Here is a 45,090-nt window from a genome sequence, read left to right on the forward strand (position 1 = left end):
TTTTATAAAGACGTTTGAGCTTCTTTCGTAGCAAGAGGAAGGTAATATCTGTATGCGCGAATACCTGTAATAATACTTCCGAGACCAAATAAAGCAAAGATGATACCGATAATGAGGGATGTTGTAGTTGCATAAATAAACCATTGATTAATTCCAAAGAAAAGTACAAAAGCTCCAAGTGAAATACTGGATTTTGCAGAGATCCACTTGCGTTCAATAGGACGTTTGGAGCGGACATATTTGACTTTTAAATAGAAATAAAAGACAAATGAAATGACGATTAAAATGGCGAGAATAGGCATTAATTCATTCAGCTCCTTTTGAAAATAATTATTTATTGGTTGTAAGATATCTAAACAATTTCACCTTCATAGTACTGAATGCGTTTTCTTTAAGCTGTATGTAACAGACTACTTATTCCTATTCTATCGATAGATGCCAGAAAATTCTAGTATTAATTAATTCTGCTTTTAAACTTCTAGCTATCTATGATTTAATAGAACTAGCTATTAGGTTTGGTACATAAATAGTTTGCTAATTTACCGATAGGAGTGCTGCTAGATGAAAACACAAATTTTAGATGCAATTAAAGGTTTCGATACAATTATTATTCACCGTCATGTAAGGCCAGATCCTGACGCGTATGGTTCTCAATGTGGGTTAGCGGAGCTGTTAAAAACATCTTTTCCTGAAAAGAAGATTTACGTAACAGGAAAAGAAGCAGAATCTCTTAAGTTTTTATATCGAATGGATGATGTTGCTGATGAAGTGTATGAAGATGCACTTGTTATTGTATGTGATACAGCCAATCAGGAACGAGTCTGTGATCAGCGGTATGCAAAAGGGAAAATGCTAATTAAAATTGATCATCATCCGAATGAAGACCAGTACGGAGATTTACTATGGGTGGATACAGAAGCGTGTTCAACAAGCGAAATGATCTATGAATTTTTCCTTCATGGTAAAGAAGACGGGCTTACATTAAATGACCGCGGTGCTGAGTTAATTTTTAGCGGAATTGTGGGAGATACAGGTCGCTTTTTATTTCCAAGCACAAAGCCTAAGACGTTCCGCTACGCAAGCGACTTAATTCAATATGATTTTGAATTTAAGGATGTTTATGATGAGATGTATAAAACGAAAGCAAACGTGGCGCATTTACATGGGTATGTGCTTCAAAATTTCTCTCTATCAGACTCAGGGGTTGGGTATATGAAAATACCAAAAGAAATTCTTGAGAAATACAGCGTAACGCCAGCAGATGCATCGCAGTTAGTTAGTTCATTAGGGCATATTGAAGGCATGAAGGTATGGGTATTCTTTGTGGAAGAAGAAGATCAAATTCGAGTAAGATTAAGATCAAAAGGTCCGGTTATCAACACGATTGCCCGTAAGTATAAAGGAGGAGGTCATCCACTTGCAGCTGGTGCTTCCATTTATTCTTGGGATGAGGTTGAGCCACTGCTTCAAGATTTAGAAGCGCTATTTCAGTAAATGTTAAAACAGGCGTACATTCTCCTAGTACGCCTGTTTTACATGACTTTCTCTACTTTCTTTATCCGAATTTCAATTGATAAAGTGGTGTAGAAATAAATTTGGTGCACTTCGACTTCGTAAATCATTTTATCGAATTCATATTTTTTATTTTCAATCGCTTTTTTTAATACGTTTCGTGCGTCATACGCACTCTCAATGTCTTGAGCAATTAAATGTAGTGCTTCTTCTTCAACGCTAGCTTGAAGGTGGTAAGAAGTGAGGGAACCTAATTTATATTGCTTCGTATTTGTTAAGTTTACTTTCACCTCTTGAATCAAAATGTTTTTTTTCATCTTTTTATTTAATTCTCGTACATCCTCTTGCCAAATTAAACTGTTTTTTTCTGCTCTTTCTAGCTTCTGTTCCAGCTGCACTAATGACTTTGTTTGTTCATGCTGTAGTTCACCATAAATAATTAAAAAAACGCCCCAGCTAATAATGGCACCGATAACTAATCCAGCGAAAAAGCGTTCTAAGTCTGACCGCTTATATAGACGTTTGTTTGGGACCCTCATAAACCTAAGCTCTCTTGTGTCAACCATTTAATAATTAGTGCCCCTGTTTGAGCCCCACCCATTGCTGAGAGTATTAGCAAGATTTGTTTTACGACATCTTTAGTAGCACCTTCAAACAAGCCACGTTCAAAACTATAGAATGTATCAAACGTGCCTCCAATAGCTCCTACAATCGCCCAAATTTTTAAGCTGTTACTTAATGTATACATGATGTGAAATGGAGATTTACCAATTAAAAACCCTGCAAACGAACCAATTAAAGCACCGCCAAGAATAATACCTAATGAAGTGAAGTAGCTCCAAATAAACAATGACATAAAGGGCTCTTTCATCTTCTCCCTCCTTTTGCACATTTTCTATCATTTCTGCTGTAATTCATATATATGGACAAACAAAACAAGTTATGTAATTTGTATGGAAGAACAACAAAATTTATAATGGACATAAATACATAAAAAGAAGGTGGGAAGACTCGTGCCTTTTGTTCATCTACAACTAAAAAGTGCATATAGCATTTTAAATAGCACGATTCGAATTAAGCAGCTGGTCGAACGTGCAAAAGCATTAGATTATAAAGCTGTTGCTCTGACGGATGAAAACGTGATGTACGGAGCTATCCCTTTTTATAAAGAGTGCAAAAAAGCTGGCATTAAGCCAATCATCGGTTTGACTTTATATGTGCTAAAGCAAGAAGATGAAGCGTTTTCTTATCCGCTTGTTTTACTCGCTCAGAATGAGAAGGGATATGAAAATTTAGTAAAGTTGAGCAGCCTTGTTCAAACAAAAGAAAAGAACGGCGTGAAAAAAAAGTGGTTACCGCATTATAAAGAAGGCGTAATCGCTTTTACGCCTGGGCTATCTGGAGAAATTGAATCGCTTATTTTGGATAATAAGCTGGATGAAGCAAAACAAACTATTGCATTTTTTAAACATGTATATGGAGAAGAAAATTTTTATTTGTCTCTTCAGCGACACGGAGATCACGAGCAAGTTTTGAATGAGGAACTTTGTAAATTAGCAGAAGAATTGAATGTGAAGTTACTGGCTTCCAATGACGTAAAATACCTGGTTCAAGAAGATTATGAAGCCTATGAATGCCTAAAGGCTATAGGTGAAGGTGATATGCTTCAAGATATGATAGAGGAAGATAGGAACAGCAAAGAATATTATTTTAAATCACAGTCTCAAATGGAAAGCCTCTATACAGACGTTCTTTCCACTTTATACGAAACAAATCGTATAGCTGACCGGTGCAACCTTGAGCTCTCACTCGGTAAAATGATGATTCCGTCCTATCCAATCCCCAACAGTCAGGATACGGCGGATAGCTATTTACAAAAACTGTGCGAAGAAGGCTTGAAAAAGCGTTTAAGTACAGTCACCCCTGAATATGCAGCACGATTAGACTATGAACTTAGTGTCATTCAACAGATGAAGTTTAGCAACTACTTTCTAATTGTATGGGATTTTATGCAGTATGCGCACAAAAATGGAATTATTACAGGGCCGGGGCGTGGTTCAGCAGCAGGTTCTTTAGTTGCTTATGTTTTAGAAATTACCAATGTTGATCCAATTAAGCATGACTTGTTGTTCGAACGGTTCCTAAACCCTGAACGCATTTCAATGCCTGATATTGATATTGATTTTCCAGATAATAAACGTGACCAAGTCATTCAATATGTGGCTGGAAAATACGGTCAGATTCATGTTGCTCAAATTATTACTTTCGGCACTCTAGCGACTAAGGCGGCCATTCGCGATGTGGGAAAAGTTATAGGAATGGATAAGGAAGATCTTTCTGTTGTTTCTAAATTACTACCATCTAAACCTGGGGTCACGTTACAACAAGCAGTTGCACAGTCTAAGCCTTTACGTGAGTATATTCAAGCTATGCCTATTAGACAAAAACTTTTGCAATTAGCAATGCAAGTAGAAGGGCTTCCAAGACATACGTCAACTCACGCTGCAGGCGTTGTTATTAGTGGCGAGCCGCTTACATCGTATACGCCTATTCAAGAGGGTCAGCATAATGTGTACCTCACTCAGTACCCAATGGAAGCACTGCAGGATATCGGCTTACTTAAAATGGATTTTCTAGGTCTCCGTAATTTAACGTTAATTGATTATATTCTTGCAAAAGTGGAGCGAGATACAGGAGAAAGGCAGAAGCTACCAGATATTCCCATGCAAGATGCTAAGACGTTTCAGCTTTTAGCAAGTGGTGATACAACTGGAATATTTCAGTTAGAATCAGACGGCATGCGCAAAGTATTAAAAGAGTTACAACCAACAGAACTAGAAGATATAGTGGCGGTCAATGCTTTGTATCGTCCTGGACCGATGGAGCATATTCCAACCTATATTAAAAGAAAGCATGGTTTAGAAAAAGTTACGTATGTTCATGATGTGCTAAAACCAATTTTACAAACCACGTATGGAGTCATTGTTTATCAAGAGCAAATTATGCAAATCGCTTCGAAAATGGCCGGATTTTCATTAGGGGAAGCTGACCTTTTAAGGCGAGCGGTCAGTAAAAAAGAGAGTGCGACGCTCCAAAAAGAGCGAAAGCATTTTATCGAAGGTAGTAAACGACAGGGATATGGTGAAGAAGTCTCAGAACAAGTCTACGACTTAATTGTTAAGTTTGCTAACTACGGATTTAACAGGAGCCATGCCGTTGCATATAGCTTTATTACTTACTATTTAGCCTATTTAAAAGCACATTATCCCCTTCAGTTCTTTGCGGTTTTATTAACCAGTGCGATTGGAAATCAATCAAAAAGTGAGCAATACATTCAAGAAATGAGGAAAAGAAAGATTGCTCTTTTGCCTCCATCTATCAATCAAAGTGCGTATGCTTTCAATGTAGAAAAGCAACAGATTCGTTTTAGTTTAGGAGCAATTAAATATGTTGGCGGAACAGTGGTTCAAGAAATTCTCAATGAGAGAAAGAATAAGCCGTTTGAAGACCTATTTGATTTTTGTATGCGCGTATCGACAAAAATTGTTAATAAAAAAATCCTTGAAACGCTGATTAATGCCGGTTGTTTCGATGAGTTTGGTGAAAATCGTGCCACGCTTATTGAAACGATAGACGTAGCTTTCGAACATGCCCAGCTGGTTGATCCACAAGATGATTTTGGCATGGGTTTTTCGCTAAAGCCAAAGTACATAATAGTAGACGAATTCAGCGAGCAAGAAATTTTGGAACGTGAAAAAGAAGCAGTAGGCTTTTATTTATCTAATCATCCGGCTTCTCAATATGAAAGGTTAATGGAAGCTCATTTTACAATCCCTCTTTGCGATATTGCGAAGTGTAAAAATGGAGCACAAGTTTCAATTATTGGACTTATCTCAAATGAGCGCATCATTCGTACCAAACAAGGTGAGCAAATGGCCTTCCTTGCAATTAGTGATGAAACAGACGATGCCGATGCAGTAGTGTTTCCACGAAGCTACGAGAAATACAAGCAGTTGTTAAACGTTGGAGAAGTCGTATTGATTAAAGGTAAAGTCGATATTCGAACCAATAAGCGACAAATTGTTGCACAAGAAATTTATTTAGCGAAGGAAGTTGAAGAAGAGCTGCCGAAACAAGAAGTATATTTACGTGTAAAGCCATCAGCCCAAAGTGATGAAGTCATTCGTGATATTTATAAAAAAATTCATAGCGCTAAAGGAAATGTACCCGTTCTGGTGTACTATGAGTCAGAGAAGCGATTATTACGCTTAACGTCCGACTACTTTATCTCACTAGAGGGGGATGTTATTACACAATTTAAAGCGTTACTTGGAGATGAAAATGTGGCTGTAAAAACTCTATAGTCTTTACAGATTGTAGATGATGTTATATTGTAAAGAAGTTAAAAAAAGTGGTCTGACCACTGTTACTTAATTTTACATTTACTCAGATGCAATGAAAATGAGCGCTTATTGCTTAACTGCATCGTTTCTAATTAATAGCTATATGTATACTTATATCGAATGAGGAGTGAGCTCATGTCTTTACGTGAAGAAGCACTGCATATGCACCGTATTAATAAAGGGAAGTTAGAATCTAAGTCAAAAATCCCTGTTCGAAATGCTCAGGATTTAAGCCTAGCTTATTCACCGGGGGTAGCTGAGCCTTGTAAAGAAATTTACGATGATGTGAATAATGTGTATGAGTATACAATGAAAGGAAATATGGTTGCAGTGGTATCTGATGGAACTGCGGTTTTAGGGTTAGGAAATATCGGTCCAGAAGCAGCTTTACCTGTAATGGAAGGTAAAGCAGTATTATTTAAAAGCTTTGCCGGAGTAGATGCGTTTCCTATCTGTTTAAAGACCACAGATATTGACCAAATCGTAGAGACAGTAAAGCTATTAGAACCAACATTCGGTGGAGTAAACCTAGAGGATATTGCGGCACCAAATTGTTTTGAAATTGAGGAACGCTTAAAGAAAGAAACCAATATTCCTATTTTTCATGATGATCAGCACGGAACTGCAATTGTAACGGTAGCTGGCTTGGTAAATGCATTAAAACTAGCAAATAAAAAAATGTCAGAAGTGAAGGTAGTAGCCAACGGTGCTGGAGCCGCAGGGATTGCCATCATTAAATTATTGCATCGCTATGGCGTGCGCGACATTATTATGTGTGACTCAAAAGGTCCAGTTTATGAAGGTAGATCGTTTGGGATGAATCAGGTAAAAGACGAGGTAGCTGCTTATACCAATCGTCAAAAAGTAACTGGGACCTTAGAAGATGCGCTTTCTGGAGCGGATGTTTTTATTGGTGTATCTGTCGAAGGGGCTCTGACAAAAGAGATGATTCAAAAGATGAATGAGGATCCAATTGTTTTTGCAATGGCTAATCCAATGCCTGAAATTATGCCCGACGAAGCAAAGAGTGCGGGTGTAAGGGTAATTGGGACAGGGAGATCGGATTTTCCTAACCAAGTGAATAACGTGCTGGCGTTTCCTGGTATATTCCGTGGTGCCCTAGATGTACGGGCTACTCATATCAATGAACAGATGAAAATTGCTGCGGTAGAAGCAATTGCAAGCCTTATTTCATCAGACGATTTACATGAAGATTATGTTATTCCCGCACCATTTGATACTAGAGTTGCACCAGCAGTAGCAGCTGCTGTGGCGAAAGCAGCGATGGAAACAGGTGTTGCGAGGTTACAGGTTGATCCAAATGAAATTGCATTAAAAACGCAGCGTTTGGCTATCATTGAATAAAGTGATACAGCGAAAAATTCTGTTTGGATACTAAGTGGATAAGGTGAGTGAAAAAATAGGTTGATGAATGAACGGTCAAAAGTTTATGTAGAAATCTTAAAGCAAATTCGGCAATTGATGCAGTCTAATCAGCTGCAAACAGGAGATAAAATTCCGTCAGAGCGAGAGTTGGCAGAGCGACTAAATGCGGGTCGCTCTTCTGTGCGTGAAGCGCTTCGAGCATTGGAGTTGCTAGGCCTTATTGAAACACGGCGGGGGGAAGGCACGTTTATTAAAGAAGTAGGCGATCATCAGCTTATCGAGATTTTAGCAACGTTTCTCTTGCATGATAGCAAACCAAAAGAAGACTTAATTGAAACGAAATATATGTTAGAAAGAGCATGCTTAGAATCTATACTACAGAATAATGAAAGCATTGTTGATCAGCTAGATCATCAAACCTTAACAATTAAACAGCTATTTGAGCAGTTATTTCGCCTTCAACATAATCGATTGTTACATCGCATTTGGCTAATTGTTAGTAACTTTTACTATACATTTCAACAGTCAACAATGACGCAAAATCAAGCCCAAATTGCGTTATTAATTCATGCTATTAAACAAGGAAACGAGCATGACGTTTTTGCGATTCATAAAGGATGGTATCATCCTTGTGATGCTTCACAAAATGTCGAATAGCACGTTGCATGTTTCTACACAAAATGTACAACTTTTCTTGTAAAGTAAATATCAATTAGTACACAAAATGAAGGAATTATGAGTGGATTCATACTTCATGGTCTCATGGTCTGTTTGCACCGATTGTGTAACCTATTTTGAAATAATAGGTGATAGACGCTCTATTGGTTTCAGACTGATGCTTATTGCATGATAAGCAAAGGATACGAAGACAGGTTCTTTTAGATAAAAGGATCAAAAGGAGGTTACACTTTGTTAAGAGATTTATTTACTAAAAATACAAAAAATGCAAAGAATACAAAGAAGAAAAAGTATGCTTCAGTTCCATCAGAACACCTAAAACAAGATGTACCGGAAGGAATTATGACGAAGTGTAAAAAATGTAAAAAAATTATGTACACCAAAGAGCTTAATAAAAATCTAAAAGTGTGCTTAAACTGCGGACATCATCACCAAATGACTGCTAAAGAAAGAATTAGTAGCTTAATTGATGAAGGTACGTTTATTGAATATGATCGTACAATGCGCTCTCAAAACCCTTTAGAATTTCCCGATTATGTTGAAAAGTTGGAGAAAGACCGTGAAAAAACGGGCCTTAGTGAAGCTATTGTAACGGGTGAAGGAGACATTGATGGTTTAAAAGTAGTCGTTGCCGTTATGGATTCACATTTTAGAATGGGAAGCATGGGCTCTGTTGTAGGTGAAAAAATTACAAGAGCTATCGAAAAAGCAAAGGATTTAGGCGTACCGTTTCTTATTTTTACAGCATCAGGTGGAGCTAGGATGCAAGAAGGTATCTTAAGTTTAATGCAAATGGCTAAGACAAGCTCAGCGTTAAAAATGTATAGTGATAAAGGTGGACTCATTATTTCCATCATGACGCACCCTACAACGGGAGGCGTATCCGCTAGTTTTGCTTCGTTAGGAGATTATAATCTAGCAGAGCCGGGTGCTTTAATTGGTTTTGCAGGTCGAAGAATTATTGAGCAAACTATTCGAGAAGAGCTACCGGAGGATTTCCAAACTGCAGAATTTTTATTAAAGCACGGTCAATTAGATGCGGTTGTGGCGCGTCACAATTTAAAAGAAACGCTCACGAATATTTTAGACATTCATGTAGGAGGTGACGTACAGTGGTAAGTGAATTAGAATTCGAACGTCCAATCGTGGAATTGCGTAATAAAATTGCAGAGTTAAAGGAATTTGCAACAAACACCGATGTTGATTTATCAACAGAGATTGAAAAGCTAGAAAAGCGCTTGGAAAAAGTAGAAAAAGATATTTATAACCACTTAAGCCCATGGAATCGTGTGCAGATTGCGCGTCATCCTGAACGACCAACTACGCTTGATTATATTTCAAGGCTGTTTACTAATTTTTTAGAGTGTCATGGTGACCGTTATTATGGTGATGATGAAGCCATCGTAGGAGGAATCGCTAAGTTCCAAGGTGTACCTGTCACGGTTATTGGTCATCAGCGTGGTAAAGATACGAAAGAGAATATTCGTCGCAATTTTGGAATGCCACATCCTGAGGGATATCGTAAAGCATTACGTTTAATGAAGCAGGCTGAAAAGTTTAACAGACCAATTATTTGCTTTATTGATACAAAAGGCGCTTACCCAGGAAAAGCAGCGGAAGAAAGAGGACAAAGTGAAGCCATCGCAAAAAACCTTTTTGAAATGGCTGGCTTAACTGTACCTATCGTTTGTATTGTTATTGGAGAAGGAGGAAGTGGAGGAGCATTAGGACTTGGTGTAGGGAACCATCTTCATATGCTTGAAAACTCCACGTACTCTGTTATCTCTCCAGAAGGTGCTGCTGCCTTACTGTGGAAAGATGCAACGCTTGCTAAGCAAGCAGCAGAAACAATGAAAATTACGGCACCAGATTTAAAAGAACTAGGCATTGTGGATGAGGTTGTGGAAGAAGTCAAAGGTGGAGCTCATCGTAATATTGATGAACAAGCAGCTTATATGGAAGTAGCGATTCGTAGCTCTTTACAAGAATTAACAAAATTAACAAAAGAGCAATTAGTTGAAGAACGCTATGAAAAATACAAAAAAATCGGACAGTTTTCAGCTGAAACCGATGCCATCGGTGTGAAATAAACAACGAAGCATCCTCTACTTAGATAGGGGGTGCATTTTCTCGTTTCTACAATAGCGCTTCTCTATTGTGTTTCATAGTTCTTCATGGTATTTTATAGACAGCAAAACCCTATAGGATTCTTAAGAAGAAGCCTGCATTTTCCTCTAATGGATTTAAAATACATTGTTGTAGGAAAAGCAACCCGCTTCTTTTATTGTAATGTCTAAAACCAATTTTTATAGGCATGCTTGTCAGATAGACGGGAATAGTAAAATCATTAGATAAACCAAGTGAATTGTAGTAAAAAAACAACTAGTTAAGGGTAAAATTATGCTATGAGTGTACAATACATCATGTGTTGTGATAGTCTATTTACTGCTTACATAATAGTTCTTTCTTTGGTTTAAAGAGAGCATATCATCGCCTGACTAAGCTACATATTGCTGTTAACATGTAAAGTAAAAGGTGATTAGTCCAGTAACTTTGAGTGCTAGGTTTGTACAATTACTTGAGAAGTTTGGTTATACCACTATATAGGAGGAAGATAGAATGCGTAAAACAAAAATTGTAGGTACTATTGGTCCAGCAAGTGAAAGTGTAGAAAAGTTAGTTGAACTATTTAACTCTGGTTTAAATGTTTGTCGTTTAAACTTTTCACACGGTGATTTCGAAGAGCATGGTGCACGTATTGTTAACATTCGTGAAGCTGCTAAAAAAACAGGGAAAACAATCGGAATTTTACTTGATACAAAAGGTCCGGAAATTCGTACAAATACAATGGAGAACGGTGCAATTGATTTAGAAGAAGGTTCTGAAATCATCGTTTCTATGCAAGAAGTAGTAGGAACAACTGAAAAGTTCTCAATTACATACCCTGGTCTAGTAGAAGATGTACACCCAGGTTCTAAAATCCTGTTAGACGATGGCTTAATTGGACTGGAAGTATTAGAAGTTAATAAAGCTGCTGGTGAAATCAAAACAAAAGTACTAAACCCAGGTACTTTGAAAAATAAAAAAGGTGTTAACGTACCAAACGTAAGTGTAAACTTACCAGGTATTACAGAAAAAGATGCAAACGACATCGTGTTTGGAATCGAGCAGGGTGTTGATTTCATCGCTGCATCTTTCGTTCGCCGTGCGTCTGACGTATTAGAAATTCGTGAACTATTAGAAAAGAACAATGCTCCACACATTCAAATCATTTCAAAAATTGAAAACCAAGAAGGTGTCGATAATATCGATGAAATTCTTGAAGTGTCTGATGGCTTAATGGTTGCTCGTGGTGACTTAGGAGTAGAAATTCCTGCTGAAGAAGTACCGTTAGTACAAAAAGATTTAATCAGAAAATGTAACGAGCTTGGTAAACCTGTTATCACAGCAACACAAATGCTGGATTCTATGCAACGTAACCCACGCCCAACTCGCGCAGAGGCAAGTGACGTAGCGAACGCAATCTTTGATGGTACAGATGCAATTATGTTATCCGGTGAGACTGCTGCTGGTTCTTATCCAATCGAAGCTGTTCAAACAATGCATTCGATTGCATCACGTGCAGAACAAGCTCTAAACTATCGTGAAATCTTACAACAACGCAGCAAGCGAGTAGGTACATCTATTACAGATTCAATCGGTCAATCTGTAGGACATACGGCACTTAACTTAAATGCAAGTGCAATTGTTGCTCCAACTGAAAGCGGATATACGGCAAAAATCGTTTCAAAATACCGTCCACAATCTCCAATCGTAGCGGTAGCAGCAAATGATTCAGTAGCTCGTCGTTTAGCGTTAGTATGGGGAGTAACACCAGTTGTAGGTGAGCGTTGCACAAATATTGATGACATGTTAGAGCATGCTGTAAACGACGCAGTAAAAACGGGCATTGTATCTCAAGGAGATCTAGTTATTATTACAGCAGGTGTACCTGTTGGAGAATCTGGTGCTACAAACCTAATGAAAGTACAAGTTGTAGGTGATGTATTAGCAAAGGGTCAAGGCATCGGTCGTAAATCAGCGGTTGGGCAAGTAGTTATTGCGAAAAGCGCAGCTGAAGCAAACGAAAAAATGACAGAAGGCGCAATTTTAGTTACAAATAGCACAGACCGCGACATGATTAGTGCAGTTGAAAAAGCAAGTGCATTAATTACAGAAGAAGGTGGCTTAACAAGCCATGCAGCTGTTGTAGGGCTAAACTTAAGCATTCCTGTCATTGTAGGCGTAGAAGGCGCAACAGTTACGTTTAAAGATGGACAAGACATTACAGTAGATTCAGCTCGTGGCGTTGTATACAATGGCCATGCAAGCATTCTGTAAGGTATAATTAAGAAAAAGAGAAGGTCTTTACCTTCTCTTTTTCTATAGTCAGATATTAAGGAGAGTTGACGGTGAAATTTCTCGTTCCAATTTTAATTATTATCCCTGCTATTGAAATCACATTATTGCTTACAGTAAGTTCGAAAATTGGTATTTTACCAACATTTTTCTTGATTTTAGCAACGGGAATATTAGGAGCTTATTTAGCAAAGAAGCAAGGTATGAAGACCTTACACAAAGCACGACAGCAAATGAATTCTGGCCAAGTTCCCGGTGAAGCAATTGTAGATGGGCTCTGTATCTTAATCGGCGGTCTTTTACTATTGACACCGGGCTTCTTTACCGATACAACGGGTTTTTTACTACTTATTCCTGCAACAAGAAAGTTTATCAAACCAACTGTTATGAAGTTATTCCAGCGACTGTTTCAAAATCGTGGAAGGTTTACGATTATTCGCTAAGAATGAAAATCAGGGTACCGACTAAAAAAAGAGTGTGCTATCAATGAGAAAAACTCTCTCATGAAGCACACTTTTATTTTGCAATAATAAAATTTTTAATATCTGTAAATACACCAGCTGAGTGTAGCGTACGAATGATAACCAATAAAATGGGCCCAACAATTAATCCGAGAAAACCAATTAATTTAAAGCCGACAAACAAAGCAATCAAAGTAGCTAAAGGATCTAATCCAATACTCGATGATAGGATTTTAGGTTCCATAATTTGGCGCTGTACGATAACCACTAAGTATAAAACAGATAAACCAACGGCAAAGGAGATATTTCCAGTTGTAAACGTATAAATAATCCAAGGCACGAAGATGAGTCCGGTTCCTAAATAAGGTAGTAAGTCTACAAAGCCGATAAGTAAAGCGATAGTAATTGAATAATCAACTCGTAAAATGAGTAGACCAGTAAGAACAATGATCGTTGTGATGGAAATAAGCGTAAGTTGAGCTTGAATAAATCCAAAAAGTGCTTTTTTTAGCTCTCCGATTACAGCTTCACTACTCTGTTTCACCTTTGGTGGTAAAAAGCTTTTGCTAAATGCAAGGAAACGATTCCAGTCCTTGCTGATAAAGAAGGTAGCAAGTAAGGAAAAAATAACAACAGTTGCGATGTTAGGGAGCCATCCGAGAAAAGTTGGGATCGCTTGTAAAAGTCGCTGTAAAAAGTCTCCGACAGTTGTTGTAATACTACTGCCAACGTTTTGAATATTTGTTAAAATAGTTTCCTGTTGGTTATGGTTTAAGCTGTTAAACATTGAAGCAATTTGGTTATAAAGAGGAATCAGTTTGCTGGCAATAAAGTTTTCGATGTATACGATGACGGCTTCAAAATTAGTTGGAACGACTTTTGCTAGATAGGTTGTACCGGCTATTATTTCAGTCACTAATAGCGTAATCGAGCCTGCTAGAATGGAAAAAATAAGCATGATGGAAATAAGAACAGCAATGTAGCGTTTACACTTTAACGTACGCTCAAAAAAGTTTACGATTGGATTCATGAAGAGTGCAATAATAAAGGCAATGATGAATGGATAAAGCAGCGTTGAAAGGTAATAAATGACTATAAGTGTGGCGCTTAAACCAGTCAATAAGATGACGATTCGTAAAAAACGAACCCAATAGATTTTAGGCAAGCAGTTAACAACCTCCTTTAAAAATAGTTTTGTTAGTATTTTACAACTTTTATGAAAGAGTGAAAAGAAAAAAGTGGGTTTTTCACTAGAAAATAAGATCAAAATAAGCATGAAAGTAATGAAAGGAAGGATGAACGAATGTTTTCACAACCAGTTATGTTTTTAGCTATTTTATTGGTTATAGGATTGATTGCAAAAAATCAGTCGTTAATTATCGCTGTAGGTTTTCTATTAGTTATTAAATTAATAGGTCTAGACAGTAAGGTATTTCCCTATCTACAGTCTAAAGGAATTAATCTAGGTGTGACCGTTATTACAGTTGCGGTATTAGTGCCGATTGCAACAGGTGATATTGGTTTTAAACAATTGGGAGAAGCTATTAAGTCGTCATATGCTTGGGTAGCATTAGCTGCAGGAATTTTAGTGGCAATTATTGCTAAATATGGACTGACTTTATTGTCGGAAGATCCCCATATTACAACGGCTCTTGTATTTGGTACAATCCTAGCTGTGACGCTATTTCAAGGGGTTGCTGTAGGTCCTCTGATTGGTGCAGGAATTGCCTATTTATTTATTAAAATTACAGAGTTATTTTAGTGGAAATTTTTTTATAATAACAATTTTTTTAAAATTTATTTACTCTTTTCATTCACAAAAGTCAGATAATTGTTTATAATATAGTTTGAAGCCGCATCTCATTACATACAATTGTATGATATAACGTATACGATCAAACAACTAAAAAGCATGCTAGATAGCATAATTTCTTTATGTTATTTAGCAATACGAAAATGTAAGCATTTTCTTTTTTGTCAGGGTCTTAAGAAAAGCCTATGAGGAATGCTGTGCTTCTATAGAAATGTCTTATGTGATGTGGAATTGAGCCAACGCTCAATATAATTTATTTTTGTATGTACAATAGGGTGTATGGGGAAATCTTTTCTGTAAAGGAGATGGGAATATGACTGCGACTCGAGGTTTAGAGGGAGTTGTTGCGACAACTTCAGCGGTAAGCTCCATTATTGACGACACGCTAACTTATCGTGGTTACAATATTGATGATTTAGCAGACTATGCTACATTTGAAGAAGTAGTTTATTTGCTTTGGCATGGAAAATTACCAAATAAAGAAGAATTATCTATTTTTTCTAGGTTACTAGCAGAGAATGCTAAATTACCTCATGAAGTATTAAATCATTTCAAAACATATCCAATTAAAGACGTTCATCCAATGGCAGCTTTAAGAACAGCTGTATCACTAATTGGCTTGTACGATCCAGAAGCAGACCTAATGGATGAAGAAGCTAATTATCGTAAGGCAGTTCGCCTACAAGCCAAATTACCGACAATTGTAACAGCCTTTTCACGCATTCGCAAAGGGATGGATCCAATTGAACCAAATGAAAACTATAGCGTTGCAGCCAACTTCTTGTACATGTTAACGGGGAATGAACCGACTGACATCGAAGTTGAAGCATTTAATAAAGCACTTGTCTTACACGCTGACCATGAGCTAAATGCATCTACATTTACCGCTCGCGTCTGTGTGGCAACTCTCTCAGATATTTATTCTGGTATTACAGCAGCAATCGGAGCCTTAAAAGGACCTCTTCATGGTGGTGCAAATGAAGCCGTTATGAAAATGCTATCTGATATTGAAACGGTAGAAAATGCAGAGCCGTATATTCGTAGTAAGTTAGCAAATAAAGAGAAGATTATGGGCTTTGGTCACCGAGTGTATCAGCAAGGGGATCCACGTGCTAAACATTTGAGAGAGATGTCTGAGAAGCTTACAAAACAAGCTGGAGACTCTACTCTTTATGAAATGTCTGTAAAGATTGAAGAGATTGTTACAAGTGAGAAGAAGCTACCACCAAACGTAGACTTCTATTCCGCTTCTGTCTATCACAGTCTAGGAATTGATCATGATTTGTTTACACCAATCTTTGCTGTAAGCCGCGTATCAGGTTGGGTAGCACATATTTTAGAACAGTATTCAAACAATCGATTAATTCGTCCACGTGCCGATTATATCGGCGAAGGAAAGCAAGCGTATATTCCGATTGAGCAAAGAGATTAACTTTTATGTAAGAAAGTGCTCAGCGTAAGTTGAGCACTTTATAATAAGCTATTAATCTATTAAGCTTTAAAACTTCAAGGGGGTTATTTTTATGACAAACGGACAAAAAATTACGGTAACAAACGGAGTATTAAATGTACCTAACAATCCAGTAATTCCATATATCGAAGGAGACGGAATTGGTCCGGATATTTGGGCAGCAGCATCTCGTGTATTAGAAGCAGCTGTTGAAAAAGCATATGATGGCGAAAAAGAGATTGTTTGGAAAGAAGTATTAGCAGGGGAAAAAGCATTCAACGAAACTGGCGAGTGGCTACCAGCTGAAACATTAGATGTTATTCGTGAGTACATAATCGCGATTAAGGGACCATTAACAACGCCAGTAGGTGGAGGAATCCGTTCACTAAACGTTGCTTTACGTCAAGAGTTAGATTTGTTTACTTGCTTACGTCCAGTACGTTATTTCGAAGGTGTTCCATCACCAATTAAACGTCCAGAAGATACGGACATGGTTATCTTCCGTGAAAATACAGAGGATATCTATGCTGGTATCGAGTATGCAAAAGGTTCTGAAGAAGTTCAAAAGTTAATCAACTTCTTACAAACTGAAATGGGCGTTAATAAAATCCGTTTCCCTGAAACATCAGGTATTGGAATTAAGCCAGTATCATCTGAGGGTACAGAGCGCTTAGTTCGCGGAGCAATTAACTATGCAATCGAACACGGTCGTAAGTCTGTAACGCTTGTTCATAAAGGAAACATCATGAAGTTTACTGAAGGTGCCTTCAAAAACTGGGGTTATGAATTAGCTGAAAAAGAATTCGGCGATAAAGTATTTACTTGGGCTCAATATGACCGCATCGTTGAAAAAGAAGGAAAAGATGCTGCAAATAAAGCACAAGCAGAAGCAGAAGCAGCTGGCAAAATTATCGTAAAAGATTCAATTGCAGATATCTTCTTACAGCAAATCTTAACTCGTCCTCGTGAGTTTGACGTAGTTGCAACAATGAACTTAAATGGTGACTATATTTCTGATGCTTTAGCTGCGCAAGTAGGTGGAATTGGTATTGCACCGGGTGCTAACATTAACTATGAAACTGGACATGCAATCTTTGAAGCAACACATGGTACTGCTCCTAAATATGCAGGTCTAGACAAAGTAAACCCTTCATCTGTATTATTATCAGGTGTGTTAATGCTAGAACATTTAGGCTGGACTGAAGCAGCTGCGCTTGTAATGGAATCAATGGAAAAAACAATCGCTTCTCAAGTAGTAACATATGATTTTGCTCGCTTAATGGATGGAGCGAAAGAAGTAAAATGCTCTGAGTTTGCAGATGAGTTAATTAAAAACTTAGGAAATCAAGTAACAGTATAATAGTAAACGAGAACGATTTGGGGGAATTAACATGTCAAACAAACGAAAAAAAGTCTCAGTTATTGGTGCTGGCTTTACAGGTGCAACAACTGCGTTTTTGATCGGACAAAAAGAATTAGCTGACGTTGTATTGGTGGATATTCCACAGGCAGAAAACCCAGCTAAAGGTAAAGCGTTGGATATGTTAGAAGCAGGCCCAGTACAAGGTTTTGACGCTAATATTACAGGAACAGCTAACTATGAAGATACAGCTGACTCTGATGTCGTCATTATTACGGCTGGTATTGCACGTAAACCTGGTATGAGCCGTGACGATTTAGTTACGACAAACCAAAAGGTAATGAAGTCTGTAACGCAAGAAATTGTTAAATACTCACCAAATTGTTATATTATCGTGTTAACCAATCCAGTTGATGCGATGACGTATACAGTATTTAAAGAATCAGGATTTCCAAAAAATCGTGTAATTGGTCAGTCTGGTGTACTAGATTCGGCTCGTTTCCGTACATTTGTAGCACAGGAACTGAATGTATCAGTTAAGGACGTTACTGGCTTTGTACTAGGAGGACACGGTGACGATATGGTTCCTCTTGTGCGCTACTCATACGCAGGTGGAATTCCGCTTCAAACGTTAATTCCACAAGATCGCTTAAATGCTATCGTGGAGCGTACGCGTAAAGGTGGCGGCGAGATTGTAAACCTTTTAGGAAATGGTAGTGCTTATTATGCACCTGCTGCATCTCTCTTAGAAATGACAGAAGCTATCCTAAAAGATCAGCGTCGTATCTTACCTGCAATTGCGTACTTAGAAGGTGAATATGGCTACAGTGGTATTTACCTTGGTGTACCAACAGTTCTAGGTGCCAATGGTATTGAGCAAGTGATTGAATTAGAACTAACTGAACAAGAAAAAGCAGCTTTAGATCAATCTGCTGATTCAGTTAAAAATGTGATGAGCGTTCTTGTTTAAAAATAGATAAGCACTTGGTAAACGGTGTGGTAAAAAGCATCATTTATAAAAGAAAAACAGGAAAATTCGAGGGAAACCTCGAATTTTTTTGTTGTAGAAGTTTCACTGCTTTAGACAAGAACTGTTCGCATGATTAGCGATCGTTCATGAAAGCTACAAAGAGAAAGGATGAAGTAGCAATGGTGCTAGGGAAAAAACAAAAGATTGGAAGAACCATAAAACAAATCCAAGTTGGCGAAAAGCTTTCACTTACTGAACGCATAGAGGACAAGGATATTCTTCTATATCTAGGCTTAACAAATGACGCCAATCCCCTTTATATTCAGCATGATTATGCTGCGCAAACGACGTTTAAAAAGCCGATTGTTCCAGCAATTATGATCAATGGAATGATGACAGCGGCTATCTCCAAATATTTGCCGGGTCCAGGAAGTCATATTCTAAAGCAAACCGTTGCATTTCCTAAGCGTATTTACCATTACAGTACAGTCGAGTTTTTATTTGAAGTAGTTAATAAAAATATGGACGAAAAGACAATTACAATTGATGTACAGGCAACAGATGAGAATGAAGAGAGCGTTGTACAAGCTCAATTTATTGTATGTCCTCCTCAAGAACTATCGATTGCCGAAACACATGAGTTTGAGAACTTTTAATGCAGTGACAAACGGGCCTCCTTTTTAATTAGGGGGCTTGTTTATTGGCATAATATTATGAAATGCCTTTGAGAACTTTAAGGAATCAGTGTATGATAATGACATACATATAGACAAAATATTGGGTGAAGTGGCGTTTAAAATGAATTGATGGAGGCTTATGTTACGAACATGAATAAGAGATTATTAGTAGTAGACGATGAACAGTCAATCTCAACATTATTACAGTATAACCTGCAGCAAGCTGGTTTTGAGGTCAGCACGGCAATGGATGGAGAAGAAGGGTACAATAAAGCACTGGAAGAAAACCCAGATTTAATCGTGTTAGACTTAATGCTTCCCAAAATGGATGGAATTGAAGTGTGCAAAAAGCTTAGACAGCAGAAAGTTATGACGCCTATATTAATGTTAACGGCTAAGGATGATGAGTTTGATAAAGTGTTAGGTTTAGAACTTGGAGCAGATGACTATATGACAAAACCGTTTAGTCCACGAGAAGTTGTTGCTCGGGTAAAGGCCATACTTCGTCGTTCTCAAATTAGTAATCAAGCCAATCAGGAAGAAGAGGATGGAGAAAGAATCTTTATTGGAGATTTAAAAATTCTTCCCGAGCATTACGAAGCTTATTTTCAGCAAGAGCAGCTAGAATTAACGCCAAAAGAGTTTGAACTATTATTATATTTATCAAAACATAAAGGGCGAGTGCTGACGCGTGATCAGTTATTAAGTGCCGTTTGGAATTATGACTTTGCGGGTGATACAAGGATTGTAGATGTCCATATTAGTCATTTGCGTGAAAAGATTGAAAGCAATACAAGAAAACCAATTTATATTAAAACCATTCGTGGTTTAGGATATAAATTAGAGGAACCAAAGGTAGATGAATAAGTTCCGCTCGCGCTTACTTTTTGCACTGCTAACGTTAATTATTGTGGTACTGGTTTGTTTAGGCTTATTATTAGCTCAGCTTTTCAAAAATTTCTATTTTCAAACCTTTCAAGAACGGATGGAAAAAGAAGCTGAGCTTGTCGAACTTTTTATTGGGAAAGAAGGCCTGACAAATCCAACTCTTCAAGAAAATGTAGATTCGATTAGTGAGTCATTAAGTGTTCGAGCAACTATTATTAACAATGACGGTACAATTCTTGTAGATTCAAATGCAAGTAGTCACAATGGCTCCTTGGAAAACACTCGTATACTCCAAGAGGTAATAAAGAAGCAAAGCGTGAATCAGGAAGCATTCAGCCGCATCGAAGAAAATCATGACCTCTACTATTATGGTGTGCCACTTGTCATTGACGGTCAGAAAGAAGGGTTTGTTGTTTTAAGTACTTCTTTTGCGTCATTAAATCAAGTCAATCAACAAATATGGGGGCTGTTAATTGGAAGTCTTGGCGTTGCGTTAATCGTCATTTTATTACTAGGAATAAAGATTATGAATCGCTATACCAGACCAATTGAATCGGCTACTCAGGTAGCCATGGAGCTAGCAAAAGGCAATTATAAAGCTCGTACTTATGAAGATTATATGGATGAAACAGGAATGCTAAGTCAATCCATTAATGCATTAGCCCGTAATTTACAAGAGTTAATTCGTAGCCAAGAGATGCAACAAGATCGCCTGCGGACGCTCATTGAAAATATGGGTAGCGGGATGATTTTAATTGATAGTCGCGGCTATATTAACCTAGTAAATCGAGCTTATAAAGAACAATTTCAAATAAAGATGAATGATTTCTTATATCACCTATACTATGAAGTGTTTGAACATAAAGAAGTCGTTTCCCTAGTAGAAGAGATTTTTATGACAGAAGTGAAGGTTCGCAAACATGTTGTACTCTCTCGAAATATCGAACGTCGACATTATGATGTATACGGAGCGCCAATTATCGGATTAAATGATGAATGGAAGGGGATTGTTCTGGTTTTTCATGACATAACAGAACTTAAGAAACTAGAGCAGGTTCGCCGAGACTTTGTTGCTAACGTATCTCATGAGTTAAAGACACCCATCACATCAATTAAAGGCTTTAGTGAAACGCTTTTAGATGGTGCTATGGAGGAACCAGAGCTAAGAAAGCAGTTTCTATCGATTATCATGAATGAAAGTCAACGGATGGAAACGTTAATACAAGATTTGTTAGATTTATCAAAAGTGGAACAGCAAGGTTTTCAGCTAAACGTTCAAGCCATTAATATTAATACGCTTCTTTATGAAATCGTTATGGTTCTTTCTAATCGAGCAAAAGAGCGAGGAATTGATCTTCAAATTGAAACACTTGAAGAAGAATGTTTAATTGAAGCAGATATCCAGAGGTTAACCCAAATCTTTATGAACTTAATTAGCAACGCATTGAATTATACGATGCCAAGCGGTAAAGTTCATATTCGAATTGAAGAAAAATTAGACAAAGTCCTTGTTCATATCACCGATACAGGGATTGGCATCGCACAAGAAGAAATTCCTCGAATTTTTGAACGCTTTTATCGCGTAGATAAAGCAAGAAGTAGAAATTCCGGTGGTACAGGTCTTGGACTAGCAATTGTCAAACATCTTGTAGAAGCACATAAAGGGCATATTGACGTACAGAGTAAAGTGAATGAAGGGACAACTTTTTCTGTCACGTTAAATAAATACTTAGAAAACTAAGCAAATGTTTACGTTCCTTTTACAAAGCATTTAAGGAAGCTTAATATAAGCTTGTTATACTTTTCTATGGAACCCCCTTCATCCAAGGAGCCAATTTTGGAAGACGAGAGGAGTCTTCATACTCCTTTCGTCCATTTTTTTTATAACATAAGACAAAGGTATTATTCTATAAAGGATAATGCCTTTTTTGTTTATATCATTTATAATTAGGGCGCATTCTTAGTTCGAATTATGCATGAAACTAGTTTCTGGTAAAAAACTAACTGTAATTAGATAGATTAGTTTTTGTTGTTGAGAGGAAACTTTTGATAAAATAGAATAAACGTTCTTTTTTTGAAATGGAGGATTATTCATGTCCAAGAAATTAGTATTAATAGACGGCAATAGTATCGCATATCGTGCATTTTTTGCTCTGCCTTTACTGAATAACGATAAAGGTATACATACAAACGCAATTTACGGATTTACAACGATGTTAATGCGCATTTTAGAAGAAGAGAAACCAACACATCTTCTTGTAGCATTTGATGCTGGTAAAACAACTTTTCGCCATAAAACATTTACAGAGTATAAAGGTGGAAGGCAAAAAACGCCTCCTGAGCTATCAGAGCAATTTCCATTTATTCGAGACCTGCTAGATGCCTATGGAATAAAGCGCTATGAGCTAGAGAATTACGAAGCCGATGACATTATTGGTACATTAGCAAAGCAAGCTGAAAAAGAGAACTTTGAGGTGAAAGTAATTTCAGGTGACAAAGATTTACTTCAGCTTGTTTCAGAACACATAACAGTAGGTATCACGCGAAAAGGTATTACAGATGTTGATGCCTATACGCCAGCTTTAATCGATGAGAAGTATGGCATTAAAGCTATGCAAATTATTGATATGAAGGGACTTATGGGTGACTCTTCTGATAATATTCCAGGTGTTCCTGGAGTTGGAGAAAAGACGGCTCTGAAATTATTAAAAGAGTTTGGAACAGTTGAAAACGTCTTAGAATCAATCGATCAAGTGAGTGGTAAAAAATTAAAAGAAAAGCTATCAGATAACAAAGAGCAGGCACTCATGAGTAAAGAGCTTGCTACAATCGACACAAACGCACCTATTGAAGTGAGCTTGGAAGCTGTTGCGTATCAAGGTGAAAACAGTGAAAAGCTTGTAGCACTATTTAAAGAACTTGGCTTTAATTCTCTTTTAGATAAATTTGGTGGCGATTCAGAGGAAAGTAGCTCTTTTGAAGAGCTTGAATACAAGATAGTGAACAGTGTAGACAACGAGATATTAACAAACGATGCTGCGCTTGTTGTGGAAGGATATGAAGAAAACTATCACCATGATCAGCTGCTAGGTTTTGGTATTAGCAATGAAAATGGCCATTTTTTCATTGGAAAATCAGTAGCTTTAGGGTCCTCTGAATTTGTGAATTGGTTACAGGATCAATCAATGAAAAAGACTGTATTTGATGGAAAAAGAATGGTTGTTTCAATGCGATGGGAAGGCTATGAGATTAAAGGAATTGAACAGGACATTATGATTGCTTCTTACATCTTAAATCCTGCTGAAGCCAACGATGATCTAGCTACAATTGCTAAGCTAAAAGGATATACGCAAGTGAGCTCTGATGAAGTGGTATACGGAAAAGGGGCAAAAAAATCAGTACCTGAAGTAGGAGAATTAGCAGAACATGTTGCTAGAAAAGCAGCAGCTCTTCAATTTTTAAAAGAAAAGCTGCTAGCCGAGCTAAAAGAAAATGAGCAGTATGACTTATATGAACAGCTCGAAATGCCCCTGTCATTTGTATTAGCTGATATGGAATATCAAGGAGTGAAAATTGACCATAACCGCTTAGATGAATTAGGGAAAACCATTCATGAACGTCTGAAGGAATTAGAAGCTACTATTTATAGTTATGCTGGAGAAGAATTTAACATTAATTCAACGAAGCAGTTAGGCGTTATTTTGTTTGAAAAGCTTGAGCTCCCTGTTATCAAAAAGACAAAAACAGGCTATTCTACTTCCGCAGACGTGTTGGAGCAGTTAGCTGATAAGCATGACATTATCCAAGAAATTTTAGAATACCGTCAGCTTGGCAAGCTCCAGTCCACATATGTGGAAGGGCTAAAGAAAGTCATCCATTCCGATCAGAAAGTTCATACGCGTTTTAATCAAACTCTAACGCAAACAGGGCGCTTAAGCTCAGTTGATCCGAACCTGCAAAATATTCCAATACGCTTAGAAGAAGGGAAAAAAATACGTTCAGCTTTTGTCCCGTCAAAGAAAGGTTGGGTAATCTTTGCTGCTGACTATTCTCAAATCGAGCTACGCGTTTTAGCGCATATTGCAGCTGATGAAAAACTAATTGAGGCATTTACAGAAGATCTCGATATCCATACAAAAACGGCTATGGACGTGTTCCATGTAGCAAAAGAGGACGTGACGTCTAATATGAGGCGTCAAGCAAAAGCGGTTAACTTTGGAATTGTGTATGGTATTAGTGACTATGGGTTATCACAGAACCTCGGGATTACGCGAAAAGAAGCGGCAAAGTTCATTGAGCGCTACCTGGAAAGCTTTCCTGGTGTTCAAGAATATATGGCGGATATTGTACGTCAAGCAAAAGAAGCGGGATACGTAACAACTTTATTGCATCGTCGTCGCTATCTGCCAGAGATTACAAGTCGCAACTTTAATCTGAGAAGCTTTGCTGAGAGAACGGCTATGAACACACCTATTCAAGGAACAGCTGCTGATATTATCAAAAAAGCAATGATTGAAATGGCAAAGCGATTAAAAGAAGAGAAGTTAGAAACAAAGCTTCTTCTTCAAGTACATGATGAGCTTATCTTTGAAGCGCCAAAACATGAAATTGAAATTCTTGAGCGTATTGTTCCAGAGGTGATGGAAAGTGCACTAAAATTAGATGTACCTTTAAAAGTAGATTACTCGTATGGTGCTACTTGGTTTGACGCTAAGTAAACAACAATGAATTAGCAAAGAGAGGTGGATAAGGTGCCCGAATTACCAGAAGTTGAAACGGTTCGCCGCACGCTCATTCATTTAGTAAAAGGAAAAACAATTGATGAAGTAAAAGTAACATGGCCAAATATCATTAAGCGACCGGTTGAAGTTGAACAGTTTTGTGATGCACTAAAGGGACAGACGATTCAAGATGTACACCGTCGAGGGAAATTTCTAAAAATCATTTTAGATAACTACGTATTAGTTTCTCACCTCCGAATGGAAGGTAAGTATGCTCTTGCTGAGAAGGATGAACCAATTGATAAGCATACACATGTTATTTTTCTGTTTAAGGATGGTACGCAGTTAAGGTATAAAGATGTACGAAAATTTGGGACCATGCATTTATTTCAACCAGGAGAAGAAGAGCTCTCACCACCTCTAAGTACACTGGGTTCGGAGCCTTTTGAAGAACTGTTTACAGCGGAAGTTCTAAAAAACCGAATCGGTCGAACGAGTCGAAAAATTAAGGCGGTTTTATTAGACCAACAAGTGGTCGTTGGGCTTGGGAATATCTATGTGGATGAAGCGCTTTTCCGAGCTCGTATACATCCTGAGCGTGTAGCAAGCCAGCTCACCGATGAGGAGTTGGACCGTTTGCATAAAGAAATCGTAGCAACTCTACAGGAAGCGGTTGAAAAAGGTGGAAGTACCATTCGATCCTACGTAAATACTCAAGGAGAGATGGGGATGTTTCAGCTTCAGCTTTATGTTTATGGTAAAAAAGACGAACCTTGTGTTGTATGTGGCACTCCGATTAAGAAATATGTAGTAGCGGGAAGAGGTACGCATATTTGTCCAAGTTGCCAGAAGCTTGAAGAATAATAACAATGGATGGGCTCCTTTCATATACTTTAGATAGATGAAATGGAAGGAGCTCTTTAAGATGATTTCACTTTCTTTAATACTAGTAGCTTTTGCAGTAAGCCTAGATAGCTTCAGCGTAGGATTAACATACGGATTGCGAAAACTTAAAATTCCGTTTAAATCAATTTTAATTATTGCTTGTTGTTCCGCGTTTACATTAACGCTTGCGATGTTTGTTGGCAAAATGATTACGCATTTATTTTCTCCGGCTGCGCTTGACACCATTGGTGGCATTATTTTTGTATTGTTGGGCATGTGGATTTTGTATCAATTTTTTCGTCCTGAAGAAGAGGAAACAGCAAAGCTGGAAGAAAAAATCATTTTTAAAGTAGAAATAAAATCCATTGGCTTGGTCATTAATATTTTGAAAAAGCCGACGACAGCAGATTTAGATAAATCAGGCTCTATTACGGGAGTTGAAGCATTAATTTTAGGTATCGCGTTATCATTGGATGCATTTGGAGCTGGAATAGCAGCAGCTTTATTAGGTTATTCGCCAGTCATATTGGCCATCGCAGTAGCGGCAATGAGCTTTATTTTCCTTACATTAGGAATTCAAATTGGAAAATGGTTTTCTAAACTAGCTTGGATGAGGATGTTTTCATTTGTACCAGGTGTTGTATTGATTTTAATGGGAATATTGAGATTATAAGAAGTAAAAGGGAGAACATTATGACGATTGTTGTTGGTTTAACGGGTGGAATCGCTAGTGGAAAAAGTACGGTCTCAGCGATATTCCGTGAAATGAATATACCGGTAATCGATGCTGATCAGATTGCAAAAGAAGTCGTTCAGAACGGTAGAGTCGCTTATAGTAAGATTGTTGAGGCATTTGGAAAAGAGATTTTACAAGAAGATCTAGAAATTAATCGTGCTGCTCTTGGTCAGATTATCTTTCATAACGAACAGGAGCGTCAAAAGCTCAATTCAATTGTACACCCGGAAGTTCGAAGTGAAATGTTAAAGCAAAAAGAACAATTGATTGCTGAGCAATATCAGCTAGTTGTGTTGGATATTCCACTTTTGTTTGAAAGCAAATTAACGTATCTAGTAGACCAAGTTATTGTTGTCCATGTAAATGAACTTGTGCAGCTTGAGAGACTACAAAAAAGAAATAACCTCTCTAAAGAAGATGCATTAGCGAGAATTAAGTCTCAACTGCCTTTAACTGAAAAGGCAAAGATGGCAGATTTTATTATTGATAACAATGGAAGTATAGATGAAACAAAAGAGCAAGTTATAAAACTTGTATCAAAATTAACAAATTGAGTTGGAGAGAAGTCATTCTTTCCAGCTTTTTTTAATATATGTAGAATAAGACAACAAAATAATGTGCAATAATTCTTCATTTTAAAATTATTTATGTTATACTATTTTGTATAAAAAGTTAATTAGTATAACATATTTGTTAGGGGGAATAACCATGAAAGCACGAATTGCAATTAATGGTTTTGGGAGAATTGGAAGAATGGTTTTTCGAACAGCGATTGAAGAGGAAAAGTTAGATATTGTTGCAATTAATGCAAGCTATCCTGCAGAAACTTTAGCGCATTTAATCAAATATGACTCCATTCATGGTCCATTTGCTGGAGAAGTTATCTGTGAAACAGATGCGTTGATTGTAAATGGTAAAAGAATTCAGCTACTTGACTCGCGAGATCCACTCTTATTACCATGGAAACAATTACAAATTGATTTAGTAATTGAAGCAACTGGAAAATTTAATTCTAGAGAAAAAGCGCAGTTACATATTGAGGCTGGTGCTCAAAAAGTTGTCTTAACGGCACCTGGTAAAGATGAAGATGTCACAATTGTAATGGGAGTAAATGAAAAGGTGCTGGATGTGCATAAGCATCACATTATCTCAAATGCATCTTGTACGACAAACTGCCTAGCGCCTGTTGTCAAGGTATTAGACGAGGCTTTTACTATTGAGAACGGTTTAATGACAACGGTTCACGCATATACGAACGACCAAAAAAATATTGATAACCCACATAAAGATTTACGACGCGCGCGCGCATGCGGTCAGTCCATTATTCCTACAACAACTGGGGCTGCCAAAGCATTATCACTTGTGCTTCCTCATCTCAGTGGGAAATTACATGGTATGGCGCTGCGAGTTCCAACGCCAAATGTATCGCTTGTAGACCTCGTTGTTGATGTTAGGAAAGCGGTAACAAAAGAAGCGGTGAATAAAGCGTTTATTCAATCCGCAGAAGGTCCACTACAAGGAATACTTGCATTTACAACAGAACCGTTAGTATCAATTGATTTCAATACAAACCCCAATTCAGCAATCATTGACGGCTTATCAACCATGGTCATGGATGAACATAAAATTAAAGTATTAGCGTGGTACGATAACGAATGGGGATACTCACAAAGAGTAGTCGATTTAGTAAAATATATTACAGCAGAGATGATTCAAAATTCAAAGCTAAAGGTTGGATAAATAAGCGAGGCAATCATGCCTCGCTTATTCTATTTGAATTCATTGTTTGTTCTAACTGAGATAGGGAACTAATAAATGAGAGGTCTTAAAAAGTGGTGGGGCAGAGAATAAATCGAGTTTAGCTACGGATTGCAAATTTAAATAAAATCACGTGTTGCAAAATGAGTCTAAACAAAGTATACTATGTTTCGTGAACTTCTTGTGTACCTTTCGGTTATGTATCTACTTAAAGGGTTAGGACCTCTCTGGACTAACTTTCCCCCGTGGTAGTTAACATGCTATATGGCGAAAGAATTTCATATTTAACGATTAAAAATTGTTAAAGGGGGAAATATCATTATGGAAACAATGGGTCGTCACGTTATCTCAGAATTATGGGGTTGTGATTTCGATAAGTTGAATGATATGGATTATATTGAAAAAACGTTTGTAGATGCAGCACTAAAAACTGGAGCGGAAGTTCGTGAGGTTGCGTTTCATAAATTTGCACCTCAGGGCGTAAGTGGGGTTGTTATTATTTCAGAATCACATTTAACTATCCACAGCTTTCCAGAGCATGGGTATGCAAGCATCGATGTATACACATGTGGAGACTTAGATCCAACAATTGCTGCTGACTATATTGCAGATGAACTAAATGCTCAAACACGTGAGACAATTGAAGTACCGCGTGGAATGGGTCCTGTACAAGTAAAGCAAACGAAAGCAAATGTACTTTAATAGTATAAAACAAAGCTAAGAACAATTAGGGACTGCTCTATAAATTGGACTCGCCATTTATAGACAGTCCTTTTTAGATACAAAAATACCGTTTATCCATTATAATAAAGAAAGTAGCTAGGGTATCTTTAGTAGCTATAGCGATTATTTTGATAAAAAGGAGTCTACACAACATGGGGATTATTCAAAAAGTAAAGTCAGTTTTTTCGAATCATTCTGAAACTAGGGACCACCACGAAAATCCAAAGTTACAAACACATTACTACAAATCAACAGCCTCTCAAACATTTACTCAGGTGCAAAATTTATTGAAGAATATGAATGGAGTAGAAATTTTAGCCGCTTATGAAGAGCGTGGAGAGATTAGCTTAAACGTGTCAAAGGGGAGAAAGGCGTTTGTTGTTATTACGATTATTTCATTACGACCTTTTGAAACCGCTATCGATTTTTCGGTTACAACGGAATCAAAAGTAATGCCATTCGATTTTGGTTATAGTAAAGAATTAATCATCTTTTTTTATAAATATTTTGACCAACATCTGATTGCTATTAAGTAAGGGAAATAAAGTGTATTAAACAAATAAAGCTGTGTAGCGCCTTTATCTATTGGAAAACAAATGTTTTAGGAAATAAAATTTCAGAATTCATTCTCCTTCACTTGTATTCAAGCTTTGTTTTCTATAATATGAAAAGAAAGTGAATTTTTATTTTGAATTTCTAACGTACATAAGTGGTTAGTTCGTACAAGCTGCTTAGTTTATACAAATATAAAAGGTTATTTATTGGAGTTGAGAAGATGAAATGTCCTTCCTGTCAGTATAATGGAACGAGAGTGTTAGACTCACGGCCTGTTGAAGAAGGTCGTTCAATTCGCAGACGGCGTGAATGCGAAAGTTGTCACTATCGTTATACAACATTTGAAAAAGTAGAAGAGCCACCTTTAATTGTAGTGAAAAAAGATGGGGCGCGTGAAGAGTTTAGCAAAGAGAAAATTTTACGCGGTTTAATAAAGGCATGTGAGAAAAGGCAAGTTAGCTTAAAACAATTAGAAGATACTGTACATGATATTGAATCTGAATTGCGCAGTCAAGGTGCATCAGAAGTGCAGTCAGACGTTGTTGGGGAAATGGTAATGGAAAGACTAGCTGCTATCGATGAAGTATCGTATGTACGCTTTGCTTCTGTTTATCGTCAATTTAAAGACATTAATGTATTTATTGATGAACTAAAGGAGTTAATTAAGAAGGAAAAATTATAAAAGAGCTATTAAAGAGATTTTTTAGCTCTTTTTTGCTATTTTAGAATTGGGTAGGTAATGATGATGAATGAGCAACATTGGAAAGAAATCATTCCAGTTGACCGTTATGTTGTGAGAACGAGCGGCGTTATTCAAGAATATGATCGAAAAGTGTTAACAACTCTATATCAACCGTTAATTGGAACCGTGTGCTATGGCTTATATATGACGTTATGGAGTGAACTAGAACAAGGACGCTTATGGGGAACAGAAGCAACGCATCATCACCTAATGGCCGTTATGCAAATGAACTTGAAATCCATTTATCAGGAGCGATTAAAGCTTGAAGGTATTGGCTTATTAAAAACCTATATGAAAGAAGAGGACGGGGGAAGAGTTTATATTTATGAGTTAATTCCACCATTAACACCACAGCAGTTTTTTGATGATGGTGTTTTAAACGTCTACTTATACAATCGATTAGGTAAAAATGTATTTCAAAAAATTAGACGATATTTTATGGATCCAGCTGTGGACCACAGTGAGTTTAAAGACGTTACTCGTTCATTTAATGATGTGTATAAGTCAGTACAAACGACAGAGCTCACGTCAAGTTTACAACGAGAGAACCAAGATGTCTTCAAACCAAGTGGAGATCTGGACTATGTGGATAATTCACAAAGAGCTAGTATAACAATTAAGGATGCTGGCTTTGACTTTGATTTATTTTTGACAGGGTTAACTGAGTCTATGATTTCGAAAAAAGCAATTACAGCCAAGGTGAGGTTAGCAATTGAAAAGCTAGCATTTTTATATCAAATTGATGCTCTGCAAATGAAGAATGTGGTCTTGGACGCGTTGAACGAAAATGATCAAGTAGATATTGAGCTGCTTCGAAAAGCTGCTAGAAACCATTATCAGTTTGAAAATGGAGAAGCGCTACCTAACTTAAGTGAACAAATTCAGCCGCCGTTATTGCGAACTATGGAACATAGAGAGCCAACTTCTCAAGAAGAGAAGTTAATTAAGCAGTTAGAAGTGACGTCTCCAAGACAGCTACTGACGGACTTGTCCGGTGGAGCAACGCCTTCTAAAGCAGATTTACAAATGGTTGAAGACGTTATGTTTCATCAAAACCTTTCTCCAGGTGTTGCTAATGTACTCATTTATTATGTCATGCTAAGAACGGATATGAAGTTATCAAAAGCATATGTGGATAAAATTGCAGGACACTGGGCTCGTAAAAAGGTAAAAACAGTGGAAGAAGCGATGGTCATTGCGAAAAATGAGCATAAAGAATACCAAAACTGGGCTGAATCTAAGCAAACGGCGACGAAGAAACAAAGAACGGTTCGTAAAGAGATGGTGCCAGATTGGTTGAAAGAAGAGTCTGAAGAGAAAAAGAAACCTCAAAGTCAAAAAGAAGATTTAGACTTTGAAGAAGAAAAGCGGAAACTTGAAGAAGAGTTAAAACAGCTTGATTTAGATTTAAAGAAAAATCGTGAAGATTAATGAATGGAAAGGAGAGGTGATGGGGTGAAGTCAATCAATGATTCGCTAAACAAACTAGCAAATAATCAAGGTTTCAAGGAACGATTTGAAACGTTAAAATCAGAAGTGCTTTCTGATCGTAATGTTCAAGATTTCTTAAGGAAGAATCGAGATCAATTGGATGAAGGTATTGTAGAACGAGGTCTCATTAAGATGCATGAATTTAAAGGACAAAGCAAAGAGTGTCAAGACTGTCCATCCCTGCAAAGCTGCGTTAATATGATTAAAGGTTATCAGCCAAAGCTTGTAATTGATGGTAAAAATATTGATGTGACCTATGAGCGCTGCCCTCGAAAAGTAACTGAAGATGAACGCAAAGAGCAAGAATCATTTATCCAGTGTCTTTATGTACCGAAAGATATTTTAGGTGCTTCCATGTCAGATATTGAAATTGAGCAAGGAAGGCTTGAAGCAATCAAGTTAGTACGAGATTTTGTCAGGGAGTATGAACCTAATAAGAAGATGAAAGCTCTTTATCTACATGGATCGTTCGGTGTTGGAAAAACATACTTTTTAGGTGCCATTGCTAATGCTTTAGCTGAAAAGAAAGTAAAATCAACGATTGTATATGTTCCTGAATTCTTACGTGAGCTTAAAGGATCTTTTCAAGATAAAACCTTTAACGAGAAGATTGAATACGTAAAAAAAGTGCCCGTCCTAATGTTAGATGATTTGGGAGCAGAATCCGTAACAAGCTGGATGCGCGACGATGTATTGGGTACCATTCTTCAATTTCGAATGTTAGAAAATTTACCTACTTTCTTTACGTCAAACCTAAATTTTCAGCAGATGAAGCACCATTTAACGTATACGCAAAAAGGCGAGGAAGAAGAGCTGAAAGCTGCCCGCATTATGGAACGAATCAAGACGTTAGCCACTCCTGTAAAGGTAGAAGGTGAAAATAAACGTAATAAATGAGCAGTTCTTTTACATTTCATGTAAGGACTTGCTCATTTTTTTTCATGTTGCCCCATATATATAAATAAAGCGTGTCCAAAAGGGGGCTAACATTAGTGAGAATTTTCTTTAAGTATGAGAAAGAAGCAATTGGTATTTACAGGTCGCTATGCGCGAAACGAAGCGCTTTATCATATGCTCCGCAATGCTTTAAACTTGTGAACAGTCAGCTTCTAGTAATTGACGTGACATATAATCGAGACGAAATTGTACACGATATGCTAATCCCAGTATTGACAGACTTTATATTAGAGCAGAAAGAAGAGACGATTTTAAGTGAGATTTTGAAACAGAAATTTTTCTATACGGATGAACAAGAGCTACAGCTTATGATAGACATGGTCTATCATATTGTAGAAGGTGAGAAAGTTGACGTACCTAAACGTGATTTTCCGATGCCTAAAGATTTATTAATTAGAGAAGCGCTTCAAGATTTTCTGGTTAACAACGTTACGTTTACATTTGAGTCTTTTCTCCAGTTTCGATTAAAGAACTATCGCTCTCGCTTACAGTACTATTTAGAAATCGCTATTGATGAATATAAACTAGAATATGAATATCAAATGTTTGTTGAACAGCTGCGACAAGTTATTTTAACGGAGGAAGCAAGTTGCGAAGCTGTACATGTTGTGCATTCACAAGAGAACGAATTTCAACTCTATGATGAAAACTTTGGATTGCTAACAGTGAATCAGCGTCAACATCTGGCTGAAGAATTTATGAAAAAGAATGAGTCGTTATACATAGACCCATCCGTTATAGCGCCTCTCATTACACTATCTCCGCAGCATATTTATATTTATAGTGATCGTGAGAATACACATGATTTCATTTATACTATTCAAAATCTTTTTCAAGAACGAGTGGTCATATGCACAAAACAAGAAGCGGCATTTTTAAAAAAAGAGAATCTGACTTGAGAGGTTGATTTCTATTTTAAAAATGAATATAATAGGCTCATATTGTAAAAATTTTAATCAGCGATAAGTAATGATGAGGACATGAGTTTATATTTACGGTTTATTAGAGAGAGAATCCGTGGCTGAAAGATTCTTAACACGATTTATATCCTTACCACCTCTAAACTTCAGTAGTAAACAAGTATTTTACTTTAGTAATTACTGACGGAATTTCCGTTATCAAACCTCGAGCTGTCTTTCATTGTGCCTTGTTAAGCAAAAAGACAGAAACAAGGGTGGTACCACGTGTATACACAACTCGTCCCTTATTAAGGGATGAGTTTTTTTATTTGCGTAAATAACCAGTTTATGCAAGATTATATTGAGATAAATAAGGAGTTGAATCACATGTCAGAAGTTATTTCAATGACATTTCCAGATGGAGCAGTAAAAGAGTATCCTAAAGGTACAACGACAGAACAAATTGCATCATCAATTAGCCCAGGGCTAAAGAAAAAATCAATTGCGGGTAAAGTAAACGGTGAGCTTTTAGATTTGCGTACACCAATCCATGCAGACGGTCAGCTTGAAATCATCACACAAGATTCAGGTGAAGCACTTGAGATTATGCGTCACAGCACGGCGCACTTAATGGCTCAAGCAATTAAGCGTGTTTTTAAAGATCAAAAGGTCCAGCTTGGTGTAGGACCAGTTATTGAGAATGGATTTTATTATGACATTGATATGGAGCATTCCATTACACCTGACGATCTAATTGAAATTGAAAAAGAAATGAAGAAGATTGTAAACGCCAATATTGATATTGAGCGTCGCGAAGTGTCTCGTGAAGAAGCAATTGAGCTTTATAAAGAAGTTGGAGATGAATTAAAGTTAGAGCTTATCGATGCTATTCCAGCAGGTGAGACTGTAACGGTTTATCACCAAGGAGAATTCTTTGATCTTTGCCGAGGTGTCCACGTTCCATCAACAGGAAAAATTAAAGAGTTTAAACTGTTAAATATTGCAGGTGCTTACTGGCGTGGAGATAGCAACAATCAAATGTTGCAGCGCATTTATGGCACGGCATTCTTCAAAAAAGCAGATTTAGATGAGCACTTACGTTTATTAGAAGAAGCGAAAGAGCGTGATCACCGTAAAATTGGTAAAGAGCTTAACTTATTCACAAACTCACAAAAAGTTGGACAAGGTCTTCCATTATGGTTACCAAAAGGTGCAACAATTCGTCGCGTTATTGAGCGCTACATTGTGGATAAAGAGGTTGCGCTAGGTTATCAACATGTGTATACACCAGTCCTAGGTAGCGTAGAGCTATATAAAACATCAGGTCACTGGGATCACTATCAAGACGGTATGTTCCCAGCAATGGAAATGGATAATGAAGATTTAGTTCTTCGTCCAATGAACTGTCCACACCATATGATGGTATATAAAAATGATATCCACAGCTATCGTGAATTACCAATTCGTATTGCAGAGCTAGGTACGATGCACCGCTATGAAATGTCAGGTGCACTTGCAGGTCTTCAGCGTGTTCGCGGTATGACGCTAAATGATGCACATATCTTTGTTCGTCCAGACCAAATTAAAGACGAATTAATTCGTGTGGTTCGCTTAGTAGAAGCTGTATACAAAGACTTTGGCTTTGAAAATTACTCGTTCCGCTTATCGTATCGTGATCCAGAAGATACAGAGAAATACTTTGATGATGATGCAATGTGGGAAAAAGCACAAACCATGTTAAAAGACGCGATGGATGAGCTTGGCTTAGACTATTACGAAGCAGAGGGTGAAGCAGCATTCTACGGTCCGAAGCTAGACGTTCAAGTTAAAACGGCTCTTGGAAAAGAAGAAACTCTTTCAACAGTGCAGCTGGACTTCTTATTGCCAGAGCGTTTTGATCTAACATATATCGGTGAAGATGGAAAACAGCATCGTCCGGTTGTTATTCACCGAGGTGTCGTATCAACAATGGAGCGCTTTGTTGCTTTCTTAATTGAAGAATACAAAGGGGCATTCCCAACATGGTTAGCACCTGTTCAAGTTCAAGTGATTCCAGTATCGCCAACTGTTCACCTAGACTATGCAAAAGAAGTTCAAGAGAAACTTCAGTTAGCTGGTGTACGTGTGGAACTAGATTCACGTGAAGAGAAAATTGGCTATAAAATTCGTGAAGCTCAAATGCAAAAAATTCCTTACATGCTAGTAGTGGGAGATAAAGAAGTAGAAGAAAAAGCGGTTAATGTTCGTAAATACGGTGAGCAAAATTCAGAAACTGTTGATTTTGAACAGTTCTTAGCAGGATTAAAAGTAGAAATTACTCGCTAATGAAAAAGCGGAGAGGGCAACTTCTCTGCTTTCCTTTTTAAAAAAAGTAAAAAAAATGTTGCATAAATGTTTTTCCTTTGGTAAAATGATTTTTGTTGTTAAATAAAGAACGAAATCATTGACTTTTGTCTTTGTTGATACTATAATAGCTTAAGTAATTGAATACTTGTTTGTGCAGAAGAAGAAGCACCCGCTTCTCACCTGATTGACGCGTATAGAGCAGTTAGCAGGTTGACATCGTATTTACTTTTAACGATAGTAGTGTGGGTGCATTGTGTACTCACGCTTTTTTGTGTGTATACCAATATCTACACAAGCGTATTCATTCATTAAACCTTGGAGGTGGCTACTTATTAGCAAGGACATGATGGTAAACGAGGGCATTCGAGCTCGCGAAGTTCGTCTAATTGATCAAAACGGTGAGCAATTAGGAATTAAATCAAAAAATGAAGCACTTGATATTGCTGCACGAGCAAATCTTGACTTAGTAATGGTTGCTGCAAACGCGAAACCACCTGTATGTCGTATTATGGACTACGGTAAGTTCCGCTACGAGCAACAGCGTAAAGAAAGAGAAGCTCGTAAAAACCAAAAGGTTGTTAACTTAAAGGAAGTTCGTTTAAGCCCAACAATCGATGAGCATGATTTTAACACAAAACTTCGTAACGCACGTAAGTTCCTTGAAAAAGGTGATAAAGTAAAAGCGTCAATTCGTTTTAAGGGTCGTGCTATTACTCATAAAGGAATTGGACAAAAAGTACTTGATCGTTTTTCAGAGGCTTGCGCTGATGTTAGTTCAGTTGAATCAGCTCCAAAAATGGAAGGACGCAGCATGTTCCTAGTGCTTGCACCTAAAAACGAAAAGTAATAGAACGAGGAGGAACACCCCATGCCAAAAATGAAAACACATCGTGGCGCTGCAAAGCGTTTCAAAAAAACTGGAAGCGGTAAGTTAAAGCGTGCTCGTGCTTACACTAGTCACTTATTCGCTAACAAATCTACTAAACAAAAACGTAAATTACGTAAAGGTTCTTTAGTAAGCAAAGGTGACTTCAAACGTATTCGTCACTTATTAGATAACATTAAGTAATTTGGGTTGAGATAGAAACATAACAGGAGGTAACAATTATGCCACGCGTAAAAGGCGGTACAGTAACACGCAAACGTCGTAAAAAAGTTTTAAAATTAGCCAAAGGTTTCTTCGGTTCAAAGCATAGATTATACAAAGTTGCTAATCAGCAAGTAATGAAATCATACATGTATGCTTATCGTGACCGTCGTCAGAAAAAACGTGATTTCCGTAAATTATGGATTACACGTATCAATGCAGCAGCTCGTATGAATGGTCTTTCTTACAGCCGTTTAATGCACGGATTAAAATTAGCAGGTATTGAAGTTAACCGTAAAATGCTTGCTGACTTAGCTGTAGCTGACGAAAAAGCATTTGCTGAATTAGCAGCAGCTGCTAAAAAAGGCTTAGAGAAGTAATTTCTGCTAAAAAGTCTTGTTACCACTAGGTAGCAAGGCTTTTTTGTTTATTGGAGGGATTATCTTTGTTTTTAATGATATACGCGATACTTATCAACCTTATAGGCTTATATGTAATGAATGCAGACAAAAAAAGAGCTCAGCGAAATGAATGGAGAATCAAAGAGCAAACACTTTGGACGATTGCCATTATCGGAGGAGCTCTAGGTGCAACCATTGGCATGAATCTTTATCGTCACAAAACAAAGCACGCAAGCTTTCGTTTCGGTCTGCCTGCTTTGGTGGTTGTTCATTTGGCATTATTGCTAATCTATATGTAGATGAATAATTTGAAAAATGAAATGGGAGAAGCCATGAACAAACATCTTGCTTTTTATTTTTAAGGCTATTGTTTTAGATAGATGTAGTAGTAGGCTCCTTATCTATGAGTTAGAAGAAAACGTTTCAAACGTAGAGGTTAATGGAGCTGAATATGCAAAGTGGAGAGCGTTTTTAAAATTCCTTCAAGAGAGTAATCTCATCAAAAGGCTTCCCTATCCAAAAGCCCCGTGATTGAAATGAAAGATGTGATACTCCAGCAGGACTAGCGAGTCAAGTGAGACCTCACAGTATACAAGGAGGGTCGGCCGCTCGCCCTGAGGAAAGGGAACAATCTGGAATGGAAATCACACTAAGCAGAGAGGCCTTCTTCAACAAGAAGTAAGCACACTGTTTATCAAAAGCTTTCTCAATAAAAAAGCCCAAAAGCTATTGCTTTTGTGGCTCGTTCTTTAAAAACTCTCGTACGGGACTTTTCCAGCTAATAATGGCTTTTGGGTATAAAGTTGATACCTTAGCAGACACCAATCTGATATCCTCATGAGTTAAATCATTGAGCTGGTCAGGATTTTTTAATAACATAGTAATAGAAAAAATTTGTTCATTTATATATTTTTCGCCTTCAAACAAAACACCTTTATACGTTAACTCCAAATTTTTACGAACATTTTCTGCTTCATCCACCACGTAAAATTCATTTTGCTCTTTGGCTTGCATTAATTTTCTTTTTGGATTTCGAACATATCGTATAATAAAAAGGACGAAATAGACTAATAAAGCAATTACTAATAGTCGCATTAAGAGCACAATCAAAGCGATATCGCCTCCTTGCCGAGGGTTGTTTCCTAACAGTACGTATAAAGGGCAAAAAGGTTTCATTTATTTTTAATTTTATATTAATATTTATTTTATTTTAGGAGAGATTAGATATGAACTTACAGTCTTTATTTAACATGCAGCGCCAGCTAGATCAACATATTGAAACAAATCATAAGCTTCAAAACGAAGACTTGGTTTCCCGCAAACTTCTTGCTTTATTAGTAGAATTAGGCGAGCTGGCTAATGAAACGCGTTGTTTCAAATTTTGGAGCCTAAAACCGTCGGCAGATAAAAAGGTTATTTTAGAAGAGTTCGTAGACGGTGTTCACTTCTTATTATCTTTAGGAATTGAATGGGGATTTGATTCAATTGAAGAACTTCCGGTTAAAGCGGACAAAGAAACTGCAACAGAACAATTTTTACATGTGTTCTCTTTGCTCACACAATTAAAAGGAAGCGTAGATCAAGAACAGTACATAGAATCATTCTCTTCATACATGGGTCTTGGAGAAATTCTTGGCTTCGCAGCTGAGGAAGTGAAAACGGCTTATATTATGAAAAATGAAGTGAACTTTAAGCGTCAAGACGAAGGGTATTAAGAAGAAAACATTTCCTCTGAAAATACTTTCTTATATAATAAAAGATATACATATGAAAGGGGTATGGATAAATGAAAAAGTTAGATGAAACATTACAAATGTTAAAAGACTTAACTGATGCAAAAGGTATTCCTGGAAACGAACGCGAACCAAGAGAAGTGATGAAAAAATATATTGAATCTTATGCTGATAGCATTTCAACAGACGGACTTGGAAGCCTTATTGCCAAAAAAGTTGGTGATGAAAAAGGCCCTAAAATTATGGTTGCAGGTCATTTAGATGAAGTTGGCTTTATGGTCACTCAAATTGATGATAAAGGCTTCATTCGTTTTCAAACTGTAGGTGGCTGGTGGTCGCAAGTTATGCTAGCGCAACGTGTTACAATTGTAACGCGCAAAGGCGATATTACAGGAGTTATCGGCTCTAAACCTCCTCATATTTTACCTGCTGAAGTACGTAAGAAGACGGTTGAGATTAAGGATATGTTTATTGATATCGGTGCATCTAGTCGTGAAGAAGCAATGGAATGGGGCGTAAAGCCTGGCGATCAAATTGTTCCGTACTTTGAATTTACCGTTATGAATAACGAAAAAATGCTTTTAGCTAAAGCATGGGATAACCGTATCGGCTGTGCTATTGCTATTGATGTGCTCAAGAATTTAAAGGGTCAAGAGCATCCAAACGTTGTATACGGCGTTGGAACAGTGCAAGAAGAAGTTGGTTTACGCGGTGCAAAAACGTCAGCCAATCTTATTCAACCTGATATTGCATTTGGCGTAGATGTAGGTATTGCTGGTGATACGCCAGGAGTGTCTGAAAAAGAAGCAGCATCAAAAATGGGTGACGGTCCACAAATCATTTTATATGATGCATCAATGGTTTCTCACAAGGGTCTACGTGACTTTGTAACAGATGTAGCAGATGAAATGAACATCCCATATCAGTTTGATGCGTTATCAGGCGGTGGTACTGATTCAGGAGCTATTCATATTTCAGCTAACGGCGTACCTGCACTATCTATTACAATTGCAACTCGCTATATTCATTCACATGCCGCAATGTTACATCGCGATGATTATGAAAATGCGGTGAAGTTAATTACAGAAGTTATTAAAAAACTTGATCGTGAAACGGTTAATAAAATTACGTTTGAATAAAACAAAAGGTGCACTCAATTTGAGTGCACCTTTTGTACTTACTTTAAGCTATTTTCAAGTGTTGTTAAAATTTCTTCTTTTTCACTTTTAGGCGAGTTTTCCCATAGTACTTCGAAAAGTACACCTAGACCTGGAAGCATTTTTTCTTCACCGCTTTTGATAGCATCCATAATCGTTGCTTCAAGCTCTTCTTGAGAATTACCTGAAACATTTGATATAATAGCATTTCGTAAATTAAGATCCATCGTGATCACCTCAACTATAGATAGTAAAATCAAAAATAGTTTGTGTATGTCACATTCAATTTATGTATCGTAACTGAAATTGATAAATAGAGGAGTTATGTTTGGTGAAGCGAATTGATTCCGTGAAGAACCCACAGGTTAAACTATGGAAAAAATTACATACAAAAAAAGAGCGCGATAATCAAGGTTTATTTTTGGTGGAAGGCTTTCATCTTGTCGAAGAAGCTTTAAACCAAAGAGAAATGATTAAGTATCTCATTCTTGCTGATAATGTTGATATTCCATCGCATTGGAATGTTGATACGGTTGAGATGATTGTGGTGACGCCTGCTGTTATTAAAGCAATTGCTGATACAGAAACCCCTCAGGGAATTGCAGCCGTTTGTTACCAAAACCAATCATCATCCGTCTTACAGACAGCGCGTCGATTAGTGCTGTTAGATGCCGTCCAAGATCCAGGTAACGTAGGAACCATTATTCGTACAGCAGAAGCTGCTGGAATCGATGCAGTCATTATTGGAGCAGGCTGTGTAGATGTTTATAACAGTAAAGTCATCCGTTCGACTCAAGGTGCAATCTTTAACTTGCCTGTTATTAAGAAAGACTTAATTAGTGCGATTAAAGAACTAAAGGAATGTGGAGTTAGCGTGTATGGTACATCATTACAAAATGCTTCTGTGTACACGGAAGTTGAAAAGCCAGAAGCTTTTGCTCTGATTGTTGGTAACGAAGGGCAAGGTGTAAGCTCAGCGGTGCTGAATGAAACGGACCATAACCTATATATACCGATATTTGGAAAGAGTGAATCGTTAAATGTAGCAATTGCATCAGCAATTTTAATGTACTATTTACGTGGAATGTAGTTGCAACGGCTAGCCGTTTTCACTATAATAATACAATAGCTAAATATGCGAAAAGCAGTGATAGAGAGCAGTAGCTTATGTAGCGTTATTCAGGGAGAAAATGCCGTGACTGAAAGCATTTTTATAAGCGCAATAAGTGAATTCACCTCTTGAGTTGACACTTGGACCATCATTTTTGATGTAAAGGTGTTCCGGATATTCCGTTAACGTTAATGAAGTGAACTGTGCAGATGCATGGTTAACAAGGGTGGTAACGCGATTAAACCTCGTCCCTTTTTGGGAGAGGTTTTTTTATTTGCAATTTTTTAAAACAAAAGGAGGATTATTCAATGAAAGAGCGTTTACAAGAGCTGCAACAAGAAGCGATTGTTAAAATTGATGACTCAAAAGATTTAAAAGCATTGAATGATGTACGTGTAGCTTATTTAGGAAAAAAAGGACCAATTACAGAAGTACTTCGCGGAATGGGGAAATTATCTGCTGAAGAGCGTCCTGTAATGGGAGCACTTGCAAATGAAGTGCGCGAAGCAATCGCTTCAAAGATTGAAGAAAAGCAAGCGGCGCTAGAAGCAGAAGAAATCAACCGTAAACTAGCTTCAGAAACAATCGATGTGACACTTCCTGGTCGACCAGTTAAAGTCGGTACACATCATCCGCTAACAAGCGTAATTGAAGAGGTTGAAGATTTGTTTTTAGGCATGGGCTATGAAGTAGCTGAAGGACCTGAAGTGGAGCAAGATTACTACAACTTCGAAGCGTTAAATTTACCAAAGGGTCACCCAGCACGTGATATGCAGGATACGTTCTATATTACTGAAGAAACGTTATTACGTACTCATACATCAACAGTACAAGCCCGCGTAATGAATGGAAATGAAGGGAAAGGTCCAATCAAAATCATTTGTCCTGGTAAAGTATATCGTCGTGATGATGATGACGCTACGCATTCACATCAATTTATGCAAATTGAAGGTTTAGTTGTAGATGAAAATATTCGTATGAGTGATTTAAAAGGAACGCTTGAGGTATTTGTGAAAAAAATGTTCGGTGCAGAGCGTGAAATTCGTCTACGTCCAAGCTTTTTCCCGTTTACTGAACCATCTGTTGAAGTGGACGTATCATGTGCTAAATGTGGAGGAAAAGGCTGTAATGTTTGTAAGCAAACAGGCTGGATTGAAATTTTAGGCGCTGGTATGGTACATCCAAATGTACTTGAAATGGCCGGCTATGACTCTAAAAAATATCGCGGCTTTGCATTTGGAATAGGCGTAGAGCGTATCGCTATGTTAAAGCACGGCGTTGATGATATTCGTCATTTCTATACAAATGATGCTCGTTTCTTAAATCAATTCAAACAAGTATAAAGGAGGGACTAACATGTTTGTATCATATCGTTGGTTGCAAGAATATGTAGATTTATCAGGAGTAAAAGCTGAAGAACTTGCTGATAAAGTCACAAAAAGTGGAATTGAAGTTGAAGGTGTAGAAAATTTAAATAAAGGCGTAAGCGGTGTTGTCATCGGTCACGTAGTAGAACGTGAACAGCATCCAAACGCAGATAAGTTAAGTCGTTGTCAGGTTGACCTTGGGGATGAAACGGTTCAAATCGTTTGTGGTGCTCCAAACGTAGCACAAGGTCAAAAGGTAGCGGTAGCTAAAGTAGGCGCTGTATTACCAGGCAATTTTAAAATTAAGCGTGCTAAGCTTCGCGGTGAAGAATCAAACGGCATGATTTGTTCTCTTCAAGAGCTTGGAATTGAAAGCAAGCTTGTCGCAAAAGATTACCAAGAAGGAATCTTTGTATTCCCAAGCGATGCTGAAGTTGGAGCAGATGCTTTAGAAGCATTGAATTTGCATGATGAAGTATTAGAACTTGGCTTAACGCCAAATCGTTCAGACTGTTTAAGCATGCTAGGGGTAGCTCATGAAGTAGCAGCAATCTTAAATCGTGAAGTAAAATACCCAGAGGTTGAGTTTCAAGAGACGGAAGAAAAAGCATCGGATTACATTTCAGTTGTAGTAGAAGCAAAAGAAGATAATCCTTTATACGTAGCACGTATGGTGAAAAATGTTAAAATTGCGCCGTCACCGCTATGGATGCAAACGCGCTTGATGGCAGCTGGGATTCGACCACACAATAACGTAGTTGATATTACAAACTACATTTTACTTGAATACGGTCAACCACTTCATGCGTTTGATTATGATCGTCTTGGCTCAAAAGAAGTTGTTGTTCGTCATGCACAAGAAGGCGAAGAAATTGTAACTCTCGATGATCAAAAACGTGTACTAAAAGAGAACCAGCTTGTCATTACAAATGGTAAAGACCCAATCGCTTTAGCCGGTGTAATGGGAGGAGCGAATTCTGAAGTCCAAGATGACACAGTAAATGTGTTAATTGAATCTGCTTACTTCCGCGGGTTATCTGTGCGCCAAACATCGAAAGAGCACGGTCTTCGTAGTGAAGCAAGTGCACGTTTTGAAAAAGGAATCGACCCAAGCCGCACACGTATAGCAGCTGATCGTGCTGCTGAACTAATGGCTGCTTATGCGGGTGGAGAAATTGTTTCAGGAACAGTTGAATTTGATGAAATGACAATTGAACCAGCTGTTGTATCTGTAACGCTTGAGCGCATCAATCATGTTCTTGGTACAGAGCTAGAAATGGCTGAAGTTCAAGAAATCATGAATCGTCTTCAGTTCGAAAGCAAAGTGGAAGGCGATGCCATTATCGTAACCGTTCCAACGCGTCGCGGTGATATTACAATTGAAGAAGATATTGTGGAAGAAGTAGCTCGTATGTATGGGTACGACCACTTACCAACAACTCTTCCTGTGACTGTAGCAACGCCAGGCCGTTTATCTGATTATCAGCTAAAGCGTCGTAAAGTACGCCGTTTCTTAGAAGGCGCTGGGTTAGCTCAAACAACAACATACTCATTAACAAGTGCAGAGAAAGCAACACAGTTTGCATTAAATACTGCATCAACAGTTCGTTTAGCGATGCCAATGAGTGAAGACCGCAGCGTTCTTCGTCAAAGCTTAGTACCACACTTACTTGAAGCTGTTAAACACAATAACGCTCGTCAAACAGACTCAATTGCGCTATATGAAACAGGTTCAGTGTTCTTGGGAACTGAAGAAGGTCAGCTACCAATAGAAGAAGAGCGAGTAGCAGGAGCAATTACAGGCTTATGGCATTCTCACAGCTGGCAAGGTGAAAAGAAAGCAGCTGATTTCTATGTGGCTAAAGGCGTTGTAGAAGGATTATTATCAGCATTAGGTCTTGATAATCACATTGAATATAAGCCTACAAATCAAGAAGGCATGCACCCTGGACGTACAGCGGCAGTTGTATTAAATGGTCAAGAAGCTGGGTATGTTGGTCAGCTTCATCCAGTGACGCAAAAACAATATGGTCTTCGCGAAACGTACGTATTTGAGCTAAACTTAAAAGCAATCTTTGCGGCGAAAGTAGAAGAAGTTCGCTATTCTGCAATTCCTCGCTTCCCATCAATCACAAGAGATATTGCTCTTGTTGTGGATAAAGAAGTATTAGCAGGAGAACTTCAAACAGCGATTTATGAAGCTGGTGGAGAACTATTGAAAGAAGTTGCGGTGTTTGACTTATATGATGGTGAAAGAATGGAAGAAGGCAAAAAGTCTGTCGCTTTCTCTTTACGCTATCTAGATCCAGAGCGCACGCTTACGGATGAAGAAGTATCAGCAGCTCATGCTAATGTATTAAAAGTTGTTGAAGAACAATTTAAAGCAAGCTTACGTTCATAAAAAAACAAGAGGCTGGGACATAAG

At 37.6% G+C, this 45,090-nt stretch carries 42 protein-coding genes and 2 other annotated features; of the genes, 36 read left to right on the forward strand and 6 right to left on the reverse strand.

The window, feature by feature from the left end; genetic code table 11:
- Positions 1–2: 2 nt before the first annotated feature.
- Complete coding sequence (locus BFL01S_RS04015) at positions 3–302, reverse strand: YtpI family protein (RefSeq protein ID WP_025907280.1); 300 nt, start codon at positions 300–302, stop codon at positions 3–5.
- Positions 303–561: 259 nt separating this feature from the next.
- Here BFL01S_RS04015 and BFL01S_RS04020 point away from each other — a divergent pair, with 259 nt between their 5' ends.
- Positions 562–1,494, forward strand: coding sequence for a DHH family phosphoesterase (locus tag BFL01S_RS04020; RefSeq protein WP_061784952.1), 933 nt, complete (start codon positions 562–564; stop codon positions 1,492–1,494).
- A 38-nt stretch (positions 1,495–1,532) separates the two neighbouring features.
- On the opposite strand, the gene ytrI is transcribed toward BFL01S_RS04020, so the two are convergent.
- Positions 1,533–2,051, reverse strand: coding sequence for a sporulation membrane protein YtrI (ytrI, locus tag BFL01S_RS04025; protein WP_061784953.1), 519 nt, complete (start codon positions 2,049–2,051; stop codon positions 1,533–1,535).
- Entirely contained in the window at positions 2,048–2,383 is a 336-nt protein-coding gene (gene ytrH / locus BFL01S_RS04030; RefSeq protein WP_025907274.1) for a sporulation membrane protein YtrH, read from the reverse strand. Before ytrH ends, ytrI begins: the two co-directional genes overlap by 4 nt.
- Before the next feature lie 142 nt (positions 2,384–2,525).
- Here ytrH and dnaE point away from each other — a divergent pair, with 142 nt between their 5' ends.
- The 7 genes from dnaE (at position 2,526) to BFL01S_RS04065 (ending at position 12,820) form a co-directional block, all read left to right on the forward strand.
- On the forward strand, positions 2,526–5,876 hold the full coding sequence (gene dnaE, locus BFL01S_RS04035) for a DNA polymerase III subunit alpha (RefSeq protein WP_061784954.1): 3,351 nt from the start codon (positions 2,526–2,528) through the stop codon (positions 5,874–5,876).
- 174 nt (positions 5,877–6,050) lie between these two features.
- Positions 6,051–7,280, forward strand: a complete 1,230-nt coding sequence (gene ystJ, locus BFL01S_RS04040) for an NADP-dependent malic enzyme (RefSeq protein WP_061784955.1) — start codon at positions 6,051–6,053, stop codon at positions 7,278–7,280.
- 63 nt (positions 7,281–7,343) lie between these two features.
- Positions 7,344–7,958, forward strand: coding sequence for a FadR/GntR family transcriptional regulator (locus tag BFL01S_RS04045; RefSeq protein ID WP_174521177.1), 615 nt, complete (start codon positions 7,344–7,346; stop codon positions 7,956–7,958).
- A gap of 252 nt (positions 7,959–8,210) precedes the next feature.
- Complete coding sequence (gene accD, locus BFL01S_RS04050; protein ID WP_025907266.1) at positions 8,211–9,098, forward strand: acetyl-CoA carboxylase, carboxyltransferase subunit beta; 888 nt, start codon at positions 8,211–8,213, stop codon at positions 9,096–9,098.
- Entirely contained in the window at positions 9,092–10,069 is a 978-nt protein-coding gene (gene accA, locus BFL01S_RS04055; protein ID WP_025907263.1) for an acetyl-CoA carboxylase carboxyl transferase subunit alpha, read from the forward strand. Before accD ends, accA begins: the two co-directional genes overlap by 7 nt.
- Positions 10,070–10,598: 529 nt before the next feature.
- On the forward strand, positions 10,599–12,359 hold the full coding sequence (pyk, locus tag BFL01S_RS04060; protein ID WP_061784957.1) for a pyruvate kinase: 1,761 nt from the start codon (positions 10,599–10,601) through the stop codon (positions 12,357–12,359).
- Between the two features lie 71 nt (positions 12,360–12,430).
- Entirely contained in the window at positions 12,431–12,820 is a 390-nt protein-coding gene (locus tag BFL01S_RS04065) for an FxsA family protein (RefSeq protein ID WP_061784958.1), read from the forward strand.
- A 73-nt stretch (positions 12,821–12,893) separates the two neighbouring features.
- Here the strand turns inward: BFL01S_RS04065 and ytvI are convergent, their stop codons facing one another.
- Entirely contained in the window at positions 12,894–14,003 is a 1,110-nt protein-coding gene (gene ytvI / locus BFL01S_RS04070) for a sporulation integral membrane protein YtvI (RefSeq protein ID WP_025907257.1), read from the reverse strand.
- 138 nt (positions 14,004–14,141) lie between these two features.
- On the opposite strand from ytvI, the gene BFL01S_RS04075 reads away from it, so the two are divergent.
- The 23 genes from BFL01S_RS04075 to BFL01S_RS04185 all read left to right on the forward strand — a co-directional run bounded on the left by BFL01S_RS04075 (position 14,142) and on the right by BFL01S_RS04185 (position 37,596).
- On the forward strand, positions 14,142–14,600 hold the full coding sequence (locus BFL01S_RS04075) for a DUF441 domain-containing protein (RefSeq protein WP_025907255.1): 459 nt from the start codon (positions 14,142–14,144) through the stop codon (positions 14,598–14,600).
- A 364-nt stretch (positions 14,601–14,964) separates the two neighbouring features.
- Positions 14,965–16,083: a citrate synthase gene (gene citZ / locus BFL01S_RS04080; protein ID WP_061784959.1), complete on the forward strand. Its 1,119-nt coding sequence runs from the start codon at positions 14,965–14,967 to the stop codon at positions 16,081–16,083.
- Between the two features lie 91 nt (positions 16,084–16,174).
- Positions 16,175–17,461, forward strand: coding sequence for an NADP-dependent isocitrate dehydrogenase (gene icd / locus BFL01S_RS04085; protein ID WP_025907251.1), 1,287 nt, complete (start codon positions 16,175–16,177; stop codon positions 17,459–17,461).
- A gap of 31 nt (positions 17,462–17,492) precedes the next feature.
- Positions 17,493–18,431 (forward strand): malate dehydrogenase, encoded by a 939-nt coding sequence (mdh, locus tag BFL01S_RS04090; RefSeq protein ID WP_025907249.1) that lies wholly within the window; start codon positions 17,493–17,495, stop codon positions 18,429–18,431.
- A 179-nt stretch (positions 18,432–18,610) separates the two neighbouring features.
- Positions 18,611–19,087, forward strand: coding sequence for a MaoC/PaaZ C-terminal domain-containing protein (locus tag BFL01S_RS04095; RefSeq protein WP_025907247.1), 477 nt, complete (start codon positions 18,611–18,613; stop codon positions 19,085–19,087).
- A gap of 171 nt (positions 19,088–19,258) precedes the next feature.
- On the forward strand, positions 19,259–19,975 hold the full coding sequence (locus tag BFL01S_RS04100) for a response regulator transcription factor (protein WP_025907245.1): 717 nt from the start codon (positions 19,259–19,261) through the stop codon (positions 19,973–19,975).
- Complete coding sequence (gene pnpS / locus BFL01S_RS04105; protein ID WP_061784960.1) at positions 19,968–21,737, forward strand: two-component system histidine kinase PnpS; 1,770 nt, start codon at positions 19,968–19,970, stop codon at positions 21,735–21,737. The genes BFL01S_RS04100 and pnpS overlap by 8 nt, the downstream gene beginning before the upstream one ends.
- A gap of 352 nt (positions 21,738–22,089) precedes the next feature.
- The gene (polA, locus tag BFL01S_RS04110; protein WP_025907241.1) at positions 22,090–24,714 is read left to right on the forward strand and encodes a DNA polymerase I; all 2,625 of its coding nucleotides are present in this window, start codon (positions 22,090–22,092) and stop codon (positions 24,712–24,714) included.
- A 33-nt stretch (positions 24,715–24,747) separates the two neighbouring features.
- Positions 24,748–25,581, forward strand: a complete 834-nt coding sequence (gene mutM, locus BFL01S_RS04115) for a DNA-formamidopyrimidine glycosylase (protein WP_061784961.1) — start codon at positions 24,748–24,750, stop codon at positions 25,579–25,581.
- A gap of 61 nt (positions 25,582–25,642) precedes the next feature.
- Complete coding sequence (ytaF, locus tag BFL01S_RS04120; RefSeq protein ID WP_025907237.1) at positions 25,643–26,275, forward strand: sporulation membrane protein YtaF; 633 nt, start codon at positions 25,643–25,645, stop codon at positions 26,273–26,275.
- A gap of 20 nt (positions 26,276–26,295) precedes the next feature.
- On the forward strand, positions 26,296–26,892 hold the full coding sequence (gene coaE, locus BFL01S_RS04125; RefSeq protein WP_025907234.1) for a dephospho-CoA kinase: 597 nt from the start codon (positions 26,296–26,298) through the stop codon (positions 26,890–26,892).
- Between the two features lie 154 nt (positions 26,893–27,046).
- Entirely contained in the window at positions 27,047–28,078 is a 1,032-nt protein-coding gene (locus BFL01S_RS04130) for a glyceraldehyde-3-phosphate dehydrogenase (RefSeq protein ID WP_025907232.1), read from the forward strand.
- A gap of 339 nt (positions 28,079–28,417) precedes the next feature.
- Positions 28,418–28,798 carry an adenosylmethionine decarboxylase gene (speD, locus tag BFL01S_RS04135; protein WP_025907230.1) on the forward strand — a complete coding sequence of 127 codons (381 nt, stop codon included), beginning with the start codon at positions 28,418–28,420 and terminating at the stop codon, positions 28,796–28,798.
- 173 nt (positions 28,799–28,971) lie between these two features.
- Positions 28,972–29,355 carry a hypothetical protein gene (locus BFL01S_RS04140; RefSeq protein ID WP_025907228.1) on the forward strand — a complete coding sequence of 128 codons (384 nt, stop codon included), beginning with the start codon at positions 28,972–28,974 and terminating at the stop codon, positions 29,353–29,355.
- A 239-nt stretch (positions 29,356–29,594) separates the two neighbouring features.
- Positions 29,595–30,056, forward strand: coding sequence for a transcriptional regulator NrdR (nrdR, locus tag BFL01S_RS04145; RefSeq protein ID WP_025907227.1), 462 nt, complete (start codon positions 29,595–29,597; stop codon positions 30,054–30,056).
- 63 nt (positions 30,057–30,119) lie between these two features.
- A complete protein-coding gene (locus BFL01S_RS04150; RefSeq protein ID WP_061784969.1) occupies positions 30,120–31,547 on the forward strand; it encodes a replication initiation and membrane attachment family protein in 1,428 nt (475 codons plus the stop codon).
- Between the two features lie 24 nt (positions 31,548–31,571).
- Complete coding sequence (gene dnaI / locus BFL01S_RS04155) at positions 31,572–32,504, forward strand: primosomal protein DnaI (protein ID WP_025907224.1); 933 nt, start codon at positions 31,572–31,574, stop codon at positions 32,502–32,504.
- Between the two features lie 95 nt (positions 32,505–32,599).
- Positions 32,600–33,463 carry a sporulation protein YtxC gene (ytxC, locus tag BFL01S_RS04160; RefSeq protein ID WP_025907222.1) on the forward strand — a complete coding sequence of 288 codons (864 nt, stop codon included), beginning with the start codon at positions 32,600–32,602 and terminating at the stop codon, positions 33,461–33,463.
- 387 nt (positions 33,464–33,850) lie between these two features.
- Positions 33,851–35,788: a threonine--tRNA ligase gene (gene thrS, locus BFL01S_RS04165; RefSeq protein ID WP_061784962.1), complete on the forward strand. Its 1,938-nt coding sequence runs from the start codon at positions 33,851–33,853 to the stop codon at positions 35,786–35,788.
- 172 nt (positions 35,789–35,960) lie between these two features.
- Positions 35,961–36,086: a sequence feature (ribosomal protein L20 leader region), on the forward strand.
- A gap of 66 nt (positions 36,087–36,152) precedes the next feature.
- Positions 36,153–36,656, forward strand: a complete 504-nt coding sequence (gene infC, locus BFL01S_RS04170) for a translation initiation factor IF-3 (protein WP_025907220.1) — start codon at positions 36,153–36,155, stop codon at positions 36,654–36,656.
- Positions 36,657–36,677: 21 nt separating this feature from the next.
- Positions 36,678–36,878: a 50S ribosomal protein L35 gene (gene rpmI, locus BFL01S_RS04175; protein ID WP_013059426.1), complete on the forward strand. Its 201-nt coding sequence runs from the start codon at positions 36,678–36,680 to the stop codon at positions 36,876–36,878.
- A gap of 38 nt (positions 36,879–36,916) precedes the next feature.
- Complete coding sequence (rplT, locus tag BFL01S_RS04180; RefSeq protein ID WP_061784963.1) at positions 36,917–37,276, forward strand: 50S ribosomal protein L20; 360 nt, start codon at positions 36,917–36,919, stop codon at positions 37,274–37,276.
- Positions 37,277–37,341: 65 nt separating this feature from the next.
- The gene (locus tag BFL01S_RS04185) at positions 37,342–37,596 is read left to right on the forward strand and encodes a DUF1294 domain-containing protein (RefSeq protein ID WP_025907207.1); all 255 of its coding nucleotides are present in this window, start codon (positions 37,342–37,344) and stop codon (positions 37,594–37,596) included.
- A gap of 427 nt (positions 37,597–38,023) precedes the next feature.
- On the opposite strand, the gene BFL01S_RS21495 is transcribed toward BFL01S_RS04185, so the two are convergent.
- Positions 38,024–38,473, reverse strand: a complete 450-nt coding sequence (locus tag BFL01S_RS21495) for a hypothetical protein (RefSeq protein WP_501193722.1) — start codon at positions 38,471–38,473, stop codon at positions 38,024–38,026.
- Between the two features lie 50 nt (positions 38,474–38,523).
- Here BFL01S_RS21495 and BFL01S_RS04200 point away from each other — a divergent pair, with 50 nt between their 5' ends.
- On the forward strand, positions 38,524–39,012 hold the full coding sequence (locus tag BFL01S_RS04200) for a dUTP diphosphatase (RefSeq protein WP_061784965.1): 489 nt from the start codon (positions 38,524–38,526) through the stop codon (positions 39,010–39,012).
- A gap of 71 nt (positions 39,013–39,083) precedes the next feature.
- The gene (locus BFL01S_RS04205) at positions 39,084–40,169 is read left to right on the forward strand and encodes a M42 family metallopeptidase (protein WP_061784966.1); all 1,086 of its coding nucleotides are present in this window, start codon (positions 39,084–39,086) and stop codon (positions 40,167–40,169) included.
- A 38-nt stretch (positions 40,170–40,207) separates the two neighbouring features.
- Here the strand turns inward: BFL01S_RS04205 and sspI are convergent, their stop codons facing one another.
- The gene (gene sspI / locus BFL01S_RS04210; protein ID WP_061784967.1) at positions 40,208–40,414 is read right to left on the reverse strand and encodes a small acid-soluble spore protein SspI; all 207 of its coding nucleotides are present in this window, start codon (positions 40,412–40,414) and stop codon (positions 40,208–40,210) included.
- 104 nt (positions 40,415–40,518) lie between these two features.
- Here sspI and BFL01S_RS04215 point away from each other — a divergent pair, with 104 nt between their 5' ends.
- The 3 genes from BFL01S_RS04215 (at position 40,519) to pheT (ending at position 45,066) form a co-directional block, all read left to right on the forward strand.
- The gene (locus tag BFL01S_RS04215; RefSeq protein WP_025907196.1) at positions 40,519–41,277 is read left to right on the forward strand and encodes a TrmH family RNA methyltransferase; all 759 of its coding nucleotides are present in this window, start codon (positions 40,519–40,521) and stop codon (positions 41,275–41,277) included.
- A gap of 48 nt (positions 41,278–41,325) precedes the next feature.
- Positions 41,326–41,554, forward strand: a binding site (T-box leader).
- A 52-nt stretch (positions 41,555–41,606) separates the two neighbouring features.
- Positions 41,607–42,641, forward strand: a complete 1,035-nt coding sequence (gene pheS, locus BFL01S_RS04220; protein WP_025907194.1) for a phenylalanine--tRNA ligase subunit alpha — start codon at positions 41,607–41,609, stop codon at positions 42,639–42,641.
- A gap of 13 nt (positions 42,642–42,654) precedes the next feature.
- The gene (gene pheT, locus BFL01S_RS04225) at positions 42,655–45,066 is read left to right on the forward strand and encodes a phenylalanine--tRNA ligase subunit beta (RefSeq protein ID WP_061784968.1); all 2,412 of its coding nucleotides are present in this window, start codon (positions 42,655–42,657) and stop codon (positions 45,064–45,066) included.
- The last annotated feature ends 24 nt before the right edge of the window (positions 45,067–45,090 follow it).

It is taken from the genome of Priestia flexa NBRC 15715 (genome assembly GCF_001591565.1).
In the GTDB taxonomy this organism is placed as follows: Bacteria; Bacillota; Bacilli; order Bacillales; family Bacillaceae_H; genus Priestia; species Priestia flexa.

Excerpts from the sequence above, each read along its gene's own strand:
- BFL01S_RS04020 (WP_061784952.1), top strand. The coding sequence starts at position 562 with ATGAAAACACAAATTTTAGATGCAATTAAAGGTTTCGATACAATTATT.
- rpmI (WP_013059426.1), top strand. The coding sequence starts at position 36,678 with ATGCCAAAAATGAAAACACATCGTGGCGCTGCAAAGCGTTTCAAAAAA.
- icd (WP_025907251.1), top strand. The coding sequence starts at position 16,175 with ATGACAAACGGACAAAAAATTACGGTAACAAACGGAGTATTAAATGTA.
- polA (WP_025907241.1), top strand. The coding sequence starts at position 22,090 with ATGTCCAAGAAATTAGTATTAATAGACGGCAATAGTATCGCATATCGT.
- thrS (WP_061784962.1), top strand. The coding sequence starts at position 33,851 with ATGTCAGAAGTTATTTCAATGACATTTCCAGATGGAGCAGTAAAAGAG.
- pnpS (WP_061784960.1), top strand. The coding sequence starts at position 19,968 with ATGAATAAGTTCCGCTCGCGCTTACTTTTTGCACTGCTAACGTTAATT.
- sspI (WP_061784967.1), bottom strand. The coding sequence starts at position 40,414 with ATGGATCTTAATTTACGAAATGCTATTATATCAAATGTTTCAGGTAAT.
- pheS (WP_025907194.1), top strand. The coding sequence starts at position 41,607 with ATGAAAGAGCGTTTACAAGAGCTGCAACAAGAAGCGATTGTTAAAATT.
- BFL01S_RS04015 (WP_025907280.1), bottom strand. The coding sequence starts at position 302 with ATGCCTATTCTCGCCATTTTAATCGTCATTTCATTTGTCTTTTATTTC.
- BFL01S_RS04100 (WP_025907245.1), top strand. The coding sequence starts at position 19,259 with ATGAATAAGAGATTATTAGTAGTAGACGATGAACAGTCAATCTCAACA.
- BFL01S_RS04045 (WP_174521177.1), top strand. The coding sequence starts at position 7,344 with ATGAATGAACGGTCAAAAGTTTATGTAGAAATCTTAAAGCAAATTCGG.
- BFL01S_RS04075 (WP_025907255.1), top strand. The coding sequence starts at position 14,142 with ATGTTTTCACAACCAGTTATGTTTTTAGCTATTTTATTGGTTATAGGA.
- rplT (WP_061784963.1), top strand. The coding sequence starts at position 36,917 with ATGCCACGCGTAAAAGGCGGTACAGTAACACGCAAACGTCGTAAAAAA.
- ytaF (WP_025907237.1), top strand. The coding sequence starts at position 25,643 with ATGATTTCACTTTCTTTAATACTAGTAGCTTTTGCAGTAAGCCTAGAT.
- coaE (WP_025907234.1), top strand. The coding sequence starts at position 26,296 with ATGACGATTGTTGTTGGTTTAACGGGTGGAATCGCTAGTGGAAAAAGT.
- ystJ (WP_061784955.1), top strand. The coding sequence starts at position 6,051 with ATGTCTTTACGTGAAGAAGCACTGCATATGCACCGTATTAATAAAGGG.
- speD (WP_025907230.1), top strand. The coding sequence starts at position 28,418 with ATGGAAACAATGGGTCGTCACGTTATCTCAGAATTATGGGGTTGTGAT.
- pyk (WP_061784957.1), top strand. The coding sequence starts at position 10,599 with ATGCGTAAAACAAAAATTGTAGGTACTATTGGTCCAGCAAGTGAAAGT.
- BFL01S_RS04200 (WP_061784965.1), top strand. The coding sequence starts at position 38,524 with ATGAACTTACAGTCTTTATTTAACATGCAGCGCCAGCTAGATCAACAT.
- ytrH (WP_025907274.1), bottom strand. The coding sequence starts at position 2,383 with ATGAAAGAGCCCTTTATGTCATTGTTTATTTGGAGCTACTTCACTTCA.
- citZ (WP_061784959.1), top strand. The coding sequence starts at position 14,965 with ATGACTGCGACTCGAGGTTTAGAGGGAGTTGTTGCGACAACTTCAGCG.
- BFL01S_RS04130 (WP_025907232.1), top strand. The coding sequence starts at position 27,047 with ATGAAAGCACGAATTGCAATTAATGGTTTTGGGAGAATTGGAAGAATG.
- infC (WP_025907220.1), top strand. The coding sequence starts at position 36,153 with ATGATGGTAAACGAGGGCATTCGAGCTCGCGAAGTTCGTCTAATTGAT.
- BFL01S_RS04205 (WP_061784966.1), top strand. The coding sequence starts at position 39,084 with ATGAAAAAGTTAGATGAAACATTACAAATGTTAAAAGACTTAACTGAT.
- nrdR (WP_025907227.1), top strand. The coding sequence starts at position 29,595 with ATGAAATGTCCTTCCTGTCAGTATAATGGAACGAGAGTGTTAGACTCA.
- mdh (WP_025907249.1), top strand. The coding sequence starts at position 17,493 with ATGTCAAACAAACGAAAAAAAGTCTCAGTTATTGGTGCTGGCTTTACA.
- pheT (WP_061784968.1), top strand. The coding sequence starts at position 42,655 with ATGTTTGTATCATATCGTTGGTTGCAAGAATATGTAGATTTATCAGGA.
- ytrI (WP_061784953.1), bottom strand. The coding sequence starts at position 2,051 with ATGAGGGTCCCAAACAAACGTCTATATAAGCGGTCAGACTTAGAACGC.
- BFL01S_RS04140 (WP_025907228.1), top strand. The coding sequence starts at position 28,972 with ATGGGGATTATTCAAAAAGTAAAGTCAGTTTTTTCGAATCATTCTGAA.
- BFL01S_RS04150 (WP_061784969.1), top strand. The coding sequence starts at position 30,120 with ATGAATGAGCAACATTGGAAAGAAATCATTCCAGTTGACCGTTATGTT.
- BFL01S_RS21495 (WP_501193722.1), bottom strand. The coding sequence starts at position 38,473 with ATGAAACCTTTTTGCCCTTTATACGTACTGTTAGGAAACAACCCTCGG.
- BFL01S_RS04095 (WP_025907247.1), top strand. The coding sequence starts at position 18,611 with ATGGTGCTAGGGAAAAAACAAAAGATTGGAAGAACCATAAAACAAATC.